This window comes from Pseudomonas uvaldensis (assembly GCF_021271205.1).
Lineage (GTDB): Bacteria > Pseudomonadota > Gammaproteobacteria > Pseudomonadales > Pseudomonadaceae > Aquipseudomonas > Aquipseudomonas uvaldensis.
Map to the genome: position 1 here is coordinate 57,672 of NZ_JAIWKS010000006.1, position 56,335 is coordinate 114,006.

52 protein-coding genes (1 of these 52 running past the window's edge) are annotated in these 56,335 nt (G+C 60.5%); 15 read left to right on the forward strand and 37 right to left on the reverse strand.

What is annotated here, in order from left to right; genetic code table 11:
* Positions 1 to 11: 11 nt before the first annotated feature.
* Complete coding sequence (ptsP, locus tag LCU97_RS15105; protein WP_053148067.1) at positions 12 to 2,291, reverse strand: phosphoenolpyruvate--protein phosphotransferase; 2,280 nt, start codon at positions 2,289 to 2,291, stop codon at positions 12 to 14.
* Between the two features lie 22 nt (positions 2,292 to 2,313).
* Positions 2,314 to 2,793 (reverse strand): RNA pyrophosphohydrolase, encoded by a 480-nt coding sequence (locus LCU97_RS15110; protein WP_053148065.1) that lies wholly within the window; start codon positions 2,791 to 2,793, stop codon positions 2,314 to 2,316.
* Positions 2,794 to 2,948: 155 nt separating this feature from the next.
* Here LCU97_RS15110 and LCU97_RS15115 point away from each other — a divergent pair, with 155 nt between their 5' ends.
* On the forward strand, positions 2,949 to 3,605 hold the full coding sequence (locus tag LCU97_RS15115; RefSeq protein ID WP_232777034.1) for a histidinol-phosphatase: 657 nt from the start codon (positions 2,949 to 2,951) through the stop codon (positions 3,603 to 3,605).
* A 105-nt stretch (positions 3,606 to 3,710) separates the two neighbouring features.
* Here LCU97_RS15115 and LCU97_RS15120 read toward each other — a convergent pair whose 3' ends face one another.
* Both LCU97_RS15120 and ilvA read right to left on the reverse strand, forming a co-directional pair.
* On the reverse strand, positions 3,711 to 4,139 hold the full coding sequence (locus tag LCU97_RS15120) for a DUF2269 domain-containing protein (RefSeq protein ID WP_232777035.1): 429 nt from the start codon (positions 4,137 to 4,139) through the stop codon (positions 3,711 to 3,713).
* 38 nt (positions 4,140 to 4,177) lie between these two features.
* The gene (gene ilvA / locus LCU97_RS15125; RefSeq protein WP_232777036.1) at positions 4,178 to 5,692 is read right to left on the reverse strand and encodes a threonine ammonia-lyase, biosynthetic; all 1,515 of its coding nucleotides are present in this window, start codon (positions 5,690 to 5,692) and stop codon (positions 4,178 to 4,180) included.
* A gap of 137 nt (positions 5,693 to 5,829) precedes the next feature.
* Here ilvA and rpiA point away from each other — a divergent pair, with 137 nt between their 5' ends.
* Positions 5,830 to 6,504: a ribose-5-phosphate isomerase RpiA gene (gene rpiA / locus LCU97_RS15130; RefSeq protein WP_232777038.1), complete on the forward strand. Its 675-nt coding sequence runs from the start codon at positions 5,830 to 5,832 to the stop codon at positions 6,502 to 6,504.
* A gap of 158 nt (positions 6,505 to 6,662) precedes the next feature.
* Here rpiA and LCU97_RS15135 read toward each other — a convergent pair whose 3' ends face one another.
* The 4 genes from LCU97_RS15135 to LCU97_RS15150 all read right to left on the reverse strand — a co-directional run bounded on the left by LCU97_RS15135 (position 6,663) and on the right by LCU97_RS15150 (position 10,941).
* Complete coding sequence (locus tag LCU97_RS15135) at positions 6,663 to 7,577, reverse strand: SdiA-regulated domain-containing protein (protein WP_232777039.1); 915 nt, start codon at positions 7,575 to 7,577, stop codon at positions 6,663 to 6,665.
* A 117-nt stretch (positions 7,578 to 7,694) separates the two neighbouring features.
* Positions 7,695 to 8,627, reverse strand: a complete 933-nt coding sequence (locus LCU97_RS15140) for an SdiA-regulated domain-containing protein (protein ID WP_053148053.1) — start codon at positions 8,625 to 8,627, stop codon at positions 7,695 to 7,697.
* Between the two features lie 211 nt (positions 8,628 to 8,838).
* Positions 8,839 to 9,504 carry a fumarylacetoacetate hydrolase family protein gene (locus LCU97_RS15145; protein ID WP_232777041.1) on the reverse strand — a complete coding sequence of 222 codons (666 nt, stop codon included), beginning with the start codon at positions 9,502 to 9,504 and terminating at the stop codon, positions 8,839 to 8,841.
* Positions 9,505 to 9,546: 42 nt separating this feature from the next.
* Positions 9,547 to 10,941, reverse strand: a complete 1,395-nt coding sequence (locus LCU97_RS15150; protein ID WP_232777043.1) for an FAD-binding oxidoreductase — start codon at positions 10,939 to 10,941, stop codon at positions 9,547 to 9,549.
* Positions 10,942 to 11,143: 202 nt separating this feature from the next.
* On the opposite strand from LCU97_RS15150, the gene serA reads away from it, so the two are divergent.
* A complete protein-coding gene (gene serA, locus LCU97_RS15155; protein WP_053148047.1) occupies positions 11,144 to 12,373 on the forward strand; it encodes a phosphoglycerate dehydrogenase in 1,230 nt (409 codons plus the stop codon).
* A 200-nt stretch (positions 12,374 to 12,573) separates the two neighbouring features.
* Here the strand turns inward: serA and LCU97_RS15160 are convergent, their stop codons facing one another.
* Positions 12,574 to 12,999 carry a DUF4399 domain-containing protein gene (locus LCU97_RS15160; RefSeq protein ID WP_232777044.1) on the reverse strand — a complete coding sequence of 142 codons (426 nt, stop codon included), beginning with the start codon at positions 12,997 to 12,999 and terminating at the stop codon, positions 12,574 to 12,576.
* 134 nt (positions 13,000 to 13,133) lie between these two features.
* On the opposite strand from LCU97_RS15160, the gene LCU97_RS15165 reads away from it, so the two are divergent.
* A complete protein-coding gene (locus LCU97_RS15165; protein ID WP_053148043.1) occupies positions 13,134 to 13,700 on the forward strand; it encodes a transporter substrate-binding domain-containing protein in 567 nt (188 codons plus the stop codon).
* 33 nt (positions 13,701 to 13,733) lie between these two features.
* On the opposite strand, the gene LCU97_RS15170 is transcribed toward LCU97_RS15165, so the two are convergent.
* From LCU97_RS15170 to LCU97_RS15225, 12 genes are all read right to left on the reverse strand, one after another.
* The gene (locus LCU97_RS15170; RefSeq protein WP_232777046.1) at positions 13,734 to 14,360 is read right to left on the reverse strand and encodes a class I SAM-dependent methyltransferase; all 627 of its coding nucleotides are present in this window, start codon (positions 14,358 to 14,360) and stop codon (positions 13,734 to 13,736) included.
* 161 nt (positions 14,361 to 14,521) lie between these two features.
* Complete coding sequence (locus LCU97_RS15175) at positions 14,522 to 15,166, reverse strand: methionine ABC transporter permease (RefSeq protein WP_232777048.1); 645 nt, start codon at positions 15,164 to 15,166, stop codon at positions 14,522 to 14,524.
* Entirely contained in the window at positions 15,156 to 16,280 is a 1,125-nt protein-coding gene (locus LCU97_RS15180; RefSeq protein ID WP_053148039.1) for a methionine ABC transporter ATP-binding protein, read from the reverse strand. The genes LCU97_RS15175 and LCU97_RS15180 overlap by 11 nt, the downstream gene beginning before the upstream one ends.
* A gap of 2 nt (positions 16,281 to 16,282) precedes the next feature.
* Positions 16,283 to 17,092 carry a MetQ/NlpA family ABC transporter substrate-binding protein gene (locus LCU97_RS15185; protein WP_232777050.1) on the reverse strand — a complete coding sequence of 270 codons (810 nt, stop codon included), beginning with the start codon at positions 17,090 to 17,092 and terminating at the stop codon, positions 16,283 to 16,285.
* 29 nt (positions 17,093 to 17,121) lie between these two features.
* Positions 17,122 to 18,489: an LLM class flavin-dependent oxidoreductase gene (locus LCU97_RS15190; protein WP_232777052.1), complete on the reverse strand. Its 1,368-nt coding sequence runs from the start codon at positions 18,487 to 18,489 to the stop codon at positions 17,122 to 17,124.
* A complete protein-coding gene (locus tag LCU97_RS15195; protein ID WP_232777054.1) occupies positions 18,489 to 19,682 on the reverse strand; it encodes an SfnB family sulfur acquisition oxidoreductase in 1,194 nt (397 codons plus the stop codon). Before LCU97_RS15195 ends, LCU97_RS15190 begins: the two co-directional genes overlap by 1 nt.
* A 23-nt stretch (positions 19,683 to 19,705) precedes the next feature.
* Positions 19,706 to 20,947, reverse strand: coding sequence for an SfnB family sulfur acquisition oxidoreductase (locus LCU97_RS15200; protein WP_053148031.1), 1,242 nt, complete (start codon positions 20,945 to 20,947; stop codon positions 19,706 to 19,708).
* 248 nt (positions 20,948 to 21,195) lie between these two features.
* Positions 21,196 to 21,963: a hypothetical protein gene (locus tag LCU97_RS15205; protein WP_232777056.1), complete on the reverse strand. Its 768-nt coding sequence runs from the start codon at positions 21,961 to 21,963 to the stop codon at positions 21,196 to 21,198.
* A gap of 486 nt (positions 21,964 to 22,449) precedes the next feature.
* The gene (tcyN, locus tag LCU97_RS15210) at positions 22,450 to 23,211 is read right to left on the reverse strand and encodes an L-cystine ABC transporter ATP-binding protein TcyN (RefSeq protein WP_053148027.1); all 762 of its coding nucleotides are present in this window, start codon (positions 23,209 to 23,211) and stop codon (positions 22,450 to 22,452) included.
* A 3-nt stretch (positions 23,212 to 23,214) separates the two neighbouring features.
* Positions 23,215 to 23,880 (reverse strand): cystine ABC transporter permease, encoded by a 666-nt coding sequence (tcyL, locus tag LCU97_RS15215; RefSeq protein ID WP_053148026.1) that lies wholly within the window; start codon positions 23,878 to 23,880, stop codon positions 23,215 to 23,217.
* Positions 23,880 to 24,680 carry a cystine ABC transporter substrate-binding protein gene (gene tcyJ / locus LCU97_RS15220; protein ID WP_053148024.1) on the reverse strand — a complete coding sequence of 267 codons (801 nt, stop codon included), beginning with the start codon at positions 24,678 to 24,680 and terminating at the stop codon, positions 23,880 to 23,882. The genes tcyL and tcyJ overlap by 1 nt, the downstream gene beginning before the upstream one ends.
* 220 nt (positions 24,681 to 24,900) lie before the next feature.
* Positions 24,901 to 25,893: a D-cysteine desulfhydrase gene (locus LCU97_RS15225; protein ID WP_232777058.1), complete on the reverse strand. Its 993-nt coding sequence runs from the start codon at positions 25,891 to 25,893 to the stop codon at positions 24,901 to 24,903.
* Between the two features lie 406 nt (positions 25,894 to 26,299).
* Between LCU97_RS15225 and betT the strand changes: the two genes are divergently transcribed.
* The gene (gene betT / locus LCU97_RS15230) at positions 26,300 to 28,261 is read left to right on the forward strand and encodes a choline transporter BetT (RefSeq protein ID WP_232777277.1); all 1,962 of its coding nucleotides are present in this window, start codon (positions 26,300 to 26,302) and stop codon (positions 28,259 to 28,261) included.
* A 10-nt stretch (positions 28,262 to 28,271) separates the two neighbouring features.
* On the opposite strand, the gene LCU97_RS15235 is transcribed toward betT, so the two are convergent.
* Positions 28,272 to 29,012, reverse strand: a complete 741-nt coding sequence (locus LCU97_RS15235; RefSeq protein ID WP_053148019.1) for an SDR family oxidoreductase — start codon at positions 29,010 to 29,012, stop codon at positions 28,272 to 28,274.
* A gap of 119 nt (positions 29,013 to 29,131) precedes the next feature.
* Here LCU97_RS15235 and LCU97_RS15240 point away from each other — a divergent pair, with 119 nt between their 5' ends.
* Together LCU97_RS15240 and mgrA are read left to right on the forward strand one after the other, a co-directional pair.
* Positions 29,132 to 30,022 (forward strand): LysR family transcriptional regulator, encoded by an 891-nt coding sequence (locus LCU97_RS15240; RefSeq protein ID WP_053148017.1) that lies wholly within the window; start codon positions 29,132 to 29,134, stop codon positions 30,020 to 30,022.
* 106 nt (positions 30,023 to 30,128) lie between these two features.
* Positions 30,129 to 31,166, forward strand: a complete 1,038-nt coding sequence (gene mgrA / locus LCU97_RS15245) for an L-glyceraldehyde 3-phosphate reductase (protein WP_053148015.1) — start codon at positions 30,129 to 30,131, stop codon at positions 31,164 to 31,166.
* Positions 31,167 to 31,315: 149 nt separating this feature from the next.
* Here mgrA and tauD read toward each other — a convergent pair whose 3' ends face one another.
* The 7 genes from tauD to LCU97_RS15280 form a co-directional block, all read right to left on the reverse strand.
* Positions 31,316 to 32,158 (reverse strand): taurine dioxygenase, encoded by an 843-nt coding sequence (tauD, locus tag LCU97_RS15250; RefSeq protein WP_232777059.1) that lies wholly within the window; start codon positions 32,156 to 32,158, stop codon positions 31,316 to 31,318.
* Positions 32,159 to 32,204: 46 nt separating this feature from the next.
* Positions 32,205 to 33,044: a taurine ABC transporter permease TauC gene (gene tauC / locus LCU97_RS15255; protein ID WP_232777060.1), complete on the reverse strand. Its 840-nt coding sequence runs from the start codon at positions 33,042 to 33,044 to the stop codon at positions 32,205 to 32,207.
* A complete protein-coding gene (gene tauB, locus LCU97_RS15260; protein WP_232777061.1) occupies positions 33,041 to 33,835 on the reverse strand; it encodes a taurine ABC transporter ATP-binding subunit in 795 nt (264 codons plus the stop codon). The genes tauC and tauB overlap by 4 nt, the downstream gene beginning before the upstream one ends.
* 21 nt (positions 33,836 to 33,856) lie before the next feature.
* The gene (gene tauA, locus LCU97_RS15265; protein ID WP_232777062.1) at positions 33,857 to 34,834 is read right to left on the reverse strand and encodes a taurine ABC transporter substrate-binding protein; all 978 of its coding nucleotides are present in this window, start codon (positions 34,832 to 34,834) and stop codon (positions 33,857 to 33,859) included.
* A 165-nt stretch (positions 34,835 to 34,999) separates the two neighbouring features.
* Positions 35,000 to 36,583, reverse strand: coding sequence for a glutamate--cysteine ligase (gene gshA, locus LCU97_RS15270; RefSeq protein WP_053148001.1), 1,584 nt, complete (start codon positions 36,581 to 36,583; stop codon positions 35,000 to 35,002).
* Between the two features lie 253 nt (positions 36,584 to 36,836).
* The gene (locus LCU97_RS15275) at positions 36,837 to 37,220 is read right to left on the reverse strand and encodes a PaaI family thioesterase (protein WP_053147999.1); all 384 of its coding nucleotides are present in this window, start codon (positions 37,218 to 37,220) and stop codon (positions 36,837 to 36,839) included.
* Positions 37,220 to 39,541, reverse strand: coding sequence for a Tex family protein (locus LCU97_RS15280; RefSeq protein WP_232777063.1), 2,322 nt, complete (start codon positions 39,539 to 39,541; stop codon positions 37,220 to 37,222). The genes LCU97_RS15275 and LCU97_RS15280 overlap by 1 nt, the downstream gene beginning before the upstream one ends.
* A 351-nt stretch (positions 39,542 to 39,892) precedes the next feature.
* On the opposite strand from LCU97_RS15280, the gene ompR reads away from it, so the two are divergent.
* Together ompR and LCU97_RS15290 are read left to right on the forward strand one after the other, a co-directional pair.
* Positions 39,893 to 40,633 (forward strand): osmolarity response regulator transcription factor OmpR, encoded by a 741-nt coding sequence (ompR, locus tag LCU97_RS15285; protein ID WP_003196691.1) that lies wholly within the window; start codon positions 39,893 to 39,895, stop codon positions 40,631 to 40,633.
* A 108-nt stretch (positions 40,634 to 40,741) separates the two neighbouring features.
* On the forward strand, positions 40,742 to 42,055 hold the full coding sequence (locus LCU97_RS15290) for an ATP-binding protein (protein WP_053147995.1): 1,314 nt from the start codon (positions 40,742 to 40,744) through the stop codon (positions 42,053 to 42,055).
* 126 nt (positions 42,056 to 42,181) lie between these two features.
* Here LCU97_RS15290 and rimK read toward each other — a convergent pair whose 3' ends face one another.
* Positions 42,182 to 43,087 (reverse strand): 30S ribosomal protein S6--L-glutamate ligase, encoded by a 906-nt coding sequence (gene rimK / locus LCU97_RS15295; protein ID WP_053147993.1) that lies wholly within the window; start codon positions 43,085 to 43,087, stop codon positions 42,182 to 42,184.
* Complete coding sequence (gene rimB / locus LCU97_RS15300; RefSeq protein WP_053147991.1) at positions 43,084 to 43,566, reverse strand: retropepsin-like aspartic endopeptidase RimB; 483 nt, start codon at positions 43,564 to 43,566, stop codon at positions 43,084 to 43,086. Before rimB ends, rimK begins: the two co-directional genes overlap by 4 nt.
* Before the next feature lie 234 nt (positions 43,567 to 43,800).
* Between rimB and LCU97_RS15305 the strand changes: the two genes are divergently transcribed.
* From LCU97_RS15305 to LCU97_RS15315, 3 genes are all read left to right on the forward strand, one after another.
* The gene (locus LCU97_RS15305; RefSeq protein WP_232777065.1) at positions 43,801 to 44,205 is read left to right on the forward strand and encodes an RNA-binding S4 domain-containing protein; all 405 of its coding nucleotides are present in this window, start codon (positions 43,801 to 43,803) and stop codon (positions 44,203 to 44,205) included.
* Between the two features lie 123 nt (positions 44,206 to 44,328).
* The gene (gene hslO, locus LCU97_RS15310; protein ID WP_053147988.1) at positions 44,329 to 45,231 is read left to right on the forward strand and encodes an Hsp33 family molecular chaperone HslO; all 903 of its coding nucleotides are present in this window, start codon (positions 44,329 to 44,331) and stop codon (positions 45,229 to 45,231) included.
* Positions 45,232 to 45,409: 178 nt separating this feature from the next.
* Positions 45,410 to 46,951, forward strand: coding sequence for a phosphoenolpyruvate carboxykinase (locus tag LCU97_RS15315; protein ID WP_232777067.1), 1,542 nt, complete (start codon positions 45,410 to 45,412; stop codon positions 46,949 to 46,951).
* A 164-nt stretch (positions 46,952 to 47,115) separates the two neighbouring features.
* Here the strand turns inward: LCU97_RS15315 and LCU97_RS15320 are convergent, their stop codons facing one another.
* Together LCU97_RS15320 and LCU97_RS15325 are read right to left on the reverse strand one after the other, a co-directional pair.
* Positions 47,116 to 47,382, reverse strand: coding sequence for a hypothetical protein (locus LCU97_RS15320; protein ID WP_053147985.1), 267 nt, complete (start codon positions 47,380 to 47,382; stop codon positions 47,116 to 47,118).
* A gap of 438 nt (positions 47,383 to 47,820) precedes the next feature.
* Positions 47,821 to 48,897 carry a S8 family peptidase gene (locus tag LCU97_RS15325; RefSeq protein ID WP_232777069.1) on the reverse strand — a complete coding sequence of 359 codons (1,077 nt, stop codon included), beginning with the start codon at positions 48,895 to 48,897 and terminating at the stop codon, positions 47,821 to 47,823.
* Between the two features lie 263 nt (positions 48,898 to 49,160).
* Between LCU97_RS15325 and LCU97_RS15330 the strand changes: the two genes are divergently transcribed.
* On the forward strand, positions 49,161 to 50,387 hold the full coding sequence (locus LCU97_RS15330) for a 3-hydroxyacyl-CoA dehydrogenase (RefSeq protein WP_232777071.1): 1,227 nt from the start codon (positions 49,161 to 49,163) through the stop codon (positions 50,385 to 50,387).
* A 43-nt stretch (positions 50,388 to 50,430) separates the two neighbouring features.
* Positions 50,431 to 50,850 carry an acyl-CoA thioesterase gene (locus tag LCU97_RS15335; RefSeq protein WP_053147979.1) on the forward strand — a complete coding sequence of 140 codons (420 nt, stop codon included), beginning with the start codon at positions 50,431 to 50,433 and terminating at the stop codon, positions 50,848 to 50,850.
* 65 nt (positions 50,851 to 50,915) lie between these two features.
* Here the strand turns inward: LCU97_RS15335 and LCU97_RS15340 are convergent, their stop codons facing one another.
* From LCU97_RS15340 to LCU97_RS15355, 4 genes are all read right to left on the reverse strand, one after another.
* Entirely contained in the window at positions 50,916 to 51,395 is a 480-nt protein-coding gene (locus tag LCU97_RS15340; RefSeq protein WP_053147977.1) for a glycine zipper domain-containing protein, read from the reverse strand.
* A 193-nt stretch (positions 51,396 to 51,588) separates the two neighbouring features.
* Entirely contained in the window at positions 51,589 to 53,937 is a 2,349-nt protein-coding gene (locus tag LCU97_RS15345; RefSeq protein ID WP_232777073.1) for an FdhF/YdeP family oxidoreductase, read from the reverse strand.
* Complete coding sequence (gene fdhD, locus LCU97_RS15350; RefSeq protein WP_053147973.1) at positions 53,934 to 54,773, reverse strand: formate dehydrogenase accessory sulfurtransferase FdhD; 840 nt, start codon at positions 54,771 to 54,773, stop codon at positions 53,934 to 53,936. The genes LCU97_RS15345 and fdhD overlap by 4 nt, the downstream gene beginning before the upstream one ends.
* A gap of 93 nt (positions 54,774 to 54,866) precedes the next feature.
* Positions 54,867 to 55,754 carry a LysR family transcriptional regulator gene (locus LCU97_RS15355; protein WP_053147970.1) on the reverse strand — a complete coding sequence of 296 codons (888 nt, stop codon included), beginning with the start codon at positions 55,752 to 55,754 and terminating at the stop codon, positions 54,867 to 54,869.
* Positions 55,755 to 55,887: 133 nt separating this feature from the next.
* Between LCU97_RS15355 and lysM the strand changes: the two genes are divergently transcribed.
* Positions 55,888 to 56,335 carry the 5' portion of a peptidoglycan-binding protein LysM gene (gene lysM, locus LCU97_RS15360; protein WP_232777075.1) on the forward strand. Its footprint extends 2 nt past the window's final position, so the window shows 448 of its 450 coding nt (coding positions 1-448); the start codon lies at positions 55,888 to 55,890; only part of the stop codon is in view: it crosses the right edge, with 1 base visible at position 56,335.

Genomic DNA, 56,335 nt, shown 5'->3' on the forward strand with positions numbered 1-56,335 from the left:
CTGTCGCTGATTCAGAGCGTCTTGTTCGAAGCCGGATTGATCATCCGTGCCAGCCCGAGGTTCTTCAGCGCCAGTTGCAAGGAGCTGTGGATCACCTGCGGGTTGTCGATGCTCATCACTTCCGCCAGCAGTTCCTGGGCCTTGCTCAGGTTGATCTGGCGAAGCATCCACTTCACTTTCGGCAAGTTGGTGGCGTTCATCGACAGGCTGTCGAAACCCATCGCCATGAGCAGCACCGCGGCCGCCGGGTCGCCGGCCATTTCGCCGCAGATGCTGACCGGCTTGCCTTCGGCATGGGCGTCGCGGACCACGGTCTGCAAGGCTTGCAGCACGGCCGGGTGCAGGTAGTCGTACAGGTCGGCCACCCGCGGATTGTTGCGGTCCACGGCCAGCAGGTACTGGGTGAGGTCGTTGGAGCCCACCGACAGGAAATCCACCTGCCGTGCCAGCTCCTTGGTCTGGTACACCGCCGCCGGAATCTCGATCATCACGCCCACGGGCGGCATCGGCACGTCGGTGCCTTCGTCGCGCACTTCGCCCCAGGCCCGATGAATCAGGTGCAGGGCTTCTTCCAGTTCGTGGATGCCGGAGATCATCGGCAGCAGGATGCGCAGGTTGTTCAGGCCTTCGCTGGCCTTGAGCATGGCGCGGGCCTGAACCAGGAAGATTTCCGGGTGGTCGAGCGTCACGCGAATGCCGCGCCAGCCGAGGAACGGGTTCTCTTCCTTGATCGGGAAGTAGGACAGGGCCTTGTCGCCGCCGATGTCCAGGCTGCGCATGGTCACCGGTTGCGGATGGAACGCGGCCAGTTGCTCACGATAGATCGCCAGTTGTTCCTTCTCGCTGGGGAAGCGCTGGTTGATCATGAACGGCACTTCTGTGCGGTACAGGCCCACACCCTCGGCCCCGCGCTTCTGTGCCCGGGCCACGTCGGCCAGCAGGCCGGTGTTGACCCACAATGGCATGCGGTGGCCGTCGGGCGTCACGCAAGGCAGATCCCGCAGCGCATCCAGGCCCAGGGACAGTTGCTTTTCTTCCTCCACCACATCGGCGAACTGCTTGCGCAGCACTTCGCTGGGGTTGGTATAGACCTCGCCGTGGTAGCCGTCGACGATCATCTGGATGCCGTCGACCTTGGAGTACGGCAGGTCCACCAGCCCCATCACCGTCGGGATGCCCATGGCTCGCGCCAGGATCGCGACGTGGGAGTTGCCCGAACCCAGGACCGAGACCAGGCCCGCCAGCTTGCCTTCGGGCACTTCGCCGAGCATGGCCGGGGTCAGTTCTTCGCTGACCAGGATGGTGTTGTCGGGGTAGACCAGGGTCTGCTGGCGCTCCTGCTGCAGGTAGGCCAGCAGCCGGCGACCGAGGTCCTTGACGTCGGAGGCGCGCTCGCGCAGGTAGGCGTCGTCCATCAGTTCGAAGCGGTTGACGTGGTCGGTCACCACCTGACGCAACGCGCCCTGGGCCCACTGGCCGGTCTTGATGACCGTGGTCACCTCGCTGCCCAGGGAGGCGTCGTCGAGCATCATCAGGTAGACGTCGAACAATGCACGCTCTTCAGGGCGCAACTGTGTAGCGAGTTTTGCCGAGAGGGCGCGCATGTCGGCCCGCACGCCTTCGATGGCGGTCTTGAACAGCGCCAGTTCGGCATCGATATCGCTGATGGCCTTGTCCGGCACCACGTCCAGGTCGGCGGGCGGCAACATGACCACCGCCGTACCCACCGCTGCGCCCGGCGAGCCCGGCACGCCGACGAACTTGGCTTCCTGGATGCCCTTGCCCTGGCGCCCCAGGCCGCTGATCGAGCCGGTGGCCTCGGCGTGGGCGATAACCCCGGCCAGTTGTGCGCTCATGGTCACGAGGAAGGCTTCTTCACCTTCGTCGAACTGGCGGCGCTCCTTTTGCTGGATGACCAACACGCCGACGACGCGGCGGTGGTGGATGATCGGTGCGCCGAGGAACGAGGCGTAGCGTTCCTCGCCGGTTTCGGCGAAGTAGCGGTAACGCGGGTGATCCGCGGCATTTTCGAGGTTAAGAGGCTCTTCACGCGTGCCGACCAGGCCGACCAGACCCTCATTGGGCGCCATGCTGACCTTGCCGATGGAGCGCTTGTTCAAGCCCTCGGTGGCCATCAGTACGAAACGGTTGGTCTCGGGGTCCAGCAGGTAGACCGAGCAGACCTGGCTGCCCATGGCCTCTTTGACGCGCAATACAATAATCCCCAACGCCGCCTTGAGATCCTTGGCGGCGTTAACTTCCTGGACGATCTTGCGCAGCGTATTGAGCATGGCTCGGGGTCGAACTCCGTCGTCAGTCGCGCGTCAGCAGGCGCGGGGCAAGCTCTTTGAGGGCGCGTCGGTACACCTCGCGCTTGAATGTCACCACCTGGCCCAACGGATACCAATAACTGACCCAGCGCCAGCCATCGAACTCCGGTTTACCGGTCAAATCCATCCGCACCCGCTGCTCGTTGGAGAGCAGACGCAGGAGAAACCATTTCTGCTTCTGGCCGATGCACAGCGGCTGGCTGTGCGTCCTGACCAGGCGTTGCGGCAAACGATAGCGCAACCAGCCACGGGTGCAGGCGAGAATTTCGACATCTTCGCGCTCCAGCCCTACTTCTTCGTTCAACTCGCGGTACAAAGCCTCTTCCGGCGTCTCCTGGGGGTTGATCCCACCCTGGGGAAACTGCCAGGCGTCTTGATTGATACGGCGAGCCCATAGCACCTGCCCAGCATCATTCGTAAGAATGATCCCCACATTGGGACGGAAACCATCGGGATCGATCACGGCAACAACCTCGCAAACGCATGTCGCCGCATTGTTCCACAAAGGTTGTGAAAGCAGCAACGAGCCTGACCACACTGGCCACTAGCTTATGTGCACTGGTGTGAAAAGTCCGTATTCTGGGCACCTTTCTTTAGAATTTTCAGCGAGTAACTGCAATGCGGCTGGCTTTATTCGACTTGGACAACACATTGTTGGGCGGCGACAGCGACCACGCCTGGGGCGATTACCTGTGTGAGCGTGGCTTCCTGGATGCCGTTACCTACAAGGCGCGTAACGATGAGTTCTACCAGGATTACCTGGCGGGCAAGCTCGACAACGCCGAGTACCTGAATTTTTGTCTGGAGATTCTCGGGCGCACCGAGATGGAAGTGCTGGCCCAATGGCATCTGGACTACATGCGCGACTGCATCGAGCCGATCGTGTTGCCCCAGGCCATCGAATTGCTGAAAAAACACCGCGAAGCCGGCGACAAGCTGGTAATCATCACCGCCACCAACCGTTTCGTTACTGCGCCGATTGCCGAGCGCCTGGGCGTCGAGACCCTGATTGCCACCGAATGCGAGATGATCGACGGCCGCTACAGCGGACGCAGCACCGACATCCCTTGCTTTCGCGAGGGCAAGGTGACCCGCTTGAACCGCTGGCTGGAGGAAACCGGACATTCCCTGGAAGGCAGCTACTTCTATAGCGATTCGATGAACGACTTGCCGTTGTTGGAGGTCGTCACACATCCGGTGGCGGTGGACCCGGATCCGAATCTCAAGGCCGAGGCCGAGAAGCGCGGTTGGCCGGTGATTTCTTTGCGCGGCTGAGATTGCTATCGCGAGCAGGTTCGCTCCCACAAGGGTATTGCGTCGTTCACAAAACCCCTGTGGGAGCGGGCTTGCTCGCGAAAAGGGGCAACGCGGTTCCCGGCCCTAAACCGGCTTGGCCCCCATCAACCCCGCAATGGCAATCAGGCAGACAAAACCGAACAGCGCCAAGGCCAGCGTAAACCGGCCGTTGCCCGCCGCTGGCAACGTGCGCAGTCTGTTCAAGCGCACCAACAACCAGAACCCCGCCAACACCGCCACCGTGTAGAGCACGCTGGACGCCAGCAACCAGGTTTGTCCCAGCGGCCAGCCCACCAGATGCACCATCCACCAACCCGTGAACGGCATGCTCAACAGCGCCAGGCCCATCAATAGCCAGACGAACGCCCGGGGGCGTTGCAAGGTTCGGGTATGAGCCATCGCATCCCCACGGCGCCGGGCGCGCCAGACCCAGACGGCCAGTCCCGCCGCGCCGATCAACAGCAGCGCGGTCGCCACGATATGGGTGATTCTGAGGGCGGTTAATGTTTCCATCGTTCGCTTCCTTATTGCTTGCCCTTGAGCGTAGTCCCTCAGCCAAGAAACAGCTGGTACGCCGGGTTATCGCTTTCATCCCAGTACGGATAACCGATCTGCTCCAGGGCAGCGGGGACCAGGTGGCGTTCATCGTGGGGAACCTGCAGCCCCGCGACCACGCGGCCATCCGCCGCGCCATGGTTGCGGTAGTGGAACATCGAGATGTTCCAGCGCCCGCCAAGCTTGTTGAGGAAGTTGAACAGCGCTCCCGGGCGTTCGGGGAATTCGAAGCGCAGGACCACTTCGTCGACGACATGTGCCGCGTGCCCGCCCACCATGTGGCGGATGTGCAACTTGGCCAGTTCGTTATCGGTCAGGTCCAGCACCGGGAAACCTTGCTCGCTAAGACTGGCAATCAGTGCGCTGCGCGGGTCGTTTTCCGGGTGCGTCTGCACGCCGACGAAAATGTGCGCCTCGCTGCCGGTGTTGTATCGGTAATTGAATTCGGTGATCTGGCGCTTGCCGATGGCTTCGCAGAACGCCTTGAAGCTGCCCGGTTGCTCGGGAATGGTCACCGCGATGATCGCTTCGCGCCCCTCGCCCAGTTCGGCGCGTTCGGCTACGTGGCGCAGGCGGTCGAAGTTCACGTTGGCACCGGAGTCGATGGCAACCAGGGTCTGACCGCCGATGCCGCGCGATTCGACGTACTTCTTGATGCCGGCGACACCCAATGCGCCGGCAGGTTCGGTGATCGAGCGGGTATCGTCGTAGATATCCTTGATTGCAGCGCAGATCTCGTCAGTGTTGACGGTGATGACTTCGTCTACATGATGCTTGCAGATATCGAACGTATGCTGGCCGATCTGCGCCACGGCGACGCCGTCGGCGAACAGTCCCACGGTCGGCAGTACCACACGTTCACCCGCGGCCAGGGCCGCTTGCAGGCAATTGGAGTCGTCCGGCTCGACACCGATGATCTTGATCTCCGGTCGCAGGTATTTCACATAGGCCGCGATGCCAGCGATCAGTCCGCCGCCGCCCACCGGGACAAAAATCGCATCCAGGCGCCCAGGGTGCTGGCGCAGGATCTCCATCGCCACCGTGCCCTGCCCGGCAATGGTGTGGGGATCGTCGTAGGGGTGAATGTAGACGTAGCCTTTTTCTTCGACCAGCTTCAAGGAATAGGCCAGGGCCTCGGGAAACGAGTCGCCATGCAAAACGACCTTGCCGCCGCGGGAACGCACACCTTCAACCTTGATTTCCGGCGTGGTCTTGGGCATCACGATAGTTGCTTTCACGCCCAGTACCTTGGCCGCCAGGGCCAGTCCCTGGGCGTGGTTGCCCGCCGAAGCGGTGACCACGCCGCGTGCACGCTCTTCATCGCTGAGCTGGGTCAGTTTGTTGTAGGCCCCGCGAATCTTGAACGAGAACACCGGTTGAAGGTCTTCGCGTTTGAGCCAGACGCTGTTACCCAGCCGCTCGGAAAGCTGGCGGGCGGTCTGGAGCGGGGTTTCCACGGCCACGTCGTAGACGCGCGAGGTGAGGATCTTTTTGACGTACTGTTCGAGCATCGGAAAGCATCACTGGGCGGGTTGGGCAGGGCCAAGGAGTCTAACCCGGCTTTTGGCCGGGCGACCACACGAATCCCGAGGTTTTGTTGGGTTATACTCGCGCCCCTCTCTACTCCCAGCCCGTTTCCGGAGCCCGCATGACCCAGGATCAACTCAAACAGGCCGTGGCCCAGGCCGCCGTCGACCTCATCCTTCCCAAGCTGGATGACAAGAGCATCGTCGGGGTCGGCACCGGCTCGACGGCCAACTACTTCATCGACGCGCTGGCGCAGCACAAGGGTGCGTTCGATGGCGCGGTCGCCAGCTCCGAAGCCACCGCCGCACGCTTGAAGGGCCACGGGATCCCGGTGTACGAGCTCAACACCGTGAGCGACCTGGAGTTCTATATCGATGGCGCCGATGAAAGCGATGCGCACCTGAACCTGATCAAGGGCGGCGGCGCAGCCCTGACGCGCGAGAAGATCGTCGCGGCCGTGGCCAAGACCTTCATCTGCATCGCCGACGCCAGCAAGCTGGTGCCAGTGCTGGGCACATTCCCGTTACCGGTGGAAGTCATCCCGATGGCCCGCAGCCATGTGGCCCGTCAACTGGTGAAGCTGGGCGGCGACCCGGTGTATCGCGAGGGCGTGCTGACCGATAACGGCAACATCATCCTGGATGTGCATAACCTGCAGATCACCAACCCGGTGGAGCTGGAGAGCCAGATCAACGCCATCGTCGGCGTGGTCACCAACGGTCTGTTCGCGGCGCGCCCGGCGGATGTGTTGCTGCTGGGGACGGCGGAAGGGGTGAAGACCCTGCGTGCGGAGTAAGCCACGGCTGCCATTTATTGGCTGCGCTCAAAATCCTGTGGGAGTGGGCTTGCTCGCGAATGCGGTGGGTCCAGTCGGTAGATTTGTTGCCTGCTCCAGCGAGTTCGCGAGCAAGCCCGCTCCCACAGTGGAAACCGTGTGGGCTCATGGTTCGTGGGTCAGCGTTGTGGTTTCTTGAACACGTAAAACAGATTCGGCTCGCTCACCACATACAGGGTGCCGTCATCGTCCATGGCGAGCCCTTCGGCCTGGGGCACGGTTTTCTGCAAACCCTGGCGGCCCTTGCTCAACGACAACGTGCTCAACGGCCGCCCGTCGATATCCAGCTCGATAATCAATCGGGATTCATCGGACAGCGCCAGCAGATGGCCGCTGCGTTCATCGTATTGCAGGCTCGATAGGTCGCGTACGAACAGCCCGGCATCACGCTTGGGGTTATTGATGACGTGAACCGCATAGGACTTTTCCGGTTTATGGTGAGGAAATCCCTGCACTTCATAAATCAGCATCGGGTCGCGTTCCTTGGCCACGAACAGCCGCTTGCCCACGGAATCGTAGGCCAGCCCTTCGAAGCCCTTGTTGCCGCTCATGTGCACGCCCAGGGTCATCTGTTCGGCGTCGGCCGTATCGAGGAACCGAGTGTCTTCGTCCAGATGGATCTTGATCAGGCGCTGCTGGCGTTCGTCACTGATGACGTAGGTGTTTTCACTGATGAATTCCACCGCTTCCGGATCACCAAAGCCGATCAGCGCCATGCGCCGCAGGATTCTGCCGTCCAATGACAGCTCAATCAGTTCGGCATTCTTGTTGGTGACGGTGAACAGGCTTTTGCGGACCGGATCGAACGTCAGCGCCGAGACATCGTCGTTCAGCCCCTCGATAACCTGTGCTTCCACGGTCACCCGGTATTGATCCAGGGCAATGGCTTGTTCATTGGTGGGCTGCCAGAGGGTGTTGAGATTGAACCAGGCGCGCTCGAACAGGCGCAGATACTGGCCAGCCGCGATCAGGAGGATCAGAGCGGTCGCCAGCAGAATCAGGATCAGGGGTTTGGGGCGGACAAGTCGGCGCATGTGGGTGGCTCGGATAAGAACAGGTGGCTGGAAATACCACGACTGCCTGAACTGAAGCTTAATGGCGGTATGCCACACCCTACAACGAAGGAAGAATCGCCTTACAGAGTCAGCTGATCAGCGTTGTTTTTCGAAACGATAGAACAGGTTGGGCTCGCTGACCATGTACACGTTGCCCGCCTCATCCACGGTGACGCCTTCGGCGCGGGGAATGGTGTCTTTCAATCCATTGAAGCCACCCAGCAAGGTCATGAAACTGGCCTGCTCGCCTTTTTCATCCAACTCCAGCAACAGGTGGGAGTCGGACGAAAGTACCAGCATGTGACCGGTCCGGGGATCGATCGCCAGCGCCGAAAGGTTGCGCAGGTCCAGTTCATTGCTGACATGGATCTGCTTGTCGCCTTTGAGCAACTGGCTGCCATCGCTCTTCCAGGTGAACAACGCCGGCGGACGCTCTTCGCCCAATACCAGTTGGTGGTTGCCTGGATCCCAGGCCACCGCTTCGAATCCCTTGTTCTGGTTTTTTGAAGGCCCGAGGTCGTACCGAGGGAAATCGGCAATGTTCAGCTCGCGGGTATCGGTGTCGACCCGAATGATCGACAGGGTATGCGAGCGCTCGTCGGTAATGGCCAGCAGACCGTTGCCCATGGATGTCACGCCTTCGGGGTTATCCCAACCCACCAATGGCATCTTGCGCAGTACGTCCCCCTGCAACGACAGTTCCACCAGGAATGCATGCTTGCCCATGACGGCAAACAGGGTCTTGGTTTGCGGGTCGTAGGTTACATCGGAGGCTTCATCTTTCTCCATGCCTGGTAGCGGCTTGGCATCGATCACGGCGCGGTAGTCGGGCAGCCAGACGCTTTCCTGGCGTTGGGCGGGGCTTTGGAAATGTTCCGAAAGCCAAAGCAAACCCCGATCATCCCAATGCATCGCAAACGCCAGGCCATAAGCCGCGGCCATTGCCAACAGTGACCAGGCATACCAGGGCAGGGCAAAACGAGAGCGGCGGGCAGGTTTGACGCGGGGCAGGGCTTGGGTCTTGGCCATCGGGGGATGCGTTCCGGATGATTCGGGCTGGGAATGGTTGGCTCAGATGCCGCATTCCCCGGAATTATCCGGATGGCATGTGAAAAAAACGGTAAAACCAGGAATGAGCTCCTCCAGCCCTGTGGAGCGAGCCTGCTCGCGATTGCGTTCTGACTGATAAATCGCTATCGCGAGCAAGCGCGTTCCCACAGAAAAGCCAGCGGCGTTGCCTTCAGCGGACGCTGCTTTCGAAGCGGCTCGCGCCTAGCAATTCCAGCACCAGTTCATCCCCCACATTCAACGGACCGACGCCCGCCGGGGTGCCGGTGAGGATCACGTCGCCGGCCTGTAGCGAGAAGCAGCCGGCCATGTACTGGATCATCGGCACGATGGGGTTGAGCATCAGGCTGCTGTTGCCGTCCTGGCGTACTTCACCGTTGATGGTCAGGCGCACGGGAATGTCGGTCAGGTCGGCGAAGGTTGCGTTGGATACGAAGGGGGCGATCACCGCCGCGCCGTCGAAGGACTTGGCGATTTCCCACGGCAGGCCCTTGGCCTTGAGTTCGGCCTGTTTGTCCCGAAGGGTCAGGTCCAGCGCCGGGGCGAAGCCGGAGATCGCGTCCAGCACTTCTTCGACACTGGGCCGGGTCGACAATGGCTTGCCGATCAGCACGGCGATTTCAGCTTCGTAATGCACCGAGCCGCGTTCCACAGGAATGCTGAAACCGCCCTCCAGCGGTACCACGCAGCTGCCTGGCTTGATGAACAGCAAGGGTTCGGTGGGCACCGGGTTATCCAGTTCCTTGGCGTGCTCGGCGTAGTTGCGGCCGATGCAAACGACTTTCCCGACTGGAAAATGGATGCGGGTACCGTCGACGTACTGGTGCTGATAACTCATTACCGACTCCTTTTCCTGGAATTCATCAGGTGTTCATACACATCAAATCGCGAAAATTTTGCCTGGATTCATGATGCCGTTCGGATCGAATACGGCCTTGATGGCTTTCATGTATTCAATCTCCGCTGGCGAGCGACTGTAGGTCAGGTAATCGCGTTTGGTCATCCCCACGCCGTGTTCGGCGGAAATCGAGCCGTTGTACTTCTCGACGATTTCAAAAACCCATTTGTTCACCGTTGCGCACTTGGTGAAAAATTCGTCTTTGCTCAGGTTGTCCGGCTTGAGGATGTTCAGGTGCAGGTTACCGTCGCCGATGTGACCGTACCAGACGACTTCGAAATCCGGATAGTGCTGGCTGACGATCCCGTCTATTTCCCGCAGGAACGCCGGGACTTTTGAAACCGTCACCGAGATGTCGTTCTTGTACGGGGTCCAATGGGAAATGGTTTCCGAAATGTACTCGCGCAGTTTCCACAGGTTCTGCAGCTGGGTTTCGCTCTGGCTCATCACGCCGTCCAGTACCCAGCCCTGTTCCACACAGTGCTCGAAGGTTTCCAGGGCCTGGTTGGCGACTGCTTCGGTGGTGGCTTCGAATTCCAGCAAGGCGTAAAAGGGGCATTCGGTTTCGAACGGCGCCGGCACGTCGCCACGTCCTAGGATTTTGGCCAGAGCCTTGTCGGAAAAGAACTCGAACGCGGTCAGGTCGAGCTTGCCCTGAAACGCATGGAGCACAGGCATGATCGAGTCGAAATCCGGCGTTCCGAGCACCATGGCCGTCAGGTTTCTCGGCGCCCGGTCCAGGCGCAGGGTGGCTTCGACCACGAAACCGAGGGTGCCTTCGGCACCGATGAACAGCTGTCGCAGGTCATAGCCGGTGGCGTTCTTGATCAAGTCCTTGTTCAATTCCAGCAGGTCGCCCTTGCCGGTCACCACCTTTATCCCTGCGACCCAGTTGCGGGTCATGCCGTAGCGAATGACCTTGATTCCGCCGGCATTGGTGCCGATATTGCCGCCAATCTGGCTCGAGCCGGCCGAAGCGAAGTCCACCGGGTAATACAGCCCGTGTTCCTCGGCCGTGTTCTGCAACTGTTCGGTGATCACCCCTGGCTGGCAGACGGCGGTGCGATCGGTGAGGTTGACGTCGAGAATCTGGTTCATGTAATCGAACGACACCACCACTTCACCGTTGGCCGCCACGGCCGCCGCGGAAAGACCGGTGCGTCCGCCCGATGGCACCAGGGCGATCCGGTGTTGGTTGGCCCAGCGCACGATGGCCTGGACCTGTTCAATGGTCTTGGGGAAAACGATGGCCGTCGGCGCCGGAGCGAAGTGCCTGGTCCAATCCTTGCCATAGGCTTCGAGGGAGTCGGCGTCGGTCAGAACCTTGCCGGGTTCGACCAGGGTCTTCAGCTCTTCTATCAGGACAGGATGGGTCATCGACAGAACTCTCGAACAATTCATGGTCACCCTGAGAACGCTTCATGTCGCAGAATGAGTGTTTACAGGTCGCATATGCTAGCATACCGCCCCCGTGGAACAGTGCCGAAGGGCGTTCTGCGGCGACGGCGGTCACGCCGGTCGGGCCAGCATTGAGCTGTCCGATTCCCTGCCATTTTTTCCGGGACACAGGTTTACGCAGATGAGCAAGACTTCTCTCGATAAGAGCAAGATCAGGTTCCTTCTCCTCGAAGGCGTCCACCAATCGGCTGTCGACGTCCTCAAGTCGGCGGGCTACACCAGTATCGAGTACATCACCAGTTCTCTGCCGGAAGCCCAGCTCAAGGAAAAGATCGCCGATGCTCACTTCATCGGCATTCGCTCCCGTACCCAGTTGACCGAGGAGATCTTCGACCACGCCAAGAAGCTGGTGGCGGTTGGCTGCTTCTGCATCGGTACCAATCAGGTCGACCTCGACGCGGCCCGTGAACGCGGCATTGCAGTGTTCAACGCGCCGTACTCCAACACCCGTTCCGTTGCCGAACTGGTGCTGGCCGAAGCGATCCTGCTGCTGCGCGGCATTCCCGAGAAAAACGCTTCCTGCCACCGTGGCGGCTGGATCAAGAGCGCGGCCAACTCCTTCGAGATCCGTGGCAAGAAGCTGGGCATCGTCGGCTACGGTTCGATCGGTACCCAACTGTCGGTCCTGGCCGAAGGCCTGGGCATGCAGGTGTTCTTCTACGACACCGTGACCAAGCTGCCATTGGGCAACGCCACCCAGGTCAATGACCTGCACGAGCTGCTGGGCATGTCCGACATCGTGACCCTGCATGTTCCGGAAACCCCGGCGACCCAGTGGATGATCGGCGAGAAGGAAATCCGCGCCATCAAGAAGGGCGGGATCCTGATCAACGCCGCGCGGGGCACCGTGGTCAAGCTCGAGGCCCTGGCCGAAGCGATCAAGGACAAGCACCTGATCGGCGCCGCCATCGACGTGTTCCCGGTGGAACCGCGTTCCAACGACGATATCTTCGAAAGCCCGCTGCGTGGCCTGGACAACGTGATCCTGACCCCTCACATCGGCGGCTCCACCGCTGAAGCCCAGGCCAACATCGGTCTGGAAGTGGCGGAGAAACTGGTCAAGTACAGCGACAACGGTACGTCGGTATCGTCGGTGAACTTCCCGGAAGTGGCTCTGCCGGCGCACCCTGGCAAGCACCGTCTGCTGCACATCCACGAAAACATTCCGGGTGTGATGAGCGAGATCAACAAGGTCTTCGCGGAAAACGGCATCAACATCTCCGGTCAGTTCCTGCAGACCAACGAGAAAGTCGGTTACGTCGTGATCGACGTCGATGCCGAATACTCTGACTTGGCGCAGGAAAAGCTGCAGCACGTCAATGGCACCATTCGTTGCCGGGTGCTGTTCTAACAAACAGCGCTGATGTGGATGACAGAAAAAACGGGAGCCCGCAGGGGCTCCCGTTTTTTCTTACTGGCACACACGGAATCTTGTGGGAGCGGGCTTGCTCGCGAACAGGCCGCTACATTCAACGAATATGTTGACCGATACACCGCATTCGCGAGCAAGCCCGCTCCCACATGTAGGTCATCGTGTCCGGAAGGGCTCGGTTATTTCACATTGACCGTGATCTTCTTGGAAACAATGGGGGGATCGAACGGCATATGCCCGGAATCGCCCAGTTCCAGCTGCAAGGTGTGCTTGCCCGGTGTCAGCTTGATGGTGGCCTCGGTTTGCGCCTTGCCGAAGTGCATATGGTTGGCGTCGGTTGGAATCGGTGCGCCCGCGGGGGGAAGTTTGTCGACATCGATCAGCAAATGGTGGTGCCCGGTATTCTTGGTGATATCGCCCGCCGGGGCCAGGGCGATTTTCTCGACGCCGAACCTGACTTTGAACTCCTGAGGAACGGTGGCGCCGTCTTCCGGGGAAACGATGAACACTTCCGCGCCTTTGGGAGCAGGGGTCGCAGCTGTCGCCAGCATCGAAGTCCCCAACAACAGGCTGGCCAACACGGCACGTGACATAAAGCTTTTCATTTTTTTCTCCTGTTTTTTCCATGAAATCCGCAGGGTCGTGACAACTTCGTGACCATTCGTTGTCGAAGCCTGCGACAACCATAGCAAAGCGAGCCTGAAACGAGCGTCGCTTGTACAAATACCAAGGAGTGACCATGCGTTTGTTGCCTGGCCTGATTTGCCTGCTACCCCTTCTGAGCCCGTTGGCCCATGCCGAACTGATAGATGACGTCAACGACCGTGGCGAACTGCGCATTGCCCTCGAGGCCAATACTCCTCCATTCAACTTCAAGGAGGACGGCAAACTCACCGGCTTTGAAGTGGAACTGGGTCAGATGCTGGCCGGTGAGCTCGATGTGCGCGCCGACTTCGTGGTCACTGATGCCGCGGACATGTTGACCGGTGTAGAAAGCGGCAAATACGACGTCGCCATCAATCACATAGCAATGACCCCGGAACTGGCGGAACGTTTCGACACCAGCGCCACGTACGTCCAGCCGGATGCTCAAATGTTCGCGAGCCAGGATCAGGCGCAACGTCCCATGGTGCTGACGCAGTCTTTCCAGGCGCAGGAAAAACATGGACCGGCACCAAGCCTGGTGATTCCGTTCCAGAAGGGGAATCCGGCGTTCAAGGCCAGCCTGGACAATGCCCTGACGCGCATCAAGGATGACGGTCGACTGGAGCAGTTGTCGCAAAAATGGTTGGGCAAGCAGGAGTGACAGCACAGAGGGCCTGGCCTGTCGCGCCTGCCCTCAGCTTTTACGCCAGACACTTGCCAGCCAAGGCTGTTGCGCCCGCGGCAGCCCAGTCGGTCGGTAGTAGTGCTCCAGCTCCAAGAAACCCGCTTCGCCAAGCAACGCACGCCAGGCCGTGAGGTCGTGGTAGACACCAAAACGCTGGCCGTTCCAGCCCTCCTGATTGTCGCCCCGGGGATTGGAGCTGAAGAGCACACCGCCGGGCTTGAGCGTGGCGTGTAATTGCTTGAGTACCCTGGGCAGTTCTTGGACGGGAACATGGAACAGCACGGCGTTGGCGAAGATCCCGTCGAAACGTTCGTCCGGCAGGTCGAGTTTCAGGAAGTCTTGCTGCCAGACCTCGCACCCGCTGTCCTGCCGTGCCATGCGGACAAACGCTTGCGAGCCGTCGAGACCGACCGCGACATGGCCCAGTTGCGTGAACGTTTGCAGGTCCCGTCCGGGCCCGCAGCCGAAGTCGAGGATGTGAAACGGACCCTGGCCTTGGATATGTCGCAGCAACGCATCGATGTTCTGGCTGACATCGTGGTCACGAGTACCCTCTCGAAAGCTCTCGGCGACCGCGTTGTAGTTGTCCAGGGTCGTGGAGGTAATGGCTTGCAGGTCTTCGGGGGTGCGTTTCATGATCGTGGACTGGATAGGGGAGCGTGGGCAGACTATACCGCACATCCCGGGTTACCTCCTGTGGGAGCAAAGCTTGCTCGCGAGCAGGCGACACGGTTTTAACTTCAATACCATGTCGTCGCTCATCGCGAGCAAGCTTTGCTCCCACAGTTCCTACAAACTCAGCGCTTGTTCAACCCCCGTGCCAGTCGGTCTCCGCCCAGCTGGATCAACGCCACCAGAGCCACCAGCAACACGATGACCGTGAGCATGATCTGGCTGTCGAAGCGCTGGTAGCCGTAGCGGTACGCGATGTCTCCCAGGCCGCCGGCCCCGATGGCGCCGGCCATGGCCGAGGAGTTGATCATGGTCACCAGGGTGATGGTGAACCCGCCGACGATACCTGGCAGCGCTTCGGGCAACAGCACATGCCAGACGATATGCCAGCGCCGGCAGCCCATGGCCTGGGCGGCCTCGATCAGGCCATGATCGACTTCCCGCAGGCTGACCTCGGCAATACGGGCGAAGAACGGCGTGGCGGCGATGGTCAATGGCACCACGGCGGCCCACACTCCGTAGGTGGTGCCGACGACCAGGCGCGTGAATGGAATCAGCGCTACCATCAGGATCAGGAACGGTATCGAGCGGAACAGGTTCACGAACGCACCCAGGGCGCGATTCAGGGCTGGCGCCTCGTAGATCCCGCCCTTGCCGCTGGTGACCAGGATCACCGCCAGCGGAATCCCGGCCAGCAAAGCGATCAGCGACGACACACCCACCATCAGGAATGTGTCGATAAAACCCTGCAGCAGGCGATCAAACCACATAACCCAGCACCTCCACCCGTTGCGCCCAATGCCCGGCCCGTTCGCGCAGTTCTTCCGCACCCAATGAAGAGCCGCTGACCGCCAGCAATAATTGCCCCAGCCCATGGCCCTGGATCCGTTCGATGCCACCTTGCAGCAACCGCACCCTTGCGCCGAGGGCGCTGAACAAGGCCGCGAGGTCCGGTTCATCCTGTGCCGTGCCGGTGAATTGCAAACGCAACACGGTCGCGGCGTCCGCCGATGCCGGCTGCGCTTGCAGGCGGTTCTGCAATTCTTCAGGCAGTGCATGCTGCAGCGGTGCCAGCAGTGTCTGGCTGACCTCGTGTTGCGGATTGCCAAAGACTTGCCAAACCGGCCCTTGTTCGACGATCCGCCCTTGCTCGAGCACCACCACCCGGTCGCACGCTTCGCGAATCACCGCCATCTCATGGGTGATCAACACAATGGTCAGGCCCAGCCGCTGGTTGATTTCGCGTAGCAGGCCGAGGATCGATTGAGTGGTTTCCGGATCCAGGGCCGAGGTGGCTTCGTCGCACAGCAGGATCTGCGGGTCATGCACCAGCGCCCTGGCGATGCCGACACGCTGTTTCTGGCCGCCCGAGAGCTGCGCCGGGTAAGCCTCGTGCTTGCCTTGCAGGCCGACCAGTTCAAGCAACTCACGGACTTTGCGCCGACGCTGCTCCTTCGGCACACCGGCCACCTTCAATGGCAGCTCCACGTTCTGCCACACGGTTTTGGCCGACATCAGGTTGAAGTGCTGGAAGATCATGCCGATACGCCGGCGCAGTTCCACCAGCCGGTCTTCATCGAACCCGCCGATGTCCACTTGATCGATCAGCACCCGCCCGCTGGTAGGTTGTTCCAGGCGGTTGATGGTGCGGATCAGCGACGATTTGCCGGCTCCGCTGCGACCGATGATGCCGAAGACCTCACCGCGTTGGATTGCCAGGTCGATACCTTGCAGTGCCGCCACCGGACCCTGGCTGCCGTTGTAGGTTTTGCCCAGACCGATGAAGCGGATGTGGGCGCGATTCAAGTGCGGATGCAGCTCGGTACGTTCGGCGCTCGGCAGCGCAGGTATTTCAGGTCGGAGTCGAGCATTGACGGCGTTCATGATCAGCCTTCCCAGCCGGCCTGGTAGAGCTTGCCGTGAGCCTTGTCCAGGGCAGCGCGCACGGCAGGCGAGTGTTGATAGATATCGACGAACTTGATCAGCCGCGGGTCGTTCTTGCTCTTGGGCTGGATCACGAACTGGATGACGTATTCCTTATGATCGAGACCGTCGAACAGCAGAGCGGAGGTGGCATCGAAGGTATTCGCCAGGCGGATGTAGGCGGGGTAGCCCTGTACCAGGTCGGCGTCTTCATAAGCGCGCACCAGTTGCACGGCTTCGACCTGCAGGATCCTCAGTTTCTTCGGGTTGGCCACGATGTCATCTTCGGTGGCCTTGTAGCCCACGCCCGGCTTGAGCGTGATCAGCCCGGCCTTGGCCAGCAGTTGCAAGCCACGCCCACTGTTGATCGGGTCGTTGGCAATGGCGACGCTCGCGCCCTCGGGCAGTTCGTCGAAGCTTTTGTACTTTTTCGAATAGAGGCCGACGTTGTTGATGATCCCTGGCGCGAACGGCACCAGGTCGAATCCGGCGGCGGCCTTTGCGTTTTCCAGGAACGGGATGTGCTGGAAGTAGTTCACGTCGATGTCGCCTGAAGCCAGGCTGACGTTGGGCGCGATCCAGTCGCTGAACTCCACCAGCTCGACCTTCAGGCCTTGCTTGTCGGCCTCTGCCACGGCGGCTTCCAGGGGGATGGCGAATGCGGCGGTGGTACCGATTTTCAATGGCGCATCGGCGGCAAACAGGGTCGAGCTGAACAGGCCGAAGGCCAGAGCCAATGCTTTGACTGGCAAAGAAAGGGAGTGCAGGGTCATGGTTTTTTCCAGTCGATGATTAAATGGGTTCATAGGCCTTTGTGGCGATAGTCCGCGCCAGTGTGTCGCGCCGGCAGATGCGCCTCTGCGTGAAACAGCTTTTCCCGCAGAGTGCCGCTGTCGTATTCGGTCTTGTACGAGCCGCGTCGCTGCAGTTCGGGCACCACCAGATCGATGAAGTCCACATAGCTCTGGGGTGTCACGATGCGGGTCAGGTTGAAACCGTCGAGGCCGGTCTCGGCGATCCAGGATTCGAGCTCATCGGCCACCTGGACTGGCGAGCCGACCACCGTGATGTAGCGACCGCCCAACGCGTGCTGTTCCAGCAGCCGGCGTCGGGTCCAGTCGTTATGCTGCAGGATCCGGGTGGCGGACTGGATGGCGTTGCTCTTCACGTACTGGATCGGCTCGTCCAGTTCGTATTGTGAAAAATCGATGCCGGTTGACGCGGAGAAATGCGCCACCCCGGCTTCGGCGCTGGCATAGCCGAGGTACTCGGCATGCTTGGCCCAGGCGTGCGCTTCGGTCTCGCCGACGATCACGTTCAACCCCATGAACACTTTGATGTCCGCCGGATCGCGCCCGGCCTGGACGGCGCTGGCGCGGACCTTGTCCACCTGGCCTCGGGTGGCCGTCTTGTTCTGGCCACTGATGAACACGCATTCGGCATGACGCCCAGCAAACACCAGGCCGCGCTCAGAACTGCCGGCCTGGAACAACACCGGCGTGCGCTGGGGCGAGGGTTCGCAGAGGTGGTAGCCCTCGACCTGATAGAACTCGCCCTGGTGACGGACCTTGTGCACTTTCTCTGGCTGCGCATAGATCCGTCGCTGGCGGTCGTTGAGCACCGCGTCGTTTTCCCAACTGCCCTCCCATAGTTTGTAGAGCACTTGCAGGTACTCGTCGGCCTGGTCGTAGCGGCGGTCATGTTCGACCTGGGCCGTCAGGCCCATGGCCTTGGCCGCGCTGTCCAGGTAGCCAGTGACGATGTTCCAGCCGACCCGACCGCGACTCAGGTGATCGAGGGTGCTCATGCGCCGGGCAAACAGGTACGGCGGTTCATAGGTCAGGTTGGCCGTGAGGCCGAAACCGAGGTTGCGGGTGACGGCGGCCATCGCCGAAACCAGCAGCAGTGGGTCGTTGACCGGCAACTGGATCGACTCTTTCAGCGTGACGTCCACCGATTGCTGATACACGTCGTAAACCCCGACCACATCGGCGATGAACAAGCCATCGAACAGCCCGCGCTCCAGCAGTTGCGCCAACCCGGTCCAGTATTCGAGGGTGTTGTATTGGGTCGACGTATCCTGGGGATGAGTCCACAAGCCGTGATTGATATGCCCGATGCAGTTCATGTTGAAGGCGTTGAGCAGGATTTTTTTCTTGCCCTGGCCCATCAGATGGTCCCCCGTAGCGGCGGCTTCTCATCGTTGAGATAGAAGTTGCCCACGGCGTGATATTTCCAGCGCACGGGATCATGCAAGGTGTGCACCCGGGCGTTGCGCCAGTGGCGATCGAGGCCGTGTTCGGCCAGGGTCGCCTGGCTGCCGGCCAGTTCGAACAGCGTGGAACTGGTGGCCAGGGACACTTGCGTGCTGATGGCTCGTGCTTCGGCCACGGTAATCGAGGCCGCTGCGACTGTTTCGGCGTTCGGGTCGACCTGGGCCCGGTCGAGAAACTCGCCGGCGCGTTCGAGCAAAGCCTCGGCGGCGTGCAGGTGGCTGCTCAACCGGCCGAAGCTCTTGAGCGTGAGCGGGTCCTCGGTGGCGATGTCGCTGGTGGCGTCGATCCAGGGCCGCGTCCGGGTGCGGACAAAGTGCAGGGCATCCTCGTAAGCGGCGCGGGCGATACCGGTGTCGATTGCCGCATGGAGAATCTGTGCCAGCGGGCCTACCGGTGTGGGGCGTTCGAAGGCGCTCTGGAACGGCACGATGTCCTCGGCAGCGACCTGGACATCCTCGAACACCACCGAACCGCTGCCGGTGGTGCGCTGGCCGAAACCGCTCCAATCGTCGATGACTGTCAGGCCTTTGCTGTCGCGCGGGACGAACGCGAGTTGTTGCACGCCGTTTTCATCCACTACCGACGTAGGGATGCGCTGGGCGTAAATCGCTCCCGTGGCGTAGAACTTGCGGCCGTTGATGCGATAGTCATCGCCATCACGGCGCAGTTGGGTGGTGCGGTCATGGGCGGTCCGGGTACCGAGTTCCGCCAGGGCATTGCCAAACCGCTGCCCGGCCAGCACTTGGGCGTACAGACGTTGTTTCTGCGCATCGCTGCCGTTTACCCGCAGGACTTCCAGTGCATAGAAATGATTCTGTGGAATCTGCCCGAGGGAACCGTCGGCCTGGGCGATCAGCGCAACGACCTTGGCCAGCGTGACGTTGGAAACGCCTGCACCGCCATAGGCCTTGGGCACGCTGATGCCCCACAGGCCGGAGCGGGAAAACGCCTCCAGCTCCGGGTAAGGCAGGCGACGTTCGCGATCGCGCAGTGCACTGTCGCGCTTGAAGTCCTCGGCCAGGTCGCTGGCGACGATCAGGGCTTGTTCATCGCTGGTGATCACCGCGACGTGTTGGGAAAGCGTCATATGCTGCTCCAGAGGTCGGGTCGTCAGATCCAGGAATGCCGGGCCGGCAAGGTACCGTTCAGGTGGTAGGCACCGATTGCGTGGTACTTCCAGCGCACCGGGTCGTGCAGCGTATGGACCCGTGCGTTACGCCAGTGACGATCGAGGTTGAATTCGGCGAGGGTGGCGCGGCTGCCGGCCAGCTCGAACAGCTTCTCGCTGGCGAGCAGAGCGATTTCGGTGCTGAGCACCTTGGCTTCAGCCACGGCGATCGAGGCACGGGCGGCGGATTGCGCAGTGACAGGGGCTGCGCTGACCTGGTCCAGCACCTGGCCGGCCTTGCGCAACAACGCTTCGGCGGCGTGCAGGTCGATTTTCAGCTTGCCGATGTCTGCGATCACATACGGATCGTCGCTGGCCCGCTCGACCTTGGCGTCGATCCACGGACGAGATCGCTCGCGCACGAAGGCGATGGCATCATCGATGGCGCCACGGGCGATGCCCACATCAATGGCGGCCTGGATCAGTTGTGAAATGGCGCCTTGTACGTTAGGGGTTTCGTTGATGCGCCAGTTGTCCAGCACCAGCTCGGCATCGACCCGCACGTTGTTCAGCAACACGGTACCGCTGGCCGTGGTGCGCTGGCCGAATCCCGACCAGTCGTCAACGATCCGCAGGCCCGGCGTGCCGCGCCGCACGAACGCCAACACTTGCCGACCCTCGTCATTCAGCGCCTTGACCGCCACCCAATGGGCGAACAGGGCGCCGGTCGAATAAAATTTCTGCCCGTTGATGACATAGCCGTCACCGTCAGCGGTGATGCGTGCCTTGAGTTCAAGGGTGTTGCGCACGCCACGTTCGGGCCCGGCATTGCCGATGCGCCATCCCGCAAGCACGCTTCGCAAAAGGATGTCTTTCTGTCGTTCGGTGCCCGTGCCGAGGATCAACTGGAGCACGCCGAACTGGTTCTGCGGAATCTGCCCGAGGGCCGGGTCGGCGGCGGAAATAATCGCGAATACATCGGCAAGGGTGACGAACGAGACTTGCGGGCCGCCGTATTCACGAGGGATTGCAATGCTGCCCAGCCCGCTGCGTGTGAACTGTTCGATCTCTGCCCAGGGCAGTTTGCGCTGTTGATCGCGTCGCGCAGCCTGTTGACGGGCGACCTCTGCCAGCGCGTGGGCCGCCTTGATGGCTTCAGCGTCGCTGCGCAGCACCTGGGCGGGCAGCAACGGCGGCGCGACGTCCAGGTCGCTCTGGACTTTTGCTTGGGCCAAATCAGACATTACCGCCGCTCCGTGGCTGCTGGCAGAGCTTTGGCGTAATGCGCCGGAGTGATTGTGTTTCGTTCCATTACCCACCTCACATCTCAAGAAAACGCCGCGATAAATGCGGCTCAGGAATGTCCGGTGGTCCGGTTCATATACCCTAAGCGTGTGTAAATTATTTTTGAAATAACTTTTAGGGATATGAATAGAGAGCTTTTTGCGAACGAACGTGTGGCGAGGTATTTATCCCCTCACCACCGGGGCGATCAGGATTTGGTTCGTGGTTCGGCAGCCATCAGCGGCTCTTTCAGCGATTTCTTCAGGTAGGAGGCAGCGCACCCGATCTTCAATGTGCGGGGAGGTGCCCAATGGGAGTTGTTGCCCACACGGTCAAGAATGCAGTACGTCACTTCCAGGCGCAGGTCTTCCCCCGCTTCGAGGATGACTTGCGCAGGGACCCAGACGTTGATCGGATGGCCTACCTCGCACGGTTTGATCCGGGGCAGGTCCATGCGTACGTCACCCCAGCGCACGGTAATCGCATCGTCGGCCGCCATGTTCAGGTAGGGCTCGATGGTCAGTGGGACGCCGCGTTTGATCTGGCTCGGGTTCACGCCGTGGCGTCGGATGGCGGCTGGAATGCGTACGGGGGCCAGCCCCTGGTTCTCATCACCGCTGAGGGCAGACGGTTGGCCGCCGGGGCAGTCGAGCTTGACCTGCACCCGTTGCGTTGCCGACAGCGCCGGCCCGCGCCCGACCTGCATCACGCGATAGTGGATGCGCGAGGTACCGTTGATGATGAAGCTCTCCGGAATACGCAGCGTGACACTAGTCTGTACATCAGCTTCGGTCAGCAGGCGGGAACCAACGTAGCAGTTGTCCCAGAACAATTCGATCAGGTCGCCGGCGTCCATGCCGGGGTAAGGCGCGATGGTCACTTCCAGGCGTGCGGCACTGGTGAGGTTGATGCCGGTCCGGTGGGCGTTGACCAGGGTGGGCGCGGCCAGTTCGGGAATATTCGACGTACATGTCATGGTGTTCTCCTTGATACCTGAAAAACGAAGTCCGTTTCGGAAAGATCAAAGGCGTTTCTGATCGCGACATAATTTTCTAATTGCGGTCATAACCGGTCCCTTCGGTTTCACTGCCGCGAAGAATTAAATAACGTCCAGCGCCTGTGGGGCTCTAGATAAGGGGCCGGTAGTTGTGATGTCAATAGAGGTGTTTATCTAATAATTAATTATGTGAGGCTTCAGAGATTTCCTACGTTCTAGGGGCGACAATACACTGCGCTGTGTTGCCTTTTCCTCGGAACGTCCCTTATCCGGTCATGTGGGTAGGCGAGGTTGGATGGAGTATGGGCGCAGAGATGTTCAGCGAGAGGCAGGTATATACCGCACATGAAAATAGCGGATGTGCTGAAGCGAAGTTTAATTTTGCTGCTTTAAGAGAGAGGTGTGTGAGTTGCTATTCATTGTGATCGAACTTCCATCCCTGGAAGTAACGAAAGCGTCGATGAATTATTGAGGCGTGCGTCCGTCCGCAAGAAACTTGCTGAGGAACTGGCGAGTGCGTTCTTCCTTGGGTGCGGCGAACAAGGCCTTGGCTTCGCCTTGCTCCACGATCACGCCCTTGTCGAAAAACACCACGCGGTTCGCCACGTCCCGGGCAAAGCCCATTTCGTGGGTCACAATGACCATGGTGCGTTTTTCCTCGGCCAGGCCACGAATAGTCGCCAGCACTTCACCTACCAATTCCGGGTCGAGAGCCGAAGTCGGTTCGTCGAACAGAATCACCTGCGGTTCCATCGCCAATGCCCTGGCAATGGCCACGCGTTGCTGCTGGCCGCCCGAGAGACGCCGTGGGTAGGCACTTTCCTTGCCGGCCAGGCCAACCTTGGCCAAGAGCTTGCGGCCCAGGGTCTCGGCGTCGGAGCGTGGTGTTTTTTTCACCACGATCGGACCCTCGGTGACGTTTTCCAGTGCGGTGCGGTGGGGGAACAGGTTGAAGTTCTGGAATACGAAACCCACCTGCTGGCGCAGGCGCCGGACCAACCCCTGTTGCTGGTTTAATGGACGGCTGCCATCGATCTCAATATCGCCGACCTTGATCCGGCCGCTGCTGGGTTCTTCCAGGAAGTTCAGGCAGCGCAAGAAGGTCGTCTTGCCTGAACCGCTGGGGCCGATGATTGCAACGACTTCGCCTTCTTCGATCTTCAGGTCGATGCCGTTGAGCACCACCTGACCCTTGAACTGCTTTGTCAGTTTTTCCACGACAATCATGGGTCAGGACTCCTGGTCGTGCCGATTGACCCGTGCTTCCAGGACGTTCTGCAAGTGCGACAGCACACTCGCCAGGACCCAGTAAATCAGCGCGGCGGCAAGATACATGGTGAAGATTTCGAAAGTGCGGGCAGTAATCAGCTGCGCCTGGCGGAACAGTTCAGGCACCTGGATGGTTGCCGCCAGCGCGGTGTCCTTGACCAGGGAAATGAAACTGTTGCCCAGCGGTGGCAAGGCTGTGCGCGCCGCTTGCGGCAGGATGGCACGACGCAGGGTCTGCGCCCGGGTCATGCCGATGCTGGCCGCCGCTTCCCACTGGCCCCGCTCGATGGAACTGATGGCGGCTCGCAGGATTTCGCATGCGTAGGCGGCCATGTTCAGCGAAAAGCCGATCAGTGCCGCCGGCAACGGATCGAGCTCGACGCCCAGTTGCGGAAGCCCGTAATAAATCACGAACAATTGCACCAGCAGCGGCGTGCCGCGAAAGAACGACACGTAGACCCGGGCAACCCAGCTCACCAGCCTGAAGCGGGACAAGCGCATCAACGCCAGGCCGAACCCCAGCAGCAAGCCGAAGAACATGCCGCCAAGGCTGAGGATGACTGTGTAATACGCGCCCTTGAGCAAAAAGGGCGCGGAGTCCAGCGCGAGTTGAAAAGCCTCTTCCATTATTGAGTGACGTCAGCGCTGAAGTATTTTTCCGAAAGCTTTTTCAGCGTGCCGTCGGCGCGCAGCTTGTCGATGGCCTTGTTCACGGCTGCCAACAGCTCAGGCTCGCCTTTGCGCAATGCAATACCGGCCTCCTGGCGCGAAAAGGCTTCGCTGGTGACGGTGGTGTCCTTGGCTTTCCTGGCGTATTCCAGCGCGGCCAGACGGTCGATCAGGATGGCGTCGATGCGCCCGACACGCAGGTCCTGGAACTTGGTCGGATCGTCATCGTAGGTTTTGACCTGGGCGCCCGGTACTTCAGCCTTGACCCATTGTTCGTAGTTGGTCCCCAAGCCCACGCCGACTTTTTTACCGTCCAGGTCAGCGGCCTTCTTGATGTTCAGCTCGTCGGCTTTCTTGGTCAGTACCAGCGCTTGAATCCCGGAAATGGTGTACGGCTCGGAGAAGTCGTATTTTTTCTTGCGTTCCTCGGAAATGGTCACCTGGTTGACCACGGCGTCCAGACGCTTGGATTCCAGCGCCGCGAGGATGCCGGCCCAAGGGGTCGTCTGCAGTTTGACATTCACGCCCAATTCCTTGGCTAGTGCTTCGGAAAACTCCACTTCGAAGCCGGTCAGTTTGCCGCTGTCATCAACGAAGCTGAAGGGTGGATAAGTGCCTTCCAAGCCGATCTTGATTTCACCGGCATCCTTGATTTTCTGCAGTTGCTCACCGGCAACCGCCTGTCCCAGCAGCCCGGCGCTCAACGCCAGGCCCAACGAACCTACCAACAGGTTGCGACGTAATGCGGAAAAATTCATGACAAGCCCCTGTGTTTTCTTATGACGACGTTATGTTGGATGAGGAAGGCATAGCCGCGATCCAAAAAGACTGCCACATCCTGCCTTAAAGCAGCCCGGGCGTCTCGCGGCAAATAGGCCTTCGGCCAAACTATAAGATGGGTTTTATAGATTGGAAAATAATATTAAAAATTACTGATATTCCAATATGGAATTTGCAAATCCTGTGTTTATTCAGACTTCAGAACGCGGCGTCATAGGCAAACAACGCCGGAGCCCCCCCGGTATGCAGAAAAATGATCGGACCCTCGTCGAAGCGGTCACGGCCGATACCATCGAGCAGGCCGGCCATGGCCTTGCCTGTATAGACCGGGTCCAGCAACAGTCCTTCCTGGCTGGCCAGCAGCTTGACCGCCGCCAGGGTACCGGCGTTGGGCTCGCCATAGCGTGGAGCGAAATATTCGTCCCACAGGTTTACCTTGAAGGCTGGCGAAAGCGCGACATCGAGCAATTGGGCGACGCGCTCTGCGAGCCCCTGGACCTTGGGAAACTGGTCTTCTTCGCTGCGTGAAACCGTTACGCCAATCACCGGGAGCTGTGGCAGTGATTCACTCAAGGCCAGGGCCAATCCGCTGTGGGTGCCGGCACTGCCCGAGGCCAGCACCACGGCGGCGAACTCCAGGCCGGTGTCCTTGATCTGCTCGGCCAGCTCCAGGCCGGCGCGCACATACCCCAGCGCTCCCAAGGCGTTTGAGCCGCCAATAGGCACGAGGTAGGGTTTTTTGCCGTTGCTGCGCAGCCGCGTCGCCAGGGCCTGCAGTTGCTCTTCGGCGTTGTCCAGGTTGTCCACGAGTTCGACCTTGGCATCGAACAATTCCAGCAACAGTCGGTTGCCGTTTCCCAGGTAGTTGCGGTCGTCGGTGCCGATGGGGTTTTCCAGCAAGGCCACACAACCCAGGCCCAGCCTGGCCGCCAGCGCGGCGGTCTGGCGTACATGGTTGGACTGGATCGCGCCGGCGGTGATGAGGGTGTCGGCACCCTCGGCCAGTGCATCGGCGGCGAGGTATTCGAGCTTGCGCAGCTTGTTGCCACCCAGGGCCAGGGGGGTCAGGTCGTCGCGCTTGATGTAGATGTCCCGACCGAGCCAAGTGGAGAGACGTTCGAGTTTTTCCAGCGGGGTCGGATGGCCGAGCAGGTCCAGACGGTTAAAGCGCGCCAGCTGTTGTTTGATCATGGGTCCGTACTGATTGCAGTAGATGTCCGGACTATAGGCAGGTAGATATTGGTGGGCAACTGGCAATCGTTGAGCGGGGAGTAAGCGGTCGGTGTCTACAGGTTGCCAAGCCACACTGGACTTTGTGGTAGTGAGATGTAGTGGAGCTACTGAACGAACGCGCGCCAAGCAGCGTCATACCCTCCCGTGGATCGGTGTAGGAAACTGCCGTCGAGCCCTGCGATTAGTCCTTAGCTACCTAAGTATGTTTAACTTGAACGTTCATTCAGATTAAACCACCGGTTTGCTGCCCGCTCACAATAGGAGGCTTGCCTTTGCCGAGTCCGTTTTCGACTGTCGCGATTCCCCTGGCCGGGGTGCTTCGCTCATGAATACCTCGTCTCTTCCATCCAGCGGTCTGGTCCGCATGAATCCGCCGGTTTTCTATTTCGCGGCGACGTTTATCCTGGTGTTCGGTCTGGTGGTGATCGCCGTGCCCGAACAGGCCGGCGCCTGGTTGCTGTCGGCGCAGAACTGGGCGGCCAACACGGTCGGCTGGTATTACCTGCTGGCGATGACCCTGTACCTGGTCTTCGTGGTGGTCACCGCCTTGTCCGGCTACGGCAAGATCAAGCTCGGTGCCGACCACGACGAACCCGAATTCAGTTATCTGTCCTGGGCCGGCATGCTGTTCGCCGCCGGGATCAGCATCACGCTGTTTTTCTTTTGTGTTTCCGAGCCGCTGACTCATCTGGCGCAGCCGCCTCAAGGGGAGGCCGGTACGGCGCAGGCGGCGCGCCAGGCCATGCAGATCCTTTTCTTGCACTGGGGGCTGCACGGTTGGGGCGTGTTTGCGTTTGTCGGCATGGCCCTGGCGTATTTCGCTTATCGGCACAATCTTCCGCTGGCGCTACGTTCGGCGCTGTACCCGTTGATCGGCAAACGCATCAATGGGCCCATCGGTTATACGGTGGACGGCTTTGGCATCATCGCCACCGTGTTCGGGTTGGGGGCGGACATGGGGTTTGGCGTCTTGCACCTCAACTCCGGCCTCGATTACCTGTTTGGCATCGCTCATACCCAATGGATTCAGGTTGGCCTGATCGTACTGATGATGGGCGCTGCGATCATCGTGGCGGTAGCCGGCGTCGACAAGGGCGTGCGGGTCATGTCCGACATCAACATGCTGCTGGCCTGCGCGTTGCTGTTGTTCGTGCTGTTCGCCGGGCCCACCCAGCACCTGCTCAATACCTTGATCCAGAATGTGGGCGATTACCTCGGCGCGCTGCCGATGAAGAGCTTCGATTTGTACGCCTACAACGAACCCAGCGACTGGCTGGGTGGCTGGACGGTGTTCTACTGGGCATGGTGGATTGCGTGGTCACCGTTCGTGGGGTTGTTCATCGCACGGATATCCCGAGGGCGCACCATTCGCGAATTCGTGTTTGGCGTGCTGCTGATTCCCTTGGGCTTCACCCTGGCGTGGATGTCGATTTTCGGCAACAGCGCTATTGACCAGGTGCTCAACCAAGGCATGAGTGCCCTGGGCATGTCAGCCTTGGACAATCCTTCGATGAGCCTGTACCTGCTGCTGGAAACCTACCCTTGGAGCAAGACGGTCATCGCGGTCACGGTGTTCATCAGCTTTGTATTCTTCGTCACTTCCGCCGACTCCGGCACCGTAGTGCTTTCGACACTCTCGGCCAAGGGCGGTAACCCCGATGAAGATGGACCGAAATGGCTGCGGGTGTTCTGGGGCGCCATGACCGCCCTGGTGACCAGCGCGCTGTTGTTTTCCGGCAGCATCGATGCCTTGAAGTCGGCGGTGGTGCTGACATCGTTGCCGTTCTCGCTGATTCTGCTGCTGATGATGTGGGGACTGCACAAGGCGTTTTTCCTCGAGTCGCAGAAAAAAATCGCGCAAATGCATTCCCTGGCACCTGTATCGGGCTCACGCCGGGGCAAGGGCGGTTGGCGACAGCGCTTGAGTCAGGCCGTGCATTTCCCGTCCCGGGACGAGGTGTACCGTTTCCTCGACAGCACGGTTCGCCCGGCCATCGAGGAAGTCAAAGCGGTATTCGCCGAAAAGGGGCTGGCAGTGATGACCCACCCGGATCCGGCCAACGACAGCGTCAGCCTGGAGATCGGCCATGGCGAGCAACATCCGTTCATCTACCAGGTGCAGATGCGCGGCTACTTCACGCCCTCCTTCGCCCGGGGCGGCATGGGCTCCAAGGAGCTCAACAATCGCCGCTACTACCGCGCCGAAGTGCACCTGAGCGAGGGCAGCCAGGACTACGATCTGGTGGGCTACTCCAAGGATCAGGTGATCAACGACATCCTCGATCAGTACGAGCGGCACATGCAGTTTCTGCATCTGGTTCGTTGACCGACGGATCTCAGACCAGGCCGCCGTTAGCCCGCAGGATCTGCCCGTTGACCCAGCCGGCGGCCGGGCTCGCCAGGAAAGAAACGATACTGGCGATATCTTCCGGCTGGCCGAGGCGTTCCAGGGGCGGCATCTTGGCGTACTGCTGGACTTGCTCTTCGCTTTTACCGTGCATGAACAATTCGGTAGCGACCGGGCCGGGGGCGACGGCATTGACGGTAATCTGCCGGCCGCGCAGTTCCTTGGCAAATACCTGGGTCAGGGATTCGACGGCGGCCTTGCTGGCGATGTACACCGAGTAACCGGGCAGGTTGAGGCCAACGGTGCTGCTGGAGAAATTCACGATCCGGCCGCCATCGTTCAGGCGGGTCGCGGCTTCGCGCAGTGTGTTGAAGGTGCCTCGAGTGTTGATGGCGAATGTCTGGTCGAACAGCTCATCGCTGTGTTGTGCCAGTGGCATGACTTGCAGGATACCGGCGTTGTTGACCAGCAGGTCGACCTTGCCCAGGTGCGTTTCGGTTTCATCGAACATCCGCCGGACATCGGCGGCAGAGGACACATCGGCCTTGATCGCGATGGCCTGCTGACCGGCCTGGCGCAGCTGCACCACCAGCTTCGAGGCTTCGGTAGCGCTGTTGGCGTAGTTGATGGCGACGGCGAATCCTTCGCTCGCCAGTCGCTTGGCGATTTCAGCACCGATGCCGCGGGAGGCGCCGGTCACAATGGCAACTTTGGACTTTTGATCGGTCATGGCGGTGTTCCTGATTGAACTGAGGTGAGCGAAGGGTCACATGTTTACTCAGTGCGATAAATGCACGAGAGTTGCCGTGACTGTTCAATAATCACCAACAATCATGGCGAAAAGGTCGAATGGATCAAGTCAAGGCGATGAAAGTGTTCGTGCGCATCTATGAGCGCAGCAGCTTTACCCAAGCCGCCGAGGACCTGAACCTGCCCCGCGCGACGCTGACCCACACCCTCAATCAATTCGAAGCCTGGCTGGGCGTGCGCCTGATGGAGCGCAGCACTCGCAAAGTTCGACCGACCCTCGATGGCGAAGCCTATTACCCACGCTGCGTGCAGTTACTGGCGGAGTTGGAGGAGGCGGAACTGGCCTTTCGCAGCGTGGCGCCCAAGGGCAAGTTGCGGGTGGACCTGCACGGAACCCTGGCGCGGAGTTTTGTGATTCCGGCATTGCCACGGTTCATGGCCCGCTATCCGGACATCGAACTGTCCATCAGTGAGGCCGATCGTTTCGTAGACCTGATCGCCGAGGGGGTCGATTGCGTGTTGCGGGCCGGCACGTTGAGCGATTCGTCATTGATCGGTCGCCGCGTTGCCAGCCTGCAACAGATCACTTGCGCCAGCCCCGCGTACCTGCGCCAGTACGGCGAGCCGAAAAGCCTTGACGACCTGAGCCGGCACCGGGCGGTGAATTACCTGTCGCGTACCACCGGCAAGCTGTATCCGTTCCAGTTCATGGTGGAAGGCGAACTCAGGGAAGTGGCCATCGACGGAGCACTCTCGGTATTCGGTGCCGAAATCTATGCGGCCTCGGCCATCGCCGGCCTGGGCCTGATCCAATGCCCGCGCTATCGGATGCAAACCCAGCTTGAGCAAGGCCTGGTGCAGGAAGTACTCGCCGCCACTCCACCCCCGCCCATGCCGATATCGGTGCTGTATCCCCACAACCGCCATATGTCGTCAAGGGTGCGGGTATTTGTGGACTGGCTGGCGGAGGTGTTTGCCGCTGCTCATTAGCGTGGCCTTCGATGTTCCTGTGTGGGAGCCGTCCTTATTTCCCAGGGTACTGTGATGAAATGCTACCGTTAGCCCTTTCGCATCCACCCGAACGGAGGGTCTTCCGATGACTTACACCGCCGCCGGCAACCGCTACGAGTCCATTCCCTATCGCCGCGTCGGCCGTAGCGGCCTGGTGCTGCCAGCACTGTCGCTGGGGTTGTGGCACAACTTCGGCGACAGCACGCCAATCGACACGCAGCGCGCCTTGCTGCGCACGGCATTCGACCTGGGGATCAACCACTTTGACCTGGCAAACAACTATGGCCCGCCCTACGGCAGTGCCGAGATCAATTTCGGTCGGTTGCTGCGCGAAGATTTCAAGCAGTACCGCGATGAGCTGATCATTTCCAGCAAGGCCGGTTGGGACATGTGGCCGGGGCCTTATGGGCAGGGCGGCGGTTCGCGCAAGTACGTGCTCGCCAGTCTTGATCAGAGCCTGAAGCGCCTGGGGCTGGACTACGTGGATATCTTCTATTCCCACCGTTTCGATCCCGACACGCCGCTTGAAGAAACCGCCAGTGCCTTGGCGACTGCCGTGCAGCAGGGCAAGGCGTTGTATGTCGGCATTTCTTCTTATTCAGGCGTGAAGACGCGGGAAATGGCCGCACTGCTGAAGGAGTGGAAGGTCCCACTGCTGATTCACCAGCCGGCTTATAACCTGCTCAATCGCTGGGTGGAGAAAGACCTGCTGGAGGCAACCGAAGAGCTGGGCACCGGCGTGATCGCTTTTACTCCCTTGGCCCAAGGCCTGCTCACTGACAAATACCTCAAGGGCATTCCGGATGATGCGCGGATCAACCGCCCGGGAGGTGGCTCGTTGCAGGCTTCGCACCTGTCGCAAAGCAACATTGCCCACGTACGAGCCCTCAACGAGATCGCCCAACGGCGCGGGCAGAGCCTGGCCCAAATGGCTTTGGCCTGGACGCTTCGCGATCCTAGGATCACCTCGGCGCTGATCGGTGCCAGCCGTCCGGAGCAGATCATCGAGAACGTCGGCGCCCTCAAGAAACTGGATTTCAGCGCGGAGGAACTGGCGCAGATCGATCGTTTCGCCCAGGAAGGCGGGATCAATCTCTGGGAGAAGCCTTCGTTGGCGGAGTGACGTTGCGGGAGCAAGCTGTAGGAAAGGCTGTGGGAGCAAACCTGTGGGAGCAAGGCTTGCCCGCGATGAACGATAACGCATAAATCGCGTCGTCCGCATCGCCAGCAAGCTGTGCTCCCACAGTGCTTCCTCACCACAGATGGTTGTATTCACCTGAAAAACGGCACATCCCCCAGTATCGTCGCCCGGTGCATTACCCGCCGCGCCGGGCGATAGTCATCCACCGCGAAGTGCTGGGTCACGCGGTTGTCCCAGAACGCCACGTCGTTGGCCTGCCAGCGCCAACGGATGGTGAATTCCGGGCGGGTGGCGTGGGCGAACAACAACTTCAGGATGACCTCGCTTTCGCTTTCCGACAGCTCGTTGATGCGGGTGGTGAAACCTTCATTGACGAACAGCGAACGACGCCCGCTGACCGGGTGGGTGCGAATGACCGGATGGGACAACGGTGGGTTCTTGCGGCGCGCCTCTTCCCAGCGCACCCGATCTTCGGCGGTCGTGCCAAACCGTTCCAGCGGAAACGAACGGATAAAGTCGTGGGTTGCCGTCAGGCCTTCCAGCATACCTTTCAAAGGCGATGACAAGGCTTCATAGGCTGCGATCCCGCTGGCCCACAAGGTGTCGCCGCCGAACGCCGGTAGCAGTTTGGCGCTGAGCACCGCGCCCAGGGCAGGGGTCGGCAGGAAGGTCACGTCGGTGTGCCAGATGGCGTTGTCGCGAACATCGGTGACGGCGGTGTCGAGCACCAGGACTTCAGGCTGTTCCGGCACGTTGGGGTAGATCGGATGAATATGCAGGTCACCGAAGTAAGCGGCGAAACGCGCCTGCTGCCGCGGATCGATCGGCTGGTCCCGAAAGAACAGCACCTGATGTTCAAGCAATGCCTGCTCGATGGTGTCGCGATCCTGTGGGCTCAAGGGCTTGCTGATATCGATCCCGCTGATCTGCGCGCCGAGGGCGCTGCTCAACGGGGTAATGGTCGCACGGTTCATCGCAATGTCTCGTTTGGCGCCGAATCGTCGGCGTGGTCATTGGGTATCAATGGGTCTGGCCGTGCCATGGCACCAGTCTGCGTTGCAGGGCGCGCAAGCCCATTTCCATGGCGAAGGCGATCAATGCGATCACCAGGATTCCCAACACCACCACATCGGTGACCAGGAACTGCGCGGCTGACTGCACCATGAAGCCCAGACCGCTGGTGGCGGCGATCAGTTCGGCGGCCACCAGCGTCGACCAGCCCACGCCCAGGCCGATGCGAATCCCGGTCAGGATGTCCGGCAGGGCACTGGGTACGATCACATGGCGAATCAACTGGATACGCGTGGCACCCAGCGATTGCGCGGCCCGCAGTTTGGCCGGGTCGACGGTGCGCACGCCGGTCGCGGTGGCGATGGCAATCGGGGCGAAGATCGCCAGATAAATCAGTAGCACCTTCGACAGCTCACCAATGCCGCACCAGATCACGATCAATGGCAGATAGGCCAGGGGCGGGATCGGCCGGTAAAACTCGATCAAGGGATCGAGCACACCCCGGGCGATGCGGTTGGCGCCGATGGCGATGCCCACCGGTACCGCCGTCAAAATGGCGAACAACAGGCCCAGGCCGATTCGCTGAAGGCTCGCGCCCAAGTGTTGCCAGAGTGTGGCGTCCATATAGCCGCTGGTCGCCAGCAGCCAGCCTTTTTGCAGCACCGCGAAGGGCGAAGGCAGGAACAACGGTTCGATCAACCCGCTGGCGGTGACGGCCCACCAGGCCGACAGCAAGGCGATCAACGTCAGGCTGCTGATCCAGCGGATACTCAATTTGAACCCTGAGCCGATGGCTGGGCGCCTGGTCGTCGGTTCACGGACCAGGGCAGGCACTTCATAGCTGCTCATGCGCGCTCCTGTTGCCGAATGGCGCTGCGTTGAGAGAACACTTTGGCGAGTACATGCTCGCGGGTTTCGATAAAGCGTGGATCGGACTTGATTGACCGAGCCGATTCCCCGTCCCCATAACGTCGACCGAAGTCCAGGCTCAAGCGCTCGACGATGTGCCCCGGATCGGGTGCCAGCAGAATCAGGTCGGTGGCGAGGAAGACCGCCTCCTCGATGTCATGGGTGATGAGGAACACCGGTTTGGCAGTGCGTTGCCAGACTTGCAGCAACAATTCCTGCATTTGCTCACGGGTGAAAGCGTCCAGGGCGCCGAAAGGCTCGTCCATCAATAGCAGGCGTGGGTCGGCCGCCAACGCTCGGGCAAGGCCGACACGTTGTTTCTGCCCGCCGGAAAGCTGCCAGATGCGGCGCTGTTCGAAACCGGCCAGATCCACCAGGGCGAGCATTTCGCGAGCGCGGGCTTCACGCTGTGCCTTGGCGACGCCGGCCAGCTCCAGGCCGAACCCAACGTTAGCCAGCACGTCTTGCCAAGGCAGTAGCGCGTCGTCCTGGAACACCACGCCGCGCTCGGCACCCGGCCCCGATACGGGTACGCCGTCCAGGGTGATCTGTCCGGCGCTGGGCTGGACGAATCCGGCGATCAGGTTCAACAGCGAGGTCTTGCCACTGCCGGACGGGCCAAGGGCAACCAGCAATTGTCGGGGCCCCAGGGTCAGTGAAACATCCGCCAGCACAGGTTCCGCTGCACCGGGGTACTGTGCGCTGATGCGCTCCAGCTGTAGCAAGGCCATCGCAATGTCTCCCGAATGTAATCAGTGAGTGATGTATTTGGCGCTGACGTACGGCGCGTAGTCCGGCAGTACGGCTTCGACTTTGCCTTGCTCCTTGAGGAACGCCGCGGTGTTGGTGATCGCCTGAGTGGTCGGTGCGCCGAGGCTCACCACCTGGTCGGCGGCCAGCGGATAGACGTTGCCTTGCAGCAACAGCGGGATGTCAGTGGCCTTGGCGCCGGAGAGTTTCACCAGTTTGTCGATGTTGGACGCGTTGGCCAGCCAGGCCTGTGGATCCTTGCGGTATTGGGCGTAGGCATCCAGGGTCACTTTGGCGAAGGCCGTCACGATTTCCGGATGCTTCTGGGCGAAGTCCTTGCGTACGATCCAGGCGTCAAAGGTTGGCGCGCCGAACTGGGCCAGTTCGGCGGAGGTGATCAGCACCTTGCCGTTTTCCTTGGCCACGCCAAGGGCCGGGTCCCAAACGTAGGTTGCATCGATATCGCCGCGCTTCCAGGCCGCGATGATGGCCGGTGGCGCGAGGTTCAGTACGGTGACTTTCGACGGGTCGATGTTCCAGTGCTTCAACGCGGCCAGCAGGCTGTAGTGGCCAGTGGATACGAACGGCACGGCGATCTTCTTGCCGATCAGGTCTTGCGGGCTCTTGATCCCGGCACCGTCACGGACCACCAGAGCTTCGGCGGCGCCGATCTGCGTGGCGATGAGAAAGGTTTCCACGGGGACCTTGCGAGTAATGGCAGCGGTCAGCGGGCTTGAACCGAGGTAGCCGATCTGTACATCGCCTGAGGCGATGGCGGTGATGACGTCGGCGCCGTTATCGAATTTGCGCCAGTCGATCCTGGCTTGGGTGGCTTTTTCATAAGTACCGTCGGCTTGGGCGACTTTGGCCGGATCGACGGTGGTCTGGTACGCGACGGTCAGGTCGGCTGCTTGGGCGAAAAGACTCGCTGCGGCCAGGGAGGCGGCCGCGAGAAGGCGAAGGGGGAAACTCAAAGTCATGGCAAAGCTCCTCAACAGGCCACTGGATGCTGGGTGTTGGAGGAGACTAAATGATCTAAGAATTCAGAAATAAATAACTTTTTAGAATGAGCTTATCAGCGAAAAAACTCAGCGTGCGGCATGTCTTTATGGCGAGGGTGCTTGCTCCCTCGCCATAAAGAACAGTCAGTTACTGATCGCCAGAATGCTCGCCTGGTAAGAACCCACGAACACATCGAAATCCCCGACCTCGTTCTGCTCCAGCTCGCTCTGCTGGGCCAGTGATTGGCGTGCGGCCTCTTCGAATGCCGCCTGCTCCGAGGCAGCCAGAGACTCGGCGCGGAAGAATTCGGCGTGGGCTTTGCTCTGGCGCAGGGAGAACTGGGCGAAGCTTTCCTGATGTTCGGCCATGGCCGCCAGTACCTGCGCGGATGGGGTCAGTGACGGGTCCATCACCTTCGCCAGTTGTGCCTCCAGTGCCTGGCGGTGGGCATCGCCACCCTGACTCTGGTCCAGCAACGCCGCCAGCGGCGCGATCTTTTCCAGCAGTTCGATGGCCCAGGACTGCATGTCCACCGATTGGCCCTGACGCTGCAGTTGCAAGCCTGGCTTGCGACCTTCCTTGACCACCGTCAGGAAGTTGCTGGTGGCGTTGCCGCATTCGTTGTTTTCCAGTTGCGGGCTGTCGTTGAGGCCGCAATACAACAGAAATGCATCGAGGAAACGCGATTCGGTGACGTCGATACCCATTGGCAGGAACGGGTTGATGTCCAGGCAGCGCACTTCGACATACTGGATGCCCCGGGCCATCAAGGCCTGGATCGGGCGCTCGCCGGTATAGGTCACGCGTTTGGGGCGGATGTTGGAGTAGTACTCGTTTTCGATCTGCAGGATGTTGGTGTTGAGCTGGATCCATTCGCCGTTGCGATGAGTGCCGATTTCAACATAGGGCGCATAGGGCGTTGCCACCGCTTTGCGCAGGCTGTCGGTATAGCTCGCCAGGTCGTTGTAGCACGGCGTCAGGCCGGCCTGGGCGTTGCTCTGGTAACCCAGGTCGCTCATGCGCAGGCTGGTGGCGTAGGGCAGGTAGAGGGTGTCCGGGTCCAGTTGCTCCAACTGGTGCGGACGACCGCGCAGGAAGCCAGCGTCCAGGGCCGGGGAGGCGCCGAACAGGTACATCAGCAGCCAGCTGTAGCGACGGAAATTGCGGATCAGTGCGATGTAGGCCGACGACTGGAAGTCACGGTCACTCATTTCGGCGGCTTCCGCTTGCCGAAGCAGCGGCCAGAGTTTTTCGGGCAGGGAGAAGTTGTAGTGGATCCCTGCGATGCACTGCATGGTCTTGCCGTAGCGCAGCGCCAGGCCTTGGCGGTAGACGTACTTGAGCCGACCGATGTTCGAGGTGCCGTAATACGCGATCGGAATCTCTTCTTCCGCCGGTAGCGGGCACGGCATCGACGGACTCCACAGGTATTCGTCACCGAGCTTGCTGTAGACGAACCGATGGATGCTGTCGAGGCTGGCCAGGGTATCGGCAGGGTTCGACAGGGCGGGCGTGATGAACTCCAGCAGCGACTCGGAATAGTCGGTGGTGATCTGTTCATTGGTCAACGCCGAGCCCAGGGCCTCGGGATGCGGGGTCAACGCCAGTCGCCCGGTGTCCGTGACACGCAGGCATTCACGTTCGATACCGTGCAGGCACTGCTCGAGCAGGGAGAGGTTGGCGCGCTCGCCGAGCAGGGCCAGGCGGCGGTTTAAGAGGTCGCTCAAGTTGAATTCCTTCACGCGTCAGTCGCCCCAATATGGGGGTGGGCAAGGCGCTCTACAAGGGTGAAGTTAAAACTGGCGTTTTCGCCTGGTTTTCAAGCGCCACATCCCTGTGGGAGCGGGCTCGCTCGCGAATTAAGGTACGCCAGTCGACATTCGAGTCACTGACACACCGCGTTCGCGAGCAAGCCCGCTCCCACAGAAAATCCGACGCTGCACTGTTGCGCCGAAATTACCCCAAATCGACGACAGGGAGCTATAGGGCAGCGAACGTGCCTTGCGCTTTTGCGACCAGCTTGTCGCCTTGCATCACCTCGGCCTCGACCACCAGCGTGCGCCGGCCTGGATGAATCACCCGGGCCGTGCACAACACTTCGCCCTCGGACACGGCGCGAATGTAGTTGATCTTGCATTCGATGGTTGCGCTCTGCTGGTCGAAGCCATGGACGCTGGAGCAGGCCAGGCCCATGGCGATGTCCACCAGGCTGAACAGCGCGCCGCCATGCAGCTTGCCGCCCCGATTGCGCAGCGGCGCCTCAAGGCCCAGGGCGACTTGTGCCACCCCTTCCTCAAGGCTGTGCAGACGGCAGCCGAGCAGCTTGAAAAACGCGCTCTCCACCAACCCGGCCGGCACGTCCATCAGCGTTTCTTCAACTGCTTGGCGTTGGCGAACAGCGAGGCCATGGCATTGTTCACCGGGGCCGCCGTGGCGGTTTCCTTGCGTGGTGCGGTGTTCTGCGGACGTGGCGTCGAGCCCGGACGGGCACCACGGGCGCCGTCGACTTTTTCACCTGGCGTGTCGCTCATGCGCATCGACAGGCCGACGCGTTTGCGCGGGATATCGACTTCCATGACCTTCACTTTCACCACATCGCCGGCCTTCACGGCTTCGCGTGGATCCTTGATGAACTTCTCCGACAGCGCCGAGATATGCACCAGGCCGTCCTGATGCACGCCGATGTCGACGAACGCACCGAAATTGGTGACGTTGGTCACCACACCCTCGAGGATCATGCCGGGCTGCAGGTCCTTGAGATCCTCGACGCCTTCCTGGAACTCGGCGGTCTTGAACTCGGGACGCGGGTCACGGCCTGGTTTTTCCAGTTCCTGAAGAATGTCGGTCACGGTGGGCAGGCCGAAGGTTTCATCGGTGAATTTCTTCGGATCCAGGCGCTTGAGGAACGCCGCGTCGCCGATCAGCGAGCGGATGTCGCGGTCAGTCTGGGCAGCGATGCGTTGCACCAGCGGGTAGGCCTCGGGGTGGACGGCAGAGGAGTCCAGCGGGTTATCGCCATTCATGACGCGCAGGAACCCGGCGGCCTGTTCGAAGGTTTTTTCACCCAAGCGCGGGACCTTCTTCAACGCAGCGCGGGTCTTGAAGGCGCCATGCTCATCGCGGTGGGTCACGATGTTCTGCGCCAGTGTGGTGTTCAGGCCGGAAATCCGTGCCAGCAGCGCCACCGATGCAGTGTTCACGTCCACGCCCACGGCGTTTACGCAGTCCTCCACCACGGCGTCCAGGCCACGGGCCAGTTTCAACTGGGACACGTCGTGCTGGTATTGACCCACACCGATGGATTTCGGATCGATCTTCACCAGTTCCGCCAGCGGGTCCTGCAAACGGCGGGCAATGGACACCGCGCCACGGATCGACACGTCCAGGTCCGGGAATTCCTTGGCGGCCAGCTCCGAGGCCGAGTAAACGGAAGCGCCGGCCTCGGAGACCATGACCTTGGTCAGTTTCATGGCCGGGTATTTCTTGATCAGCTCGGCGGCCAGTTTGTCGGTTTCCCGGCTGGCAGTGCCGTTGCCGATGGCGATCAGGTCCACCGAATGCTTGGCGCACAGGGCGGCGAGCACCGCGAGGGTCTGGTCCCACTTGTTATGCGGCACGTGGGGGTAGACCGTGGTGTGGTCCAGCAACTTGCCGGTGGAGTCCACCACCGCCACCTTGCAGCCGGTACGCAGGCCCGGGTCCAGGCCCAGGGTGGCACGCGGGCCGGCCGGGGCGGCCAGCAGCAGATCGTGCAGGTTGTGGGCGAAGACGTTGATCGCTTCGGCCTCGGCATTGTCCCGCAGTTCGCCCAGCAGATCGGTTTCCAGGTGCGTGTAGAGCTTGACCTTCCAGGTCCAGCGGACGACTTCGGCCAACCATTTGTCGGCGGGACGGTTCTGGTTCTGAATGCCGAACTGCTGGCCGATCATGCCTTCGCAAGGGTGCATGGTGCCCGGCAACTCGTCACCGACCTTCAGCGCAGAGCTGAGGATGCCTTCGTTGCGGCCACGGAAAATGGCCAGGGCCCGGTGAGACGGCACGGTCTTGAGGGGTTCGTCGTGTTCGAAATAGTCACGGAACTTCGCGCCGTCCTCTTCTTTGCCGGCAATCACGCGGGCGCTGAGGATGGCTTCCTGTTTAAGGAAATTGCGCAGCTTTTCCAACAGGTTGGCGTCTTCGGCGAAACGCTCCATCAGGATGTACTTGGCACCTTCCAGTGCCGCCTTCACGTCGGGCACGCCTTTTTCAGTGTCCACGAAGCGAGCGGCTTCGATTTCCGGTGTCAGGGCTGGGTCGTTGAACAGACCGTCGGCCAATTCGCCGAGACCGGCTTCGAGCGCGATCTGGCCCTTGGTGCGGCGCTTTTGCTTGTAGGGCAGATACAAATCTTCGAGACGGGTCTTGGTGTCCGCCAGCTTGATGTCGCGTTCCAGTGCCGGGGTCAGCTTGCCCTGTTCCTGGATACTGGCCAGGATGCTGATGCGCCGTTCGTCGAGTTCGCGCAGGTAGCGCAGGCGCTCCTCCAGATGACGCAATTGGGTGTCATCGAGGCTGCCGGTCACTTCTTTCCGGTAGCGGGCGATGAAAGGCACCGTGGAGCCTTCATCGAGTAGCGCGACGGCCGCTTCGACCTGTTGTGGGCGTACACCGAGCTCCTCGGCGATGCGGCTGTTGATGCTGTCCATAAAACCACCTGACAAAATGTGAAATCAGGCTCGCCGCCACTTGAACAGGGCTTGGCGAGACTGGTTGAGCGGCCTGGCATGCGCCGCTGCCTGGGTCAAAAGGCTGTCAGTTGACCCGCGAAATTCAAAAAGTGCTGCCTGGCCTGGGAAAAGCGCGCCGCAAATACGATCCGACATTTCCTGGCACAAAAGGCCGCGCATTATAACCGGCGTTCCGTCTTTCGGGGGCGCCGTGGTCTGTAGGCTCGATACCCGTATCAGTGGAGATAGAGGAAAAATCTGCTAACAATGCACACGGTGCGTATAACGGCAGCTAGGCCATAATGCGCGCCGAGATCAAAGGAGCTTCCTATGAGCAGCACTGCACAAACTGCTGAAGGCGAAAAAATTCTGATCGTTGACGACGATCCTGGGCTGAGCAGCCTGTTGGAGCGTTTTTTCGTCAGCAAGGGCTACCGCGCCCGCACCGTACCGAACACCGAACAGATGGATCGGTTGCTGGCCCGCGAGGTCTTCAACCTTGTGGTCCTCGACCTGATGCTCCCTGGCGAGGACGGCCTGACCGCCTGCCGCCGCCTGCGTGGCGCCAACAACCAGATCCCGATCATCATGCTCACCGCCAAGGGTGACGAGCTGAGTCGTATCAAGGGGCTGGAGCTAGGGGCCGACGATTACCTGGCCAAGCCGTTCAACCCGGACGAGCTGATGGCTCGGGTCAAGGCGGTCCTGCGTCGCCAGTCGGCCCCGGTTCCTGGCGCGCCGGGCAGCGAAGACGAAAGCGTGACCTTCGGCGACTATGAACTGTCCCTGGCCACCCGCGAGCTCAAGCGCGGCGATGAAGTCCACATGCTCACCACCGGCGAGTTCGCCGTGCTCAAGGCACTGGTGATGAATGCTCGTCAGCCGTTGACCCGTGACAAGCTGATGAACCTGGCCCGTGGCCGTGAGTGGGATGCGCTGGAGCGTTCCATCGACGTTCAGATATCCCGCCTGCGCCGGATGATCGAGCCCGATCCTTCCAAGCCGCGTTATATCCAGACCGTCTGGGGCGTGGGGTATGTCTTCGTGCCGGATGGTGCTGCCAGTAAGTAATGGCGATTTGTAGGAGCGGGTTGGCTGGTTGAAGGGTTTCTTCCAGGCGACTCGCAGTCCGTCAGTGTGCGAGCATCGCTCGCTCCTGCAAGTGTGTAGCGGTTATCCATGAAAACCCCTGTTTGGTTCCCCCAGAGTTTCTTCTCCCGCACCCTCTGGCTGGTGCTGATCGTCGTGCTCTTTTCCAAGGCGCTGACGCTGGTCTACCTGCTGATGAACGAAGACGTGCTGGTGGATCGCCAATACAGCCATGGTGTCGCCTTGACCCTGCGGGCCTATTGGGCAGCCGATGAAAACAACCGGGCGAAGATCGCCGAGGCGGCGACGCTGATCCGGGTGGTCGGTGCCGGAGTACCGGAAGGGGAGCAACACTGGCCCTACAGCGAGATCTACCAACGACAGATGCAGGCCGAGCTGGGTGCCGACACCGAGGTCCGATTGCGCATGCATTCGCCTCCGGCGCTGTGGGTGCGTGCGCCGAGCCTGGGGGATGGTTGGCTGAAGGTTCCGCTGTACCCCCATCCTTTGCGGGGCCAGAAAATCTGGAACGTACTCGGCTGGTTCCTCGCCATTGGGCTTTTGTCGACAGCGTCGGCGTGGATCTTCGTCAGCCAGCTCAACCAGCCATTGAAGCGCCTGGTCTATGCGGCTCGCCAACTGGGCCAGGGGCGCAGCGTGCGGCTGCCCATCAGTGACACCCCGAGCGAAATGACCGAGGTCTACCGTGCTTTCAATCAAATGGCCGAAGACGTCGAGCAGGCCGGACGAGAACGTGAATTGATGCTCGCCGGTGTTTCCCATGACCTGCGCACGCCATTGACCCGGCTGCGCCTGTCGTTGGAGTTGATGGGCGAACATACCGACCTCACCAATGAAATGATTCGTGACATCGAGGACATGGACGCGATCCTCGATCAGTTCCTGGCGTTCATTCGCGATGGGCGTGACGAGTCGGTGGAGGAAGTAGATCTCAGCGAGCTGGTCCAGGAGGTGGTTGCGCCCTATAACCAGAACGACGAAAAAGTGCACCTGCGGCTGGAGCCGATCCAGCCGTTCCCGCTCCGTCGGGTGTCCATGAAGCGATTACTGAACAACCTGATCGGTAATGCCTTGAACCACGCTGGTTCGGGCGTCGAGGTGGCGGCCTATGTGTCCGGCGACACCAGCGCGCCTTATGTCGTGCTGAGCGTCATGGACCGGGGGGGCGGCATCGATCCGTCCGAGCTGGAAGCCATTTTCAACCCCTTCACTCGCGGTGACCGTGCCCGCGGCGGGAAGGGCACGGGACTGGGCCTGGCAATCGTCAAGCGCATCGCCTCGATGCACGGTGGCAATGTAGAGTTGCGCAACCGAGTGGGTGGAGGGCTTGAAGCGCGGGTGCGGTTACCGTTGGGGTTGATGCTGCCACGGGATGCGGTGTAATCGATCTGGATGTGGAGCACCTTTGGGAGCAAGCCTGCTAGCGATGGCCGGTAGCCCAGTTGTGTTGCTTTGACTGAGACACCGCAATCGCGAGCAGGCTCGCTTCCACAAAGGTTTTGTGTTGAGTCAGCCTTTCCCTTTGGTCCGGGTCATGTTCGGCCCGCCGTTCTTTTCCAGGTGCTCGATGATGATCCCGGCCACGTTTTTGCCGGTGGTGGTCTCGATGCCTTCCAGGCCGGGTGAGGAGTTGACCTCCATGACCAGGGGGCCATGATTGGAGCGCAGGATATCCACGCCGGCGACGGACAAGCCCATGACTTTCGCCGCGCGCAAGGCGGTCATGCGTTCTTCCGGGGTGATCTTGATCAGGCTGGCGCTGCCGCCACGGTGCAGGTTGGAGCGAAACTCCCCGGGGCGGGCCTGACGCTTCATCGAAGCGATGACTTTGTCACCCACCACGAAGCAGCGGATGTCTGCGCCGCCGGCTTCCTTGATGTATTCCTGGACCATGATGTTCTGCTTCAGGCCCATGAACGCCTCGATTACCGATTCGGCCGCAGTCGCGGTTTCACACAGGACCACGCCGATGCCCTGGGTACCCTCCAGCACCTTGATCACCAGCGGTGCGCCGTTGACCATGGCGATGAGGTCGGGAATATCGTCGGGGGAGTGGGCAAAGCCGGTTACCGGCAAGCCGATACCACGCCGCGACAGCAATTGCAGGGAGCGCAGCTTGTCTCGGGCGCGGGCGATCGCTACGGATTCGTTGAGGGGGAATACGCCCATCATTTCGAATTGCCGCAATACCGCGCAGCCATAGAATGTGACCGATGCGCCAATTCGCGGGATCACTGCATCGAACCCTTCCAGCGGTTGGCCCCGGTAATGGATCTGCGGCTTGTGGCTGGCGATGTTCATATAGGCGCGCAGGGTGTCGATCACCACCATTTCATGGCCACGTTCGGTCCCGGCTTCAACCAGGCGGCGAGTGGAATACAGACGCGGGTTACGCGACAGCACAGCGATCTTCATGCAACACCTGTGGCAGAGGTAGTGGACACCGGGAATACCGGCTTGTCTTGAACGTATTTGATGCCTGGATTGACGACCAACTGGCCGTCGACCAAGGCCTTGGAGCCCAGCAACAGGCGATATCGCATGGATTTGCGGCAGGCAAGGGTGAATTCGACCCGCCAGACCCGATCACCCAGCGCCAGCGTGGTGCTGATCACGTAGCGCACCTGGGCGTGGCCGTTGGAACTTTTTATCGTCTTGCGCGCCACCAGTGGGGCTTCGCAACGGCGATGACGCAGTTGCACCACCGTGCCCAGGTGCGCGGTGAAACGCACCCATTTTTCACCGTCACGCTCGAACGGCTCGATATCGGTGGCGTGCAGGCTGGAAGTGCTGGCCCCTGTGTCGATTTTTGCCCGCAGGCCCGCCACTCCCAGCTCCGGAAGCGCCACCCACTCGCGAAGACCGACAACGGTCAAATGGTCAAATGTCTTCAATAAAAAGCAACCTGCAATCAGTACGTCGGATCGTGGAGCCCGCGAATCGCGGTGGCTCACAGAGTAATCACAAACTGACGACAGTTATCTACGCAGCTGTTTGCGCTTGTAACTTTTGTCAGCTTATCTGGCCGGCAAAGCCGACTCGGTGAGCATTCTATCTGTCGGGCCGGATTCGTGCGCTCGACAAAAACGGTAGTACAGTTCTGACTATCAGTAGAGAGAGGAATTGCAGTGACACAAAAACAGGAAGAGGACGACAAAGTCCGTCTCGATAAATGGTTGTGGGCGGCGCGATTCTATAAAACCCGTGCGCTTGCCAAGGCCGCTATCGAAAGTGGCAAAGTCCATCACCGAGGCGAGCGCTGCAAGCCGGGCAAGGAGCCGCGCATCGGCGACGAGTACGTCATACGCGTCGGTTTCGATGAGAAAACCGTGGTGGTCGAGGCATTGTCGATTGTCCGGCGCGGGGCGCCTGAAGCGCAGACGCTCTATCGCGAAACCGAAGCCAGTATCGCCAGGCGCGAAGCCGCTGCTGCGCAGCGCAAGGCCGGTGCCCTCGGGGTCAGCACCGATGGCAAACCGAGCAAGAAACAGCGACGGGATCTGTTCAAGTTCCGGGGAAGCAGTAGCGAATAGAAGAGGCCGGCAGCGGATTAACGGGGACGTTGGGCATACCGTCCGGCGCTTTGCTTGGAAGCCACCCGGAATGGCCATAAAATGCCGCCCATTCCTTTGCCTTCACTTCAGATACCAGACCTTATGACTGATTTTCCGGATAACGACTGCACCCAACGTTTCATTTTCGACGACAGCGACGTCCGGGGCGAGATGGTGGCGCTGGAGCGCAGCTACGCCGAAGTGCTTGCCAAGCACCCCTATCCGGAGCCGGTCGCGCAACTGCTCGGCGAACTCATGGCGGCAGCGGCGCTGTTGGTCGGCACCCTGAAGTTCGATGGCTTGCTGATTCTCCAGGCCCGTTCCGAAGGCCCGGTGCCGATGCTGATGATCGAGTGTTCCAGCGAGCGCGAGATCCGTGGCCTGGCCCGCTATCATGCCGAGCAGATCGCACCCGACGCGACCCTGGCCGACCTGATGCCCAACGGCGTCCTGGCACTGACAGTCGATCCGACCCACGGCAAACGTTACCAAGGCATTGTCGACCTTGACGGCGCCTCCCTGGCCGAATGCTTCACCAACTATTTCGTCATGTCCCAGCAGACCAATACACGCTTCTGGCTGTACGCCGACGGGCGGCGCGCGCGGGGCCTGCTGCTGCAACAACTGCCCGCCGATCGCATTCGCGATCCGGAAGAACGTGACGCCAACTGGCAGCACCTTACAACGCTGGCCAGCACCCTGAACGCCGATGAGCTGCTGGGCCTGGACAACGAAACGGTTCTTCATCGCCTCTACCACGAGGAAGCCGTACGGTTGTTCGACAGTCTGCCGCTGCGCTTCCGATGCAGTTGCTCTCGTGAACGATCCGGCAATGCGCTGGTCAGTCTGGGTCTGCAGGATGCGCAGCAGCTGGTGATCGAGCATGGCGGCGCCGTCGAGATCGATTGCCAGTTCTGCAATGAACGTTATCTGTTCGACGCAGCTGACGTTGCGCAATTGTTCGCTGGTGCGGGTGTCGAGTCACCGTCAGATACTCGTCACTGAACCGTTTCAGCTCAGGTAAATCTCCTGGCAAACGCCGGTTTTACGCCGTACTGACGGGAGGGCCCTACTTTTTTTGGGCTTTTCTGGCATAATCCGGCGCACTTTTTTCGGGTAGTAGTGCGCGACTTCCTACTACAAAACGTTTGGAGCACTCGGCCACGGGCCGATGGGGAATCTCATGACGCAAGCCAATAACACCGTGTACACCGATCTGAGTGTCGATGATCTGGTCAAAGAAGCCTTGAATCGCGGTGAAGGCGAGCTTGCCGATACTGGCGCGCTGGTAGTCCGTACCGGTCATCGTACCGGCCGCTCGCCAGCCGACCGTTTCATCGTGGAAGAGCCGAGCACCCAGGACGCCATTGCCTGGGGCCCGATCAACCGCAAGTTCCCGGCCGACAAATTCGATGCCCTGTGGGCTCGCGTCGAAGCGTTCAACAACGCTCAAGAACATTTTGTCTCCCATGTCCATGTAGGTGCGTCCGATGACCACTACCTGGCCGTGAAGATGACCACCCAAACTGCCTGGCAAAACCTGTTCGGTCGTTGCCTGTTCATCAATCCGGCCCAGTACAATCCCGCTGGTCGCCAGGAATGGCAGATCCTCAACGTCGCCAACTTCGAATGCGTTCCTGAGCGCGACGGTACCAACTCCGACGGTTGCGTGATCCTCAACTTCGCTCAGAAAAAAGTACTGATCGCAGGCATGCGCTACGCCGGCGAGATGAAAAAGGCCATGTTCTCGGTGCAGAACTTCCTGCTGCCGGCCGCCGACGTGCTGCCGATGCACTGCGCCGCCAACATTGGCGAAGAGGGCGACGTGACCCTGTTCTTCGGCTTGTCCGGCACTGGCAAGACCACCCTGTCCGCCGACGAAAGCCGCTACCTGATCGGTGACGACGAGCACGGTTGGGGCGAGGGCGTGGTGTTCAATATCGAAGGCGGTTGCTATGCCAAGTGCATCGACCTGTCGGAGAAGAACGAACCGGTTATCTGGAAAGCCATCAAGCACGGCGCCGTGCTGGAAAACGTTGTGCTGGATAGCGCCAAGAAGGCGGACTACGCCGACGGCAGCCTGACCCAGAACAGCCGTGCCGCCTATCCGCTGGAGCACGTCGAAAAGCGTTCGGCGAAAAACCTCGGCGGCGAGCCTAACGCCGTGATCTTCCTGACCTGCGACCTGACCGGCGTACTGCCGCCTGTCTCGATCCTCAGCGAAGAGCAAGCTGCCTACCACTTCCTGTCCGGCTACACTGCGCTGGTAGGCTCGACCGAAATGGGCTCGGGCAGCGGCATCAAGTCGACCTTCTCCACCTGCTTCGGCGCACCGTTCTTCCCACGTCCGGCTGGCGAATACGCTGAGTTGCTGATCAAGCGTATCCGTGGCTTCGGTTCCAAAGTTTACCTGGTCAATACTGGCTGGACCGGTGGCGGCTACGGCGTTGGCAAGCGCTTCAACATCCCGACCACCCGCGCAGTTATCGCCGCTATCCAGAGCGGCGCGCTGGTCGGTGCTGAAACCGAGCACCTGGACATCATCAACCTGGACGTGCCGCTGGCTGTCCCAGGCGTCGAAACCGGCCTGTTGAACCCACGCAACACGTGGGCCGACAAGGCTGCGTACGACGAAGCCGCCAAGGCGCTGGCCGGCCTGTTCATCGAGAACTTCAAGAAGTTTGAAGTGAGCGACGCGATCAAGGCTGCCGGACCACAGCTGTAAGGCTTGGTTTGCGAATGAAAAAGCCGCCTCCCAGGGCGGCTTTTTCATGGGCGTTATTTGTGTGAAAGATGGAATGCATGACGCGGGCAGGGCTATCCAGACTGGAAATATTCCATCTCAATGGCGTAACAACGGCCAGAATATTACCCCTTATCGATTCAACCTCAACGTAGCCGCTGGCGCATCACCTCCAACATCTCGCTTCCGTCCTGAACCAGCAGATACAGGGCATGCACGATGCTGGGAATATCCTTCACATCGGCGTGTTTGAAGCACAGGCAATGCAGGGTTTCGAGCAGATCGCTGGATGCTCGGATTCGTTGGGCGGCGGCGTCGCAAAGATGATGGACGTCGGCCTCGGTGTCGATAGCCAGGGCAGGTGTGCTTCGTAGCGACTGGTATCGCTCGAAAGACGGAATGGATGTGTGCATGAGGACCTCTTCAGTACGATTTCAAATCGCGCCGAGGACTATAGAGAGCTCTGTCCGGACATCGCAAGATGGCTTGGGGGGACGGATTGTGTAGGGCGTTTACCGGCGTCCTACGGACGAAAAAGCGCTTTTCTCTCGGTTTCTATTAGCTATCCCCTTCCTCTGCCCGACAATCAGCCAGGTCCTACGCGGCTTCTGTAAGGATGGCTTCAGAGTCGGTAGGCCGCTTCCGACGAATTTGTAATAGGCAGAGGGCTTTCAGGAAAAGCGCGTTGAAACACAAGGCTCACCAGGCGATGACGAAGCCTGGAAAGCCGCAGTCGGGGTATCGAGCGTCGCGAGCAATGGTGGTTCTTCGGGAAGCTTCATGCATCCGCTGAGTAACAGGCATACGGCTACAGCAAGAGATTGGATCAGAGAACGCGGCATGGTTGTTCCTCACTGGAATGATCGGTCAGCTATCGATGCCGGAGTGCGTCGCGAGGCCGCCTCCAGATCCATCAGCCCTTGGCCATAAGCTTCACTATTGGCATAAATACCCGAGCGGTTGGCTGTCGCCAGCAGATGCTCACGCACCTGTTGCGGACTGAGTTCCGGATAAAGGCTCTGCAGCGTAGCCAGCGCCCCGCTGACGAGTGCCGTGGCAGGGGAGGTGCCGGTGGTTTGCACGTAACGCCCTTCCTTATCCACCGTGAGCAGGCCCGCCTGTGTGCCGGAATCGCCGCCCGGTACGGCAATGCACCAGGCGGCCGCGACGCCGCAGTAGTTCGATTTGCCATTGATACTGCTGCCGTCGTTTTTCAGCGCCACCACCGCTATCCAGCCTTTCTCCAGCTCTCCAAGTGCCGCGGGCAATCCGGGTTCGGCCAAGGGCTCGCGCTTGAGTTCATTACCGGTGGGGAAGACAAACACGGCGCCGGCGGCTACCAGCTTGCGAGCAACATCCAGGGAGTCGGGCATGACCTGCTTGTAACGGGCCTCATTGATCTCGGTGGCGGGAATGGCGTTGGCCCAGGAGTTGTTGAACAGACGAGCGCCCTTGTCGAAGCCGCTTTGCCAGGATTGGGCAATTTCACTGTCGAAGAAGAAAGGTTCGTTGTCGTCGCCAAAACGAAAGGGGATCAACCGTGCATCGAATGCGATGCCGTGCATGCCCTGGCCGTCCTTGTTGGCGGCGAGGATGCCGGCCATCTGTGTGCCATGGCCGATACGGTCAACGGTACCGGCACGGTTTTCGACATGGTCGAATCCAGGATCGGCCAGTCTGCCTTCGAACTCATCCAGGCCGGCATTGAGGCCCGAGTCGACCAGCGCCACCACCACATGCTGGCCGGTGCCGCCACGGGCGTACAAGGCGGAGGCTTTGACGACGGCCAAGCCCCGCTGAGCGTGATACTCCGGTGTTTCGAAAGCGACCGGCTCCATGGTGGTTTGCTCAGGGACGGCCAGGCATCCCGCCAGCAGTGAAAGCGACGTAATGCCCAGGGTGTTCAGAGCGGAGCATAGGTATGGCAATGGTTCGTTCCTTGAAAAGTGCCTCGAGCGTCTGGCTTCCTGCCATGACGCGATGCGTGAAATTGAAGGCGCACCTTAGCGCGCAAGTTGGGCGGGGACGAGACATCAAAATGCCCGGGTTTGTATCTCTTCATGGCAACCCAGGCAGGCCTCCCGCGCTACATCCATCCGCTGAATGGCCGCCATCACACGAATAAATTTCAAAAAGCTACAGCGGCTGACTAAGGTGAAGGCTGTCTTTGGTCGCCAACAAGAGAGCTGACATGAGCCAGACACCCTTCGATATTCAGCGCGCCGCCGTGGTTGGGGCAGGCACCATGGGCCGGGGCATCGCGATGTGCCTGGCCAATGCTGGCGTGGCGGTACAGTGGGTCGACAACAACCCGCAGATGCTTGAACAAGCGCTGGCTGCGGTGGCCGAGACCTATGCTCACGGCGTTCGCCAGGGCCGTATCGACCAGGGCGAAGCCGATGCCCGGATCGCCCGGGTGACGCAGGCCGATGACTATGCGTCGATCCGCGATGTGGATCTGGTGATCGAGGCGGTTTATGAGAATCTCGAACTCAAGCAAGCGATCTTTCGTGAGTTGGATCGCTTGCTAAAGCCCGAGGCCATTCTGGCGAGCAATACATCGGCGCTGGACATCGACGCGATCGCTGCCGCTACTCGACGGCCTGATCAGGTCCTGGGTCTCCACTTCTTCAGTCCGGCACACATCATGAAGCTTTTGGAGATCGTCCGTGGCGCGAACACGTCCAAAGCGGTATTGGACGCCGCCGTTGCGCTGGGCAATCGCATGGGCAAAGTCAGCGTCATAGCCGGCAACTGCCATGGGTTCATCGGCAACCGTATGCTTCATCCTTATGTGCTGGAAGCGCGCAAGATGCTGCTGGAAGGCGCGTTTCCTCATCAGGTCGATGCGGCGCTCCAGGGCTTCGGCTTTGCCATGGGGCCGTTCCGCATGTACGACGTGGTCGGAATCGATCTGGAATGGCGTGCTCGCGAACTGGCGGGCAAGGGCCAGGATGCGCCCGAATTCCAGGTGGATAACCGCCTGTGCGAACTGGGACGGTTCGGGCAGAAAAGCGGCAATGGGTACTATCACTACGAACCGGGCAGCCGACAGGCCGAGCATGATGTAGAGGTGGATGCGCTGGTGCAGCGGGTCAGCGAAGAGCTGGGTTTCCAGCGACGCGAGATCAGCACGGAGGAAATTCTCGAGCGTTGTCTGCTGGCGCTGGTCAACGAAGGCGCGAAGATCCTGCAGGAGGGCATCGCCGGGTCGGCCCACGATATCGACCTGGTGTATCTCAACGGTTATGGTTTTCCAGCGCAAAAGGGTGGGCCGATGGCCTGGGCGGATGAGCAAGGGCTCGAGGATATTCACGCGCGCCTTCTCGAACTCGAGACGAAGCAGGGGGACCATTGGCAGCCTGCGCGCCTGATCGGGGAGCTTGTCGCCCAGCACAAGGGGTTCGCGCAGCGATAACCGCATCACGCAACGATCACTGGATAACCGCAAAGGACAACCGATGCCCCAACGTACCGAATACCCGTACCTGCATCCCATCACCACGCGCTGGCATGACAACGATGTGTATGGCCACGTCAACAACGTCACGTACTACAGCTTTTTCGATACGGCGGTGAACACTTATCTGATCGAGGTGGGTGGCCTGGACATCCATGATGGCCAGGTGGTGGGGTTCGTGGTGAGTTCGGCCTGCGATTACTTTGCATCCATCGCCTTTCCCGACCGGATTGAAGTCGGCCTGCGAGTCGGCAAGCTGGGCAACAGCTCGGTGCAATACGACCTGGCTGTGTTCAAGGCGGGGGAGGAAGAGGCTTGTGCTGCGGGACGCTTCGTACACGTGTTCGTGGACCGGGCATCGAACCTGCCGGTGACGATTCCAGAGCAGCTGCGTACGGCGTTGGAACGTTTGGTGGCCTGAAACGAGAGATCGCAGCCTCCGACGGGCGAAGGCTGCGATCTTCAACGGCTGGAGTCTGTCAGCCGTTAGTCGCGGTAGTAGCGATGGTGCTTCTTGCGATGCCCGTAGGCATGGCCGCGACCCGGGTGGCCGTCACGGTAGTAGCGGCGGTCACCACGGCGACCGTCATAATGACGGTCGTCATCATCGTCCTTACCCATGTAGTTGCCCAGCGCGCCGCCGGCACCGCCGCCCGCAGCAGCGCCGATCAGGCTGCCGGTGGTGCCGCCCAGATTGCGGCCTACCACGTTACCGCCGGCTGCGCCCAGCGCACCGCCGATGGCTGCTTCGCCGCGGCTGTGTCTGTCCGCACCGACCGCACTGCCACCCGCGCCGCCAATGGCCGCGCCAATGGTGGAGCCGGTGCTGCCGCCCAGGGATTGGCCGACAACCGAACCCAATACCCCGCCCAATGCGCCGCCCACGCCTGCTTCGGCAGTACCGCCAGCGGAGGCGATGCCACTGACCAGGCCAAGGGACAACAAGAGAATGGAGGAGAACTTCATAGAGGAGCCTCAAAGGGATGACGGCGCGATCCTGAGGCTGGCTTCGCTTGGTTACAATCGAAATCCGACGAGTAACACGACTTGTGCACAATTCTCTAACGTATTGTTTTTTGGGCGGAACTTAAGCGTTTTTAGTCGGTCTTTAGCTACTTCGGAAGGGCCGCTTTACAGGTAAAGCGGCCCTTTTTTGTGCTCAGGCCGACCTGGCCAGGATCACTCCATCTTCGCTCGCAGCTTCCAGGCGGATCGCGACGAATTTCGACGTCGGTGTGTGGCTGCCATCGCCAATGCTCTCCAGTGGCACCAGCGGATTCACCTCGGGGTAGTAGGCAGCGGCCTGTCCGGCGGGGATATCGAACGCCAGCAGGGTAAAACCCTTGACCCGCCGCTCGTGACCGTCATCCCACAGTGAAACGATGTCAACCTTCTGTCCGGGCTTGAGGCCCAGGCGAACGATATCGGCTTCATTGACGAACAACACGTCACGTTGGCCTTTCACGCCACGATAGCGGTCGTTCAGGCCATAGATAGTGGTGTTGTACTGGTCGTGGGAGCGCATGGACTGCAGGATCAGATCCGGTAGCTGTCCGGTGGCGCGGGTGCGCTCATGTACCAGATCTGCCGGCAGTTTGTTGGGCTTGAAATTGGCGCGGCCCGAAGCGGTATTCCAGCGACGCGCACCGGCGCTGTTGCCCAGATAGAAGCCTCCGGGATTGCGTACCTTCTCGTTGAAATCCTTGAAACCAGGGATGGTGTCGGCGATCAGGTCGCGGATGCGGCTGTAGTCGGCCACCAGCCAGCTCCAATCCACGGGGCGATTGCCCAGCGTGGCGGCGGCGATACCGGCGATGATCCAGGGCTCGGAGCGCATCTGGTTCGACAGCGGTTCCAATTGGCCCATGGACGCATGGACCATGCTGAAAGAGTCTTCCACGGTCACCGCCTGCGCGCCTTCGGCCTGCCGGTCGATGTCGGTACGACCCAGGCACGGCAATATCAATGCCTCTTTGCCGTGGGCCAGATGACTGCGGTTGAGCTTGGTACTGATCTGTACCGTCAGGTCGCAATTGCTCAAGGCCTGGAAGGTGCGGTGACTGTCCGGCGTAGCCTGGGCGAAGTTGCCCCCCAGGCCGATGAACACCTTCGCCCGGCTGGTGGCCATGGCGTGGATCGCCTCGACCACGTTGTGACCGTTCTCGCGCGGCACCTTGAACTGAAAGCGACGTTCCAGCGAATCCAGGAACGCTACCGGTGGGCGTTCGTTGATGCCCATGGTCCGGTCGCCCTGAACGTTGCTGTGGCCACGAACCGGGCACAGGCCCGCACCCGGCCGGCCGATGTTGCCGCGCAGCATCATCAGGTTGGCGATTTCCTGAATGGTTGCCACCGAATGACGATGCTGGGTAATCCCCATGGCCCAGCACATGATCACGCTCTTGCTCCTGGCGTACATGCGGGCCGCTTGCTCGATCTCGGCCAGGGTCAGGCCCGATTGCTCGACGATCTGTTCCCACGGGGTGTCGTCGACCACGGCCAGGTAATCCAGCACGTTGGTGCTGTGCTCATTGAGGAAAACGTGGTCGAACACCGCGGGAGCGCCAGTGTTCTGCGCTTCACGTTCCCATTGCAGCAGGAATTTTGCCATGCCGCGCAATATCGCCATGTCGCCACCCAGGGCCGGGCGGAAAAAGGCGGTGTTGGTCGGTTTGTCGCCGTTGGTCAGCATTTCCAGCGGGTGTTGCGGGTGCTGGAAACGTTCCAGGCCCCGTTCTTTCAGCGGATTGATGCAGACCACCTGCGCCCCGCGCTTTACGGCTTCGCGCAGCGGCTCGAGCATGCGTGGGTGGTTGGTGCCGGGGTTCTGTCCCCAGACGAAAATCGCGTCGGCGTGTTCGAAATCGTCGAACGTCACCGTGCCCTTGCCCACGCCGACGCTCTGGGACAGCGCCACACCGCTGGCCTCGTGGCACATGTTCGAGCAGTCGGGGAAGTTGTTGGTGCCATAGGCGCGCACGAACAGTTGATACAGGTAGGCCGCTTCGTTGCTGGCTCGGCCCGAGGTGTAGAACTCGGCCTCGTTCGGACTGGACAGCCCTTGCAGGTGTTTGCCGATCAGGGCAAACGCCGCGTCCCAACTAATGGGTTTATAACGATCGGTTTCGGCGTCGTAGCTCAATGGTTCGGTCAGCCGCCCCTGGTATTCGAGCCAGTAATCGCTCTGCTCCAGCAGCGAACTCACGCTGTGCCTGGCGAAGAATGCGCTGTCGACACGACGCTTGGTCGCTTCCCAGTTCACGGCCTTGGCGCCGTTTTCGCAGAACTTGACCACGCCACTTTCCGGCGAGTCGCCCCAGGCGCAGCCCGGGCAGTCGAAACCGCCGTTCTGATTGGTCTTGAGCATCATGCGGATGTTTTTCAGCGCATTATCGCTGGTCAGCCAGGCCTGAGCGACGCTGATCAGCGCGCCCCAACCACCGGCCGGGCCCTTGTAGGGTTTGTAGCGTGGTACGGGTTTCTGGTCGGCTTGTTGATGATTGCTCACGCTTGTTTCTCCATCGCAGGGCTGTAGACCCGCGGCGCACTTTTTTGCGGCAGGTGGATGAGGTTGAGGTTGTGTTGGCGAGCCCACTGCACGGCAAGGCCCGTGGGCGAGGACAGGCTGACCAGGGTCTGGATGCCGGCGCGTAGCACCTTCTGGATCAGTTCGAGGCTGCAACGGCTGGTGACGATCGCCAGGCCACCGGCGACCGGAATCCGTTGCCGGACCAACGCACCGATCAGCTTGTCGAGAGCGTTATGCCGGCCGATGTCTTCGCGCCCGAGCAGCAATTGTCCTTGAGCGTCCATGAACAACGCCGCGTGGACTGCGCCACAATGCTGGCCCAGGGGTTGGAACTGGCCAATGCGTTGACGCAGGCCATCGAGCCATTGCGCCGGTGGCAGCGGGGCGCCGGGCAATGCCTTGAGGTTGGGCAGCGCCTGTTCCACCGCTTCTACGCCGCACAAGCCGCAGCCGCTGGTACCGGCCAGTTGGCGGCGTTGTTGCTTGAGGTTCCAGAACGCACGGTTGGCGATGGTCACCTGGGCGTGATGCGCCGACCCCGCACCTGTCAGTTGCAGGTCATAGATGTCCGACGCGTCTTCGATGATGCCGCTGCCCAGGCTGAAGCCGACGATGAAGTCTTCCAGGTCGGTAGGTGTCACCAGCATGACGGCCTGGCTGATGCCGTTATAGGCAATCGCCAACGCCACTTCTTCAGCCAGCGCGGTGCTGTCCGATTGGGAGTGGTCCAGATTGCAGTAGCGATAGCTCTGGCTGGCGGCTGGTCCGGGTGCATCGACCGAAGGTACCTGGCAGACAGGAGGCTTGTCGTTCATGGGCATCACTGAAAGTAGGAATAGTGCTAAGACTAAATGCGGCAATCTGCCACGTCTAATCGCTATTACTGATCTTTCAATAGATGACGTCGATCAAGTTGTTGTCATTGATTTCTGGTAGAGGGCAAAACAAGCTTCGGCCAGCGCCGAGCGTGGCGCGCCGCGACGCATGATGAGCCCCAGCGGGACCAGCGTTTGCGCGCTTTCGATGGGCTGGATGCGCAGGTCTTCGGTCAGCACGTTCAGGCCGCTGTCCAAGGGCATCACCGCGCAGCACAGGCCACCGTGAACCGCTTGTAGCAATTGATGCACGGCGTCGGTTTGCAGCAATGGTTGAGGCGTCAGGCCTCGGCTGTGGAAGTTGTAGTCGATGGACTGACGAAAGTGCATGCCGCTGGTGAGCATTCCCAGGGGCAACTCCATCAGCGCCTGCCAGCTCAGTGGCTGTTCCCCGAAAAAGAAATAACGCTGGTCATAAAGCAGTCCCATGCGGGTGTAGCTGAAAGACAGTGCCTCAAAACGCTCGTTATCCAAACGCTCGAGGTAGGAAATACCCAAGTCTATGCGGTTATTCGCCAGTTGCTCGAGGATCTGCTCGGAGCTCAGGGATGACAGTTCAAAGCGCAGGTTCGGGTGTTCTGCATGCAAGCGCTGCATCATCGTCAACGGGCTGAAGTCCGACAACGGCACCACGCCCAGGCGCAGCGTACCCACCAGGTTGCCGCGACAGGCCGCCGCTTCGGCCTGAAGGCCGTCATAGGCCGCCAGTACCGTGCGCGCCCAGGCTAGCACTCGTTCCCCGGGAGCAGTGAAACCTTCGAAGCGCTGGCCTCGATTGACCAGCGGCAGACCCAGCTCTTCCTCAAGGCTTCGCAGGCGCATTGACAGAGTGGGTTGGGTGATGTGGCAGCGGGCGGCGGCTTGGCCGAAGTGGCGGGTTTCGTCCAGTGCGATGAGAAATTTCAGCTGCTTGATGTCCATCTTCGCTCCAGGGCGCAGGAAGGTTCGGATTCTAGCGCTTGCGAGGCACGGGGTCATTGGTCGGCTGGGGGTCGGGTTCGTTCGGCTTGGTCTAGTCTTTGTGTTTGGACACTCGAAGCAAGGAGAGAATGCGATGAGCCTTTTCAGTTTCTTGAAAGAAGCCGGTGAAAAAATTCTCGATGCGCTGACACCCGATAAGGCACAAGCCAACAGCGAAGCGCTGACCAGGCATGTGCAAGATGCGCTGACAGGTATCGATACCTCGAAGATTCAAGTGAAGCTCGAAGGCGAGAAAGTCATCGCCACGGGTGAGGCCGCGAGCCAGGAAGAGAAGGAAAAAATTCTGCTGGCATTAGGCAACGTCGCCGGCATCAGCGGGGTCGATGATCAGATTACGGTCACAGGTCCGGTCGCTAAGGAAGCCAAGTTTGTCACCGTCGAGAAAGGTGACACATTGAGCGCCATTTCCAAGCGCGTTTACGGCGATGCGAACAAGTACCAGAAAATCTTCGAGGCCAACAAACCGATGCTCAAGCACCCGGACAAGATTTACCCGGGGCAGGAGCTGCGCATCCCGGAAT

Bases quoted from the DNA above. Each gene is read 5' to 3' on its own strand.
- LCU97_RS15140 (WP_053148053.1), bottom strand. From the start codon at position 8,627: ATGGCCAAGACCCAAGCCCTGCCCCGCGTCAAACCTGCCCGCCGCTCT.
- LCU97_RS15335 (WP_053147979.1), top strand. From the start codon at position 50,431: ATGCCCCAACGTACCGAATACCCGTACCTGCATCCCATCACCACGCGC.
- LCU97_RS15330 (WP_232777071.1), top strand. From the start codon at position 49,161: ATGAGCCAGACACCCTTCGATATTCAGCGCGCCGCCGTGGTTGGGGCA.
- LCU97_RS15275 (WP_053147999.1), bottom strand. From the start codon at position 37,220: ATGGACGTGCCGGCCGGGTTGGTGGAGAGCGCGTTTTTCAAGCTGCTC.
- LCU97_RS15185 (WP_232777050.1), bottom strand. From the start codon at position 17,092: ATGACCCTGCACTCCCTTTCTTTGCCAGTCAAAGCATTGGCTCTGGCC.
- rimK (WP_053147993.1), bottom strand. From the start codon at position 43,087: ATGAAGATCGCTGTGCTGTCGCGTAACCCGCGTCTGTATTCCACTCGC.
- LCU97_RS15235 (WP_053148019.1), bottom strand. From the start codon at position 29,012: ATGACCGATCAAAAGTCCAAAGTTGCCATTGTGACCGGCGCCTCCCGC.
- LCU97_RS15355 (WP_053147970.1), bottom strand. From the start codon at position 55,754: ATGGACATCAAGCAGCTGAAATTTCTCATCGCACTGGACGAAACCCGC.
- LCU97_RS15115 (WP_232777034.1), top strand. From the start codon at position 2,949: ATGCGGCTGGCTTTATTCGACTTGGACAACACATTGTTGGGCGGCGAC.
- LCU97_RS15175 (WP_232777048.1), bottom strand. From the start codon at position 15,166: ATGTGGTTTGATCGCCTGCTGCAGGGTTTTATCGACACATTCCTGATG.
- LCU97_RS15180 (WP_053148039.1), bottom strand. From the start codon at position 16,280: ATGAACGCCGTCAATGCTCGACTCCGACCTGAAATACCTGCGCTGCCG.
- LCU97_RS15340 (WP_053147977.1), bottom strand. From the start codon at position 51,395: ATGAAGTTCTCCTCCATTCTCTTGTTGTCCCTTGGCCTGGTCAGTGGC.
- LCU97_RS15150 (WP_232777043.1), bottom strand. From the start codon at position 10,941: ATGACCCATCCTGTCCTGATAGAAGAGCTGAAGACCCTGGTCGAACCC.
- LCU97_RS15120 (WP_232777035.1), bottom strand. From the start codon at position 4,139: ATGGAAACATTAACCGCCCTCAGAATCACCCATATCGTGGCGACCGCG.
- tauC (WP_232777060.1), bottom strand. From the start codon at position 33,044: ATGAGCAGCTATGAAGTGCCTGCCCTGGTCCGTGAACCGACGACCAGG.
- tauD (WP_232777059.1), bottom strand. From the start codon at position 32,158: ATGAACCGTGCGACCATTACCCCGTTGAGCAGCGCCCTCGGCGCGCAG.
- ilvA (WP_232777036.1), bottom strand. From the start codon at position 5,692: ATGCTCGAACAGTACGTCAAAAAGATCCTCACCTCGCGCGTCTACGAC.
- hslO (WP_053147988.1), top strand. From the start codon at position 44,329: ATGACTGATTTTCCGGATAACGACTGCACCCAACGTTTCATTTTCGAC.
- ompR (WP_003196691.1), top strand. From the start codon at position 39,893: ATGAGCAGCACTGCACAAACTGCTGAAGGCGAAAAAATTCTGATCGTT.
- LCU97_RS15240 (WP_053148017.1), top strand. From the start codon at position 29,132: ATGGATCAAGTCAAGGCGATGAAAGTGTTCGTGCGCATCTATGAGCGC.
- LCU97_RS15225 (WP_232777058.1), bottom strand. From the start codon at position 25,893: ATGATCAAACAACAGCTGGCGCGCTTTAACCGTCTGGACCTGCTCGGC.
- LCU97_RS15290 (WP_053147995.1), top strand. From the start codon at position 40,742: ATGAAAACCCCTGTTTGGTTCCCCCAGAGTTTCTTCTCCCGCACCCTC.
- fdhD (WP_053147973.1), bottom strand. From the start codon at position 54,773: ATGAACGACAAGCCTCCTGTCTGCCAGGTACCTTCGGTCGATGCACCC.
- rpiA (WP_232777038.1), top strand. From the start codon at position 5,830: ATGACCCAGGATCAACTCAAACAGGCCGTGGCCCAGGCCGCCGTCGAC.
- LCU97_RS15320 (WP_053147985.1), bottom strand. From the start codon at position 47,382: ATGCACACATCCATTCCGTCTTTCGAGCGATACCAGTCGCTACGAAGC.
- LCU97_RS15165 (WP_053148043.1), top strand. From the start codon at position 13,134: ATGCGTTTGTTGCCTGGCCTGATTTGCCTGCTACCCCTTCTGAGCCCG.
- tcyL (WP_053148026.1), bottom strand. From the start codon at position 23,880: ATGGAAGAGGCTTTTCAACTCGCGCTGGACTCCGCGCCCTTTTTGCTC.
- LCU97_RS15135 (WP_232777039.1), bottom strand. From the start codon at position 7,577: ATGCGCCGACTTGTCCGCCCCAAACCCCTGATCCTGATTCTGCTGGCG.
- mgrA (WP_053148015.1), top strand. From the start codon at position 30,129: ATGACTTACACCGCCGCCGGCAACCGCTACGAGTCCATTCCCTATCGC.
- LCU97_RS15315 (WP_232777067.1), top strand. From the start codon at position 45,410: ATGACGCAAGCCAATAACACCGTGTACACCGATCTGAGTGTCGATGAT.
- tauA (WP_232777062.1), bottom strand. From the start codon at position 34,834: ATGACTTTGAGTTTCCCCCTTCGCCTTCTCGCGGCCGCCTCCCTGGCC.
- serA (WP_053148047.1), top strand. From the start codon at position 11,144: ATGAGCAAGACTTCTCTCGATAAGAGCAAGATCAGGTTCCTTCTCCTC.
- LCU97_RS15280 (WP_232777063.1), bottom strand. From the start codon at position 39,541: ATGGACAGCATCAACAGCCGCATCGCCGAGGAGCTCGGTGTACGCCCA.
- LCU97_RS15145 (WP_232777041.1), bottom strand. From the start codon at position 9,504: ATGAGTTATCAGCACCAGTACGTCGACGGTACCCGCATCCATTTTCCA.
- betT (WP_232777277.1), top strand. From the start codon at position 26,300: ATGAATCCGCCGGTTTTCTATTTCGCGGCGACGTTTATCCTGGTGTTC.
- LCU97_RS15160 (WP_232777044.1), bottom strand. From the start codon at position 12,999: ATGAAAAGCTTTATGTCACGTGCCGTGTTGGCCAGCCTGTTGTTGGGG.
- tcyJ (WP_053148024.1), bottom strand. From the start codon at position 24,680: ATGAATTTTTCCGCATTACGTCGCAACCTGTTGGTAGGTTCGTTGGGC.
- LCU97_RS15200 (WP_053148031.1), bottom strand. From the start codon at position 20,947: ATGTCTGATTTGGCCCAAGCAAAAGTCCAGAGCGACCTGGACGTCGCG.
- LCU97_RS15205 (WP_232777056.1), bottom strand. From the start codon at position 21,963: ATGACATGTACGTCGAATATTCCCGAACTGGCCGCGCCCACCCTGGTC.
- LCU97_RS15195 (WP_232777054.1), bottom strand. From the start codon at position 19,682: ATGACGCTTTCCCAACACGTCGCGGTGATCACCAGCGATGAACAAGCC.
- tcyN (WP_053148027.1), bottom strand. From the start codon at position 23,211: ATGATTGTCGTGGAAAAACTGACAAAGCAGTTCAAGGGTCAGGTGGTG.
- LCU97_RS15170 (WP_232777046.1), bottom strand. From the start codon at position 14,360: ATGAAACGCACCCCCGAAGACCTGCAAGCCATTACCTCCACGACCCTG.
- ptsP (WP_053148067.1), bottom strand. From the start codon at position 2,291: ATGCTCAATACGCTGCGCAAGATCGTCCAGGAAGTTAACGCCGCCAAG.
- LCU97_RS15190 (WP_232777052.1), bottom strand. From the start codon at position 18,489: ATGGGCCAGGGCAAGAAAAAAATCCTGCTCAACGCCTTCAACATGAAC.
- tauB (WP_232777061.1), bottom strand. From the start codon at position 33,835: ATGGCCTTGCTACAGCTGGAGCGCATCAGCGCACAGTACCCCGGTGCA.